Annotated in this window: 48 protein-coding genes and 3 pseudogenes (2 of these 51 only partly in view); 26 read left to right on the top strand and 25 right to left on the bottom strand. The window is 64.7% G+C overall.

The annotated features are described in order from the left end of the window. The 12 genes and pseudogenes from ftsW to ligA all read left to right on the top strand — a co-directional run. A protein-coding gene (gene ftsW, locus ACTGJ9_RS15190; protein ID WP_456677704.1) for a putative lipid II flippase FtsW crosses the window boundary here: on the top strand, positions 1-460 show its 3' end. Its footprint begins 692 nt before the window's first position; the window shows 460 of its 1,152 coding nt (coding positions 693-1,152); its start codon lies off the left edge, out of view; the stop codon is at positions 458-460. 177 nt (positions 461-637) lie between these two features. Then, complete coding sequence (murG, locus tag ACTGJ9_RS15195; protein WP_456677705.1) at positions 638-1,738, top strand: undecaprenyldiphospho-muramoylpentapeptide beta-N-acetylglucosaminyltransferase; 1,101 nt, start codon at positions 638-640, stop codon at positions 1,736-1,738. A 120-nt stretch (positions 1,739-1,858) separates the two neighbouring features. Beyond that, a complete protein-coding gene (gene murC / locus ACTGJ9_RS15200; RefSeq protein WP_456677706.1) occupies positions 1,859-3,262 on the top strand; it encodes a UDP-N-acetylmuramate--L-alanine ligase in 1,404 nt (467 codons plus the stop codon). Positions 3,263-3,446: 184 nt separating this feature from the next. Then, positions 3,447-4,367, top strand: a complete 921-nt coding sequence (murB, locus tag ACTGJ9_RS15205) for a UDP-N-acetylmuramate dehydrogenase (RefSeq protein ID WP_456677707.1) — start codon at positions 3,447-3,449, stop codon at positions 4,365-4,367. Positions 4,368-4,396: 29 nt separating this feature from the next. After that, the gene (locus ACTGJ9_RS15210) at positions 4,397-5,383 is read left to right on the top strand and encodes a D-alanine--D-alanine ligase family protein (protein ID WP_456678528.1); all 987 of its coding nucleotides are present in this window, start codon (positions 4,397-4,399) and stop codon (positions 5,381-5,383) included. Between the two features lie 347 nt (positions 5,384-5,730). Further along, a complete protein-coding gene (locus ACTGJ9_RS15215; protein WP_456677708.1) occupies positions 5,731-6,759 on the top strand; it encodes a cell division protein FtsQ/DivIB in 1,029 nt (342 codons plus the stop codon). Further along, a complete protein-coding gene (gene ftsA, locus ACTGJ9_RS15220) occupies positions 6,756-8,078 on the top strand; it encodes a cell division protein FtsA (RefSeq protein ID WP_456677709.1) in 1,323 nt (440 codons plus the stop codon). Before ACTGJ9_RS15215 ends, ftsA begins: the two co-directional genes overlap by 4 nt. Before the next feature lie 87 nt (positions 8,079-8,165). Beyond that, positions 8,166-9,965 (top strand): cell division protein FtsZ, encoded by a 1,800-nt coding sequence (ftsZ, locus tag ACTGJ9_RS15225; RefSeq protein ID WP_456677710.1) that lies wholly within the window; start codon positions 8,166-8,168, stop codon positions 9,963-9,965. Between the two features lie 362 nt (positions 9,966-10,327). Next, the gene (gene lpxC, locus ACTGJ9_RS15230) at positions 10,328-11,290 is read left to right on the top strand and encodes a UDP-3-O-acyl-N-acetylglucosamine deacetylase (protein ID WP_456677711.1); all 963 of its coding nucleotides are present in this window, start codon (positions 10,328-10,330) and stop codon (positions 11,288-11,290) included. Positions 11,291-11,522: 232 nt separating this feature from the next. Next, positions 11,523-12,422 carry an outer membrane protein assembly factor BamD gene (locus ACTGJ9_RS15235; RefSeq protein WP_456677712.1) on the top strand — a complete coding sequence of 300 codons (900 nt, stop codon included), beginning with the start codon at positions 11,523-11,525 and terminating at the stop codon, positions 12,420-12,422. 24 nt (positions 12,423-12,446) lie between these two features. Further along, the gene (recN, locus tag ACTGJ9_RS15240; protein ID WP_456677713.1) at positions 12,447-14,117 is read left to right on the top strand and encodes a DNA repair protein RecN; all 1,671 of its coding nucleotides are present in this window, start codon (positions 12,447-12,449) and stop codon (positions 14,115-14,117) included. A gap of 158 nt (positions 14,118-14,275) precedes the next feature. Beyond that, a pseudogene (ligA, locus tag ACTGJ9_RS15245) lies at positions 14,276-16,424 on the top strand (NAD-dependent DNA ligase LigA). A 110-nt stretch (positions 16,425-16,534) separates the two neighbouring features. Here the strand turns inward: ligA and ACTGJ9_RS15250 are convergent. Together ACTGJ9_RS15250 and ACTGJ9_RS15255 are read right to left on the bottom strand one after the other, a co-directional pair. Continuing rightward, positions 16,535-17,815: a multidrug effflux MFS transporter gene (locus tag ACTGJ9_RS15250; RefSeq protein WP_456677714.1), complete on the bottom strand. Its 1,281-nt coding sequence runs from the start codon at positions 17,813-17,815 to the stop codon at positions 16,535-16,537. 237 nt (positions 17,816-18,052) lie between these two features. Next, the gene (locus tag ACTGJ9_RS15255) at positions 18,053-19,879 is read right to left on the bottom strand and encodes an aminopeptidase P family protein (RefSeq protein ID WP_456677715.1); all 1,827 of its coding nucleotides are present in this window, start codon (positions 19,877-19,879) and stop codon (positions 18,053-18,055) included. Positions 19,880-20,064: 185 nt separating this feature from the next. On the opposite strand from ACTGJ9_RS15255, the gene ACTGJ9_RS15260 reads away from it, so the two are divergent. Continuing rightward, complete coding sequence (locus ACTGJ9_RS15260; RefSeq protein WP_456677716.1) at positions 20,065-20,238, top strand: hypothetical protein; 174 nt, start codon at positions 20,065-20,067, stop codon at positions 20,236-20,238. A gap of 167 nt (positions 20,239-20,405) precedes the next feature. Here the strand turns inward: ACTGJ9_RS15260 and ACTGJ9_RS15265 are convergent, their stop codons facing one another. Next, complete coding sequence (locus ACTGJ9_RS15265) at positions 20,406-21,293, bottom strand: 50S ribosomal protein L11 methyltransferase (RefSeq protein ID WP_456678529.1); 888 nt, start codon at positions 21,291-21,293, stop codon at positions 20,406-20,408. Between the two features lie 162 nt (positions 21,294-21,455). Here ACTGJ9_RS15265 and ACTGJ9_RS15270 point away from each other — a divergent pair, with 162 nt between their 5' ends. Then, complete coding sequence (locus ACTGJ9_RS15270; RefSeq protein WP_456678530.1) at positions 21,456-21,611, top strand: Flp family type IVb pilin; 156 nt, start codon at positions 21,456-21,458, stop codon at positions 21,609-21,611. Positions 21,612-21,883: 272 nt separating this feature from the next. Here ACTGJ9_RS15270 and ACTGJ9_RS15275 read toward each other — a convergent pair. Then, positions 21,884-23,493 (bottom strand): annotated as a pseudogene (locus tag ACTGJ9_RS15275) (phytoene desaturase family protein). Positions 23,494-23,719: 226 nt separating this feature from the next. Here ACTGJ9_RS15275 and ACTGJ9_RS15280 point away from each other — a divergent pair. Continuing rightward, positions 23,720-26,002 (top strand): spermidine synthase, encoded by a 2,283-nt coding sequence (locus tag ACTGJ9_RS15280; protein WP_456677717.1) that lies wholly within the window; start codon positions 23,720-23,722, stop codon positions 26,000-26,002. 134 nt (positions 26,003-26,136) lie between these two features. Here ACTGJ9_RS15280 and ACTGJ9_RS15285 read toward each other — a convergent pair whose 3' ends face one another. Beyond that, on the bottom strand, positions 26,137-27,120 hold the full coding sequence (locus ACTGJ9_RS15285; RefSeq protein ID WP_456677718.1) for a glycerophosphodiester phosphodiesterase: 984 nt from the start codon (positions 27,118-27,120) through the stop codon (positions 26,137-26,139). A gap of 160 nt (positions 27,121-27,280) precedes the next feature. Between ACTGJ9_RS15285 and ACTGJ9_RS15290 the strand changes: the two genes are divergently transcribed. The 3 genes from ACTGJ9_RS15290 to ACTGJ9_RS15300 are packed head-to-tail and all read left to right on the top strand — an operon-like array spanning position 27,281 to position 30,646. Then, a complete protein-coding gene (locus tag ACTGJ9_RS15290; protein WP_456677719.1) occupies positions 27,281-28,240 on the top strand; it encodes an acyl-CoA desaturase in 960 nt (319 codons plus the stop codon). A gap of 38 nt (positions 28,241-28,278) precedes the next feature. Further along, positions 28,279-29,661: an MBOAT family O-acyltransferase gene (locus ACTGJ9_RS15295; RefSeq protein ID WP_456677720.1), complete on the top strand. Its 1,383-nt coding sequence runs from the start codon at positions 28,279-28,281 to the stop codon at positions 29,659-29,661. Beyond that, a complete protein-coding gene (locus ACTGJ9_RS15300) occupies positions 29,636-30,646 on the top strand; it encodes a hypothetical protein (protein WP_456677721.1) in 1,011 nt (336 codons plus the stop codon). Before ACTGJ9_RS15295 ends, ACTGJ9_RS15300 begins: the two co-directional genes overlap by 26 nt. A gap of 6 nt (positions 30,647-30,652) precedes the next feature. Here the strand turns inward: ACTGJ9_RS15300 and ACTGJ9_RS15305 are convergent, their stop codons facing one another. The 3 genes from ACTGJ9_RS15305 to ACTGJ9_RS15315 all read right to left on the bottom strand — a co-directional run bounded on the left by ACTGJ9_RS15305 (position 30,653) and on the right by ACTGJ9_RS15315 (position 33,801). Beyond that, positions 30,653-32,353 carry a fatty acyl-AMP ligase gene (locus ACTGJ9_RS15305; RefSeq protein WP_456677722.1) on the bottom strand — a complete coding sequence of 567 codons (1,701 nt, stop codon included), beginning with the start codon at positions 32,351-32,353 and terminating at the stop codon, positions 30,653-30,655. A 24-nt stretch (positions 32,354-32,377) separates the two neighbouring features. Further along, entirely contained in the window at positions 32,378-32,581 is a 204-nt protein-coding gene (locus ACTGJ9_RS15310) for an acyl carrier protein (protein ID WP_456678531.1), read from the bottom strand. A 440-nt stretch (positions 32,582-33,021) separates the two neighbouring features. Continuing rightward, entirely contained in the window at positions 33,022-33,801 is a 780-nt protein-coding gene (locus ACTGJ9_RS15315) for a L,D-transpeptidase (RefSeq protein ID WP_456677723.1), read from the bottom strand. Between the two features lie 309 nt (positions 33,802-34,110). Here ACTGJ9_RS15315 and ACTGJ9_RS15320 point away from each other — a divergent pair, with 309 nt between their 5' ends. Then, positions 34,111-34,434 carry a hypothetical protein gene (locus ACTGJ9_RS15320; RefSeq protein WP_456678532.1) on the top strand — a complete coding sequence of 108 codons (324 nt, stop codon included), beginning with the start codon at positions 34,111-34,113 and terminating at the stop codon, positions 34,432-34,434. A gap of 43 nt (positions 34,435-34,477) precedes the next feature. Here the strand turns inward: ACTGJ9_RS15320 and ACTGJ9_RS15325 are convergent, their stop codons facing one another. Beyond that, on the bottom strand, positions 34,478-35,239 hold the full coding sequence (locus ACTGJ9_RS15325) for an ABC transporter permease (protein WP_456677724.1): 762 nt from the start codon (positions 35,237-35,239) through the stop codon (positions 34,478-34,480). Beyond that, positions 35,236-36,159 (bottom strand): ABC transporter ATP-binding protein, encoded by a 924-nt coding sequence (locus ACTGJ9_RS15330; RefSeq protein ID WP_456677725.1) that lies wholly within the window; start codon positions 36,157-36,159, stop codon positions 35,236-35,238. The genes ACTGJ9_RS15325 and ACTGJ9_RS15330 overlap by 4 nt, the downstream gene beginning before the upstream one ends. A gap of 283 nt (positions 36,160-36,442) precedes the next feature. Here ACTGJ9_RS15330 and ACTGJ9_RS15335 point away from each other — a divergent pair, with 283 nt between their 5' ends. Further along, positions 36,443-37,159, top strand: a complete 717-nt coding sequence (locus ACTGJ9_RS15335; protein WP_456677726.1) for a hypothetical protein — start codon at positions 36,443-36,445, stop codon at positions 37,157-37,159. 375 nt (positions 37,160-37,534) lie between these two features. Then, positions 37,535-38,470 (top strand): LysM peptidoglycan-binding domain-containing protein, encoded by a 936-nt coding sequence (locus tag ACTGJ9_RS15340; protein WP_456678533.1) that lies wholly within the window; start codon positions 37,535-37,537, stop codon positions 38,468-38,470. A 558-nt stretch (positions 38,471-39,028) separates the two neighbouring features. Here ACTGJ9_RS15340 and ACTGJ9_RS15345 read toward each other — a convergent pair. From ACTGJ9_RS15345 to ACTGJ9_RS15360, 4 genes are all read right to left on the bottom strand, one after another. Continuing rightward, a complete protein-coding gene (locus ACTGJ9_RS15345; RefSeq protein ID WP_456677727.1) occupies positions 39,029-39,346 on the bottom strand; it encodes a hypothetical protein in 318 nt (105 codons plus the stop codon). 123 nt (positions 39,347-39,469) lie between these two features. Next, positions 39,470-39,925, bottom strand: coding sequence for a small heat shock protein HspD (gene hspD / locus ACTGJ9_RS15350; protein WP_456677728.1), 456 nt, complete (start codon positions 39,923-39,925; stop codon positions 39,470-39,472). A 263-nt stretch (positions 39,926-40,188) separates the two neighbouring features. Continuing rightward, positions 40,189-41,262, bottom strand: coding sequence for a tartrate dehydrogenase (locus ACTGJ9_RS15355; protein ID WP_456677729.1), 1,074 nt, complete (start codon positions 41,260-41,262; stop codon positions 40,189-40,191). 21 nt (positions 41,263-41,283) lie between these two features. Continuing rightward, a complete protein-coding gene (locus ACTGJ9_RS15360; protein WP_456677730.1) occupies positions 41,284-42,582 on the bottom strand; it encodes an MFS transporter in 1,299 nt (432 codons plus the stop codon). Positions 42,583-42,720: 138 nt separating this feature from the next. Here ACTGJ9_RS15360 and ACTGJ9_RS15365 point away from each other — a divergent pair, with 138 nt between their 5' ends. Beyond that, positions 42,721-43,638, top strand: coding sequence for a LysR family transcriptional regulator (locus ACTGJ9_RS15365; RefSeq protein ID WP_456677731.1), 918 nt, complete (start codon positions 42,721-42,723; stop codon positions 43,636-43,638). A gap of 41 nt (positions 43,639-43,679) precedes the next feature. Continuing rightward, positions 43,680-44,504: an aspartate dehydrogenase gene (locus ACTGJ9_RS15370; RefSeq protein ID WP_456677732.1), complete on the top strand. Its 825-nt coding sequence runs from the start codon at positions 43,680-43,682 to the stop codon at positions 44,502-44,504. Between the two features lie 4 nt (positions 44,505-44,508). On the opposite strand, the gene ACTGJ9_RS15375 is transcribed toward ACTGJ9_RS15370, so the two are convergent. The 9 genes and pseudogenes from ACTGJ9_RS15375 to ACTGJ9_RS15415 form a co-directional block, all read right to left on the bottom strand. Continuing rightward, the gene (locus ACTGJ9_RS15375; protein WP_456677733.1) at positions 44,509-45,813 is read right to left on the bottom strand and encodes a PQQ-dependent sugar dehydrogenase; all 1,305 of its coding nucleotides are present in this window, start codon (positions 45,811-45,813) and stop codon (positions 44,509-44,511) included. Between the two features lie 237 nt (positions 45,814-46,050). Continuing rightward, positions 46,051-46,260, bottom strand: a complete 210-nt coding sequence (locus ACTGJ9_RS15380; RefSeq protein ID WP_456677734.1) for a hypothetical protein — start codon at positions 46,258-46,260, stop codon at positions 46,051-46,053. 68 nt (positions 46,261-46,328) lie between these two features. Continuing rightward, positions 46,329-46,955 carry a methyltransferase family protein gene (locus ACTGJ9_RS15385; protein WP_456677735.1) on the bottom strand — a complete coding sequence of 209 codons (627 nt, stop codon included), beginning with the start codon at positions 46,953-46,955 and terminating at the stop codon, positions 46,329-46,331. A 30-nt stretch (positions 46,956-46,985) separates the two neighbouring features. Beyond that, complete coding sequence (locus ACTGJ9_RS15390; RefSeq protein WP_456677736.1) at positions 46,986-48,017, bottom strand: NAD-dependent epimerase/dehydratase family protein; 1,032 nt, start codon at positions 48,015-48,017, stop codon at positions 46,986-46,988. 32 nt (positions 48,018-48,049) lie between these two features. Next, positions 48,050-48,568, bottom strand: a complete 519-nt coding sequence (locus ACTGJ9_RS15395) for an Mpo1 family 2-hydroxy fatty acid dioxygenase (protein WP_456677737.1) — start codon at positions 48,566-48,568, stop codon at positions 48,050-48,052. A gap of 172 nt (positions 48,569-48,740) precedes the next feature. Further along, the gene (locus ACTGJ9_RS15400; RefSeq protein ID WP_456677738.1) at positions 48,741-49,367 is read right to left on the bottom strand and encodes an OmpA family protein; all 627 of its coding nucleotides are present in this window, start codon (positions 49,365-49,367) and stop codon (positions 48,741-48,743) included. Between the two features lie 39 nt (positions 49,368-49,406). Beyond that, positions 49,407-49,823: a hypothetical protein gene (locus ACTGJ9_RS15405; protein ID WP_456678534.1), complete on the bottom strand. Its 417-nt coding sequence runs from the start codon at positions 49,821-49,823 to the stop codon at positions 49,407-49,409. An 88-nt stretch (positions 49,824-49,911) separates the two neighbouring features. Next, on the bottom strand, positions 49,912-50,202 hold the full coding sequence (locus tag ACTGJ9_RS15410) for a type II toxin-antitoxin system HicB family antitoxin (protein WP_456677739.1): 291 nt from the start codon (positions 50,200-50,202) through the stop codon (positions 49,912-49,914). Between the two features lie 7 nt (positions 50,203-50,209). After that, positions 50,210-52,816: pseudogene (locus tag ACTGJ9_RS15415) on the bottom strand (ATP-dependent helicase). Positions 52,817-53,066: 250 nt separating this feature from the next. On the opposite strand from ACTGJ9_RS15415, the gene ACTGJ9_RS15420 reads away from it, so the two are divergent. Further along, positions 53,067-53,237: a DUF1328 domain-containing protein gene (locus ACTGJ9_RS15420; RefSeq protein WP_045006173.1), complete on the top strand. Its 171-nt coding sequence runs from the start codon at positions 53,067-53,069 to the stop codon at positions 53,235-53,237. Positions 53,238-53,252: 15 nt separating this feature from the next. Here ACTGJ9_RS15420 and ACTGJ9_RS15425 read toward each other — a convergent pair whose 3' ends face one another. Further along, on the bottom strand, positions 53,253-53,759 hold the full coding sequence (locus tag ACTGJ9_RS15425; protein WP_456677740.1) for a thioesterase family protein: 507 nt from the start codon (positions 53,757-53,759) through the stop codon (positions 53,253-53,255). A gap of 87 nt (positions 53,760-53,846) precedes the next feature. Here ACTGJ9_RS15425 and ACTGJ9_RS15430 point away from each other — a divergent pair, with 87 nt between their 5' ends. Together ACTGJ9_RS15430 and ACTGJ9_RS15435 are read left to right on the top strand one after the other, a co-directional pair. Continuing rightward, positions 53,847-55,271, top strand: a complete 1,425-nt coding sequence (locus ACTGJ9_RS15430; protein ID WP_456677741.1) for an FAD-binding oxidoreductase — start codon at positions 53,847-53,849, stop codon at positions 55,269-55,271. Positions 55,272-55,323: 52 nt separating this feature from the next. After that, a complete protein-coding gene (locus ACTGJ9_RS15435) occupies positions 55,324-55,686 on the top strand; it encodes a hypothetical protein (RefSeq protein ID WP_456677742.1) in 363 nt (120 codons plus the stop codon). Between the two features lie 3 nt (positions 55,687-55,689). On the opposite strand, the gene ACTGJ9_RS15440 is transcribed toward ACTGJ9_RS15435, so the two are convergent. Continuing rightward, a protein-coding gene (locus ACTGJ9_RS15440) for a SulP family inorganic anion transporter (RefSeq protein WP_456677743.1) crosses the window boundary here: on the bottom strand, positions 55,690-56,523 show its final stretch. It continues 834 nt past the right edge of the window; the window shows 834 of its 1,668 coding nt (coding positions 835-1,668); its start codon lies off the right edge, out of view; the stop codon is at positions 55,690-55,692.

Here is a 56,523-nt window from a genome sequence, read left to right on the forward strand (position 1 = left end):
GGTCGATACCGCGATGGAAGCCTTCTACAACGGTGGCTGGTTCGGCCTCGGACCGGGCGAGGGTATCGCAAAACGCAGCCTGCCGGACAGCCATACCGACTTCGTGTTCGCGGTTGCCGCCGAAGAGTTCGGCATCATCCTGTGCCTGGCAATGCTGATGCTGTTCGCCTTCGTCGTCATTCGTACGCTGTCGCGCGCCTACGCCAATGAGGACATGTTCTCGCGCTTTGCGGCGTCCGGCCTTGCGATCCTGTTCGGCGTGCAGGCGGCGATCAACATGTCGGTCAACCTCCAGCTCATCCCTGCGAAGGGTATGACGCTGCCGTTCATTTCCTATGGCGGTTCCTCGATCGTGTCGCTGTCCTATGGCGTCGGCATGATGCTGGCGCTGACGCGGCTGCGCCCGCGCACCGAGGTCGAGGCCAGCGGCCATGCCGAGGCTATGCGCAGTTACGCGTGACAGGTCTCGTGTCCCGGACAAGCGAAGCGCAGATCCGGGACCCAGAATGCCGCGCCCATGCGCCCCGGTTCAGCAGCGCAGTACGCCGCGAAGGGCGGCGTACTGCGCTGCGCCCGGGGCACGAGCATCGTGCGGACGGCTCGCAATGATCGAGAACTACCGGTAAAAGTTCCCGCCATGGACAATTCCCCCTTGATTCTTCTCGCCGCGGGCGGGACCGGCGGCCATCTGTTTCCGGCCGAGGCGCTCGGTGTCGAACTGATCCGGCGCGGCTTTCGTGTGCGCCTCGTCACGGATGAGCGCGCGCTGCGCTATGGCGGGCTGTTCAGCAAGGATATGATCGACGTCGTCGCGAGCGAGACCGCGCGCGGCCGCAATCCCATCCAGCTCGCTTATGCAGGCGTTACGCTCGCCACCGGCACGCTGTCCGCTTACCGCCTGATCAAGCGATTGAAGCCCGCGGCCGTCATCGGCTTCGGGGGCTATCCGACATTGCCGCCGCTGGTTGCGGCGAAATTCGCCGGCGTTCCCGGTATCATCCATGAAGCCAATGCGGTGCTCGGCCGCGCCAACCGGTTTCTGTCGAGGCGCGTCCGCGCCATCGCGACGTCGTTGCCGGGCGTGCTCGATCGCGATCCGGCGCTGGCAGCCAAGACCACGACGGTCGGCACGCCGATGCGGCCGGCGGTTCTCGCCGCTGCGGCCGTGCCGTATGGCGCACCCGAACTGAATGGTCCGCTGCGCCTGCTCGTCGTCGGCGGCAGTCAGGGCGCCCGGATCATGGCTGACATCCTGCCGGGCGCGATCGAGCGACTCGAGCCCGCGTTGTGGGGTCGGCTCATCCTCACCCAACAGGTCCGCGACGAAGACATGACGCGCGTGCGTGCGGTCTACGACAAGCTCAAGATCAATGCCGAGCTCGCGCCGTTCTTCACGGATTTGCCGGCGCGGCTCGCCTCCAACCATCTCGTGGTATCGCGCTCCGGCGCCGGTACGGTGGCCGAGCTCGCCGCGATCGGCCGCCCCTCGATCCTGGTGCCGCTGCCGGGCGCGATCGATCAGGATCAGTTCGCCAATGCCGGCGTGCTGGCCAATGTCGACGGCGCCGTTCGCATCCCGCAGACCGAGTTCACCTCGGATCGTCTCGCCGCAGAGATCTCCGGTTTCGCGGCCGAGCCGGCGCGCCTTGCCACCATGGCTGCCGCGGCGAAGGGGGCGGGCCGGCTCGACGCCGCCGAACGGCTGGCCGATCTGGTGGTCAAAGTCGCGGGAATCTGACGCGAAAAAGCCCTTGTCTTCGCCTTCTAAAGCGGGGCATCCAGTAAGAGGCGCGGCTGATTTGGCCGTGAGCTTTGCCAGATGCCGCCTGCGCAAGGTGGCGAGGTCGGGGAACAGAGCATGAGACTGCCGCGCGAGATCGGACCCATCCACTTCGTCGGGATCGGCGGGATCGGCATGAGCGGGATCGCCGAGGTGCTGGTCAATCTCGGCTATGCCGTGCAGGGTTCGGACGCCTCCGACAATTACAATCTCGACCGTCTGCGCAAAAAGGGTGCAAAGGTCTCGGTCGGCCACAAGGCCGAGAATGTCGACGGCGCCAAGGTCGTCGTCGTGTCCACCGCGATCAAGCGCGACAATCCGGAACTGATGGCGGCGCGTGAGCGGCGCATTCCCGTGGTGCGCCGTGCCGAGATGCTGGCCGAGCTGATGCGGCTGAAGAGCTGTGTCGCCATTGCCGGCACGCACGGCAAGACCACCACGACCACGATGGTCGCAACGCTGCTCGACGCCGGCGGGCTCGATCCCACTGTGATCAACGGCGGCATCATCAATGCCTATGGCTCCAACGCGCGTCTCGGTGCCGGCGACTGGATGGTGGTGGAAGCCGACGAGAGCGATGGAACCTTCCTGAAGCTGCCGACCGATGTCGCGATCGTCACCAATGTCGATCCCGAGCATCTCGACCACTTCAAGACCTTCGAGGCCGTACAGGACGCCTTCCGGCATTTCGTCGAGAACCTGCCGTTCTACGGCTTTGCCGTCATGTGCATCGATCATCCCGTCGTGCAGACCCTCGTCGGCAAGATCGAGGACCGTCGCATCATCACTTATGGTGAAAATCCGCAGGCCGACGTGCGATTCTTCGACCTGACGCCGATGGGTGGCGGATCGAAATTCAAGGTCGCGTTCCGCGATCGCAAAACCGGTGTCGTGCACGAGATCGCCGATCTCATGCTGCCGATGCCGGGGCGCCACAACGCCTCCAACGCGACGGCTGCGATCGCGGTCGCGCGCGAACTCGGCCTTTCCGATGACGCGATCCGCAAGGCGATCGCCGGCTTCGGCGGCGTCAAGCGCCGCTTCACCAAGACCGGCGAGTGGAACGGCATTACCGTGATCGACGATTACGGCCATCATCCGGTCGAGATCGCGGCGGTGCTGAAGGCTGCGCGGGAATCCACCAACGGCAAGATCATCGCCGTGGTGCAGCCGCATCGCTACACCCGCCTGCAATCGCTGTTCGAGGAATTCTGCACCTGCTTCAACGATGCCGATGCGGTTGTTGTCGCCGATGTCTATGCCGCGGGCGAGACGCCGATCGACGGTATCGACCGCGAGCATTTCGTTGCGGGTCTGCGTGCGCATGGCCACCGCGAGGTGATCCCGCTGCCGGCAGCCTCCGAGCTTGCCGGCATCGTCAAAGGCGCGGCGAAGTCGGGCGATCTCGTCGTGTGTCTTGGTGCTGGCAACATCACGCAATGGGCGTACGCATTGCCCGGCGAATTGAAGGCGCTGGGGTGAATGCTGATGTCGCATTCGCTGTTCACCAAGCGGCACACTGCGCTCCCTTCCCCCTTGTGGGGGAGGGCGGGGGAGAGGGGTGGCCACACACGCCGATCTCGCTTGGGGCTACCCCCTCCCTGCCCGTGCCCCACAAGCGGGCAGGGAACGGAGAAAGCCTGCCCGCCTCCCTCGAGGATGCGGCATGAGCTTCCCCGACATCACGCCGAAACTCAAAGCCGCGATGCCGGATCTTCGCGGCCGGTTGCTGGCCAACCAGTCGCTGGCCGAGCTGACCTGGTTTCGCGTCGGCGGGCCGGCGCAGGTGCTGTTCACGCCGGCGGACGAGGATGATCTCGCTTACTTCCTCGCGCATCTCGCCAAGGACATCCCGGTCTATGTCGTCGGTGTTGGCTCCAACCTCATCGTGCGCGACGGCGGCATTGCCGGCGTGGTGATCCGGCTGGCGCCGCGCGCTTTTGGTGAAGTCACTGCGAACGGTGACGTCGTCACAGCGGGTGCGGCTGTGCTCGACAAACGCGTCGCGGAGGTCGCGGCCTCTGCCAATATCGGCGGGCTCGAATTCTATTTCGGCATTCCCGGCACGATCGGCGGCGCGCTGCGCATGAATGCGGGCGCCAATGGCGGCGAGACCAAGGACGTGCTGATCGAAGCGCGCGGCGTCGGGCGCGACGGCACCAAGCACGTCTTCTCCAACGTCGGCATGAAATTCGTCTACCGCAACAGCGGTGTCGACCCCTCCATCATCTTCACCTTCGCCCGCTTTCGCGGCGAGATCAGGGACACCGATGCGATCCGCGCGCGGATGGCGGAGGTGCAGACCCATCGCGAGACCGCGCAGCCGATCCGCGAAAAGACCGGCGGCTCGACCTTCAAGAATCCGCCCGGCCATTCCGCCTGGAAGCTGGTCGATGCCGCCGGCTGCCGGGGCCTGCGCGTCGGCGGCGCGCAGGTCTCGAAGATGCACTGCAATTTCCTGATCAACACGGGCGATGCCACCGCGCACGACATCGAGACGCTGGGCGAGACCGTACGCGAACGGGTCAAGGCGAATTCCGGAATTGAGCTGCACTGGGAAATCAAGCGGATCGGAGTTTCCGCTTGAAGGACGAGGCAAACAGGCGACGAGAGAACATGCGCACCACGATCCTTTTTGGCGGCTCCAATCGAGAGCGTCTGGTTTCCGTCGCTTCAGCCCAGGCGCTGCATCAGGCGCTGCCCGAGGCCGATCTCTGGTGGTGGGACGTCGAGGACAAGGTGCACGTCGTGCAGACCAAGCAGCTGCTCGAACATTCCCGGCCCTTCGAGGACGAGTTCAAGCCTGGCACGCGTGGCATTCCGCTGGCGCAGGCGCTCGACAAGGCCAGGACTGAAGTTCGCGTCCTCGTGCTCAGCCTGCACGGCGGCAGCGCCGAGAACGGCGAATTGCAGGTGATGTGTGAAGCGCGCGGCGTGCCGTTCACAGGCTCCGGCTCGGCCTCCTCGCATCTCTCCTTCGACAAGATCGCGGCCAAGCGCTTTGCCGCGCTTGGTGGCGTGACCCCGCCCGAGAATATCGCGCTCGAGAATATCGATGATGCCTTCGCCGAATACGGAAGGCTGATCGCAAAGCCGGCGCGCGATGGCTCCAGCTATGGCCTGATCTTCGTCAACGCCAGGCAGGATCTCGTTGCCGTCCGCAACGCGGCCAGGCAGGAGGAATATGTGATCGAGCCCTACATCGCCGGCGTCGAGGCGACCTGCGGCGTGCTGGAGCGCACCGATGGGTCGATCATCTCGCTGCCGCCGATCGAGATCATTCCGGGCGAGGGTAATTTCGACTACGCCGCAAAATATCTTTTGAAGTCGACCCAGGAAATCTGCCCGGGCCGCTTCACCCCCGAGGTCACCGCCGCGCTCAAGACCCAGGCGATGCTGGCGCATCGTGCGATGTCCTGCACCGGCTATTCCCGCTCCGACTTCATCGTCTCGGAAAAGGGGCTGGTCTATCTCGAAACCAACACGCTGCCCGGGCTGACCAAGTCCTCGCTCTACCCCAAGGCGCTGAAAGCCGAGGGGATCGCATTTGTCGACTTCCTCCGCGACCTGATCGAGCTGGCGGTGCGCCGGGTGCGGAAATAGTTAGGATTGGTTAATGGCCGAGAGGGCGAAAACGGCCGGTTTGGTGCCCAAAACCGGTAAAATGCCGGATATCGTGGCATAACCGCCTCACAGAGCTGGGCAAAAAGCATTCTCCGTTAACGAACTTTACCTTTTGTTTACCAGGAAGTCCGAAGGTTAACGCTGGCGGCGCATATGGCGTTTTGGCTGCCGGTGCGTGAGCCGTTTCGGATTGTATCCGGCCGGCGAACGCTTTGAAGGGGAGCGGTTTCTTCTGCCGAAGACCCTCATCCGGCCCGGCAGACCGAGACGTCACATTCGCCAGGACCCGCGCGGTGTCGTGGGCAAACTGTTGACGAGCTCGTGCAATGGATGGTGCAGGAAGCCTCACCCGGTCGTTTGTGAGATCGCTGAGGCCCCAAGCTGACCTGAAGGCGGCCGCGATCGGAGCGGTCGTGCTTCTGCGCGAGTGGGTCCAGGACAAGCGCCAGGAAAGACTTGAACAGACGCGCGCTGCAGCCAAGCAAAGGATCAAGGCCCGGGCTGTGGTCGAGCGCGAGCCGCCACCGCGCCTGGTCGCGCTGGTCGAGCGTTATCTGCCGCGCCGCGTCGGGATCAGCTTGACCGTGCTGCTGCTGATCGGCAGTTGCGGCCTCGGCATCGTCAAGGGCGGCCATCTCCAGGATTTCATCACGGCGGTCAGCGACACGCGCAACGCCATGGCCAATTCGGCCGGCTTCCGCATCACTTCTGTCGTGATCAACGGCCGCAAGCAGCTCAGCCAGGACGAGATCCTCGCGATCGGCGGCGTCAGCGGCCGCTCCTCGCTGCTGTTCCTCGCTGCCGACGACGTTCGCGACAAGCTCAAGGCCAATCCCTGGATTGCGGACGCGACCGTGCTGAAGCTCTATCCGGGCCAGCTCATGATCGAGATCACCGAGCGCAAGCCGTTCGCGCTGTGGCAGGAGGCCGGCCGGCTCTCGGTTATCGCTGACGACGGCGCGCTGCTCGAACCCTATGTCTCGCGCCGGTTCCTGTCGCTGCCGCTCGTGGTCGGCAAGGGCGCCGACACGCAGGCCCGCGACTTCCTCGCGCTGCTGGCCCGTTATCCGCAGGTGAACTCGGTGACGAAAGCCGCGATCTATGTCGGTGAGCGGCGCTGGAACCTGAGGCTGAAGGACGGCCTCGACGTTCGCCTTCCGGAGCAGGACGTCGGCAACGCACTGGCCGCGCTCTCCAAGCTCGATAAGGACGGCAGGCTGTTCTCGAAGGACATCGTCGCGATCGACATGCGCCTACCCGACCGTCTGGTGGTGCAGCTGTCCGACGACGCCGCCAAGGCGCGCGACGACCTGTTCAAGGACAAGAAGAAAAAGAAGGCCGGGGACGCCGCATGACCGGTCTTGATCGCACCCAGACGCCGAAGACGCGCCCGATGCCGCACAAGCGCGGCGGTCTCGTCGCCTGCCTCGACATCGGCACCAGCAAGATCGCCTGCATGATCGCGCGGTTGAAGCCGTCGGCGCCGAGCGAGGCCCTGGGCGGCCGTACCCACGCGGTCGAACTGATCGGTTACAGCCAGATCCAGTCGCGCGGCATGAAGGCCGGCGCGGTGGTCGATCTCGCCGAATGCGAGCAGGCGGTGCGCCAGGCCGTCGGGCTTGCGGAGAAAATGGCCAAGGTCCGGGTCGAGTCCGTTCTGCTGTCGGTCTCCGGCGGTCGTCTCGCGGGCCAGCTGGTCGAGGCCGCGGCCGATATCCGCGGCGGCGCGGTGACGCCGGCCGATGTCAGCCGCGTCACCTCCACCGGCATGCGCCACGCCACCGGCGAGGGCCGCACCGTGCTGCATGCGCTGCCGGTCGGCTACACGCTCGATGGCGTCAAGGGCATCCGCGATCCGCGCGGCATGGTTGCGCATCAATTCGGCGTCGACATGAATGTCGTCACCTGCGATGCCACTGTGGCACGAAACCTGATGCTGGCGGTGGAACGCTGCCATCTCAACGTCGAAGCCATGGCGGCGAGCCCCTATGTGGCCGGCCTGTCGGTGCTGACCGACGACGAGGCCGATCTCGGCGCTGCCGTGGTCGAGATGGGCGCGGGCACCACCACCATCGCGGTTTATTCCGGCGGACGTTTCGTGCACGCGGCCGGATTTGCGGTCGGCGGGCAACACATCACGATGGATCTCGCGCGCGGACTCTCGGCGACCATTGCCGATGCCGAGCGAATCAAGACGTTATACGGCACCGTCATCACCGGCGGATCGGACTCGCGTGAGCTGATGTCTGTACCGACAGCCGGTGACGACCAGGATCTGCCGCAGATCGTTTCGCGCGCCACCATCGCCACCATCGTCAAGCATCGTGCCGAGGAAGTCTTCGAAATGGTTCGGGACAAGCTGAAGGATTCGCCCTTCGCGGCAGAGCCCAAGGGCCGCGTCGTGCTCTCCGGCGGCGCCTCGCAGCTCACCGGCCTCGTCGAGCTCGGAACCCAGATTCTCGGCCGGCCCGTGCGGGTCGGACGTCCGCTCGGTTTCGGCCGTCTGCCCAACGAGGCGAAGAACGCCGCGTTCGCGGTGCCGGCCGGACTTCTCGTCTACCCGCAATATGTTCACCACGAACATGTCGAACCGCGGCATACGCGGCAGCAGGTCAGGACAGGAACGGGCGGTTATTTCGGAAAGGTCGGACGATGGCTACGCGAGGGCTTCTGATGACCGCTTCCCGCAATTGTCGATTTTCACCAACTGCCGCGGCCGCAGGCCGGGGCGAACCCACGCGCGCGTGATCGAGAGGCAAACATGACCATCAGCATCAACGTTCCTGATATTCACGAGTTGAAGCCCCGCATCACCGTGTTCGGCGTCGGCGGCGCCGGCGGCAACGCCGTCAACAACATGATCACGGCCGGCCTCCAGGGCGTCGATTTCGTGGTCGCCAACACCGACGCGCAGGCGCTGACGATGTCGAAGGCGCAGCGCATCGTGCAGATGGGCACCGCGGTGACGCAGGGCCTCGGTGCCGGCTCGCAGCCGAACGTCGGCGCTGCTGCCGCGGAAGAAGTCATCGACGAGCTCCGCGATCATCTCTCGGGCGCCAACATGGTGTTCGTCACCGCCGGCATGGGCGGCGGCACCGGGACTGGCGCTGCTCCCGTCATCGCCAAGACCGCCCGCGACATGGGCATCCTCACCGTCGGCGTCGTGACCAAGCCGTTCCACTTCGAAGGCGGCCGCCGCATGCGCACCGCCGAAGCCGGCATCAACGAGCTTCACAAAGTCGTCGACACGCTCCTGATCATTCCGAACCAGAACCTGTTCCGGGTTGCCAACGAGAAGACCACGTTTGCCGACGCCTTCGCGATGGCCGACCAGGTGCTCTACTCGGGCGTGGCCTGCATCACCGATTTGATGGTCAAGGAAGGCCTGATCAACCTCGACTTCGCAGACGTGAGAGCGGTGATGAGGGAAATGGGCAAGGCGATGATGGGCACCGGCGAAGCCTCCGGCGACAAGCGCGCGCTGACCGCCGCCGAGGCCGCGATCGCCAACCCGCTGATCGACGACAGCTCGATGAAGGGTGCCAAGGGCCTCCTTATCTCCATCACCGGCGGCAAGGACCTCACCCTGTTCGAGGTCGACGAAGCCGCGACCCGCATCCGCGAGGAAGTCGACCAGGATGCCAACATCATCGTCGGCGCAACTTTCGACGAAGCGCTCGACGGCCTGATCCGGGTCTCGGTCGTCGCCACCGGCATCGAGCAGGCCGCGATCGCCCGCACCACCCAGGGCACCAGCGCGCCGGTCGCGAACGCGGCACCTCAGGTCCAGCAGGCTCCCGCGGCTCCGGCCGTAGCTGCCGAGAGCCGTCTCGCCGATCTGACCGCGCGGCTGCGCGCCGACAACCAGCGCATGGCCGAGCGCGCTCAGAAGCTGGAATCGCAGATCCCGGGTACCACGTCGGTCGCTGCTGCCCCGATGGCGCCGCGTCCCAATGTCGAGCGTGCGGCGCTTGCGGCCATCGCGGCTGCCGTTTCCGACGTCCCGCAGGCGCCCGCGCCGATGCAGACCTATGGCGACGTCACCGTGCGCCCGATCGCGCAGAAGCCCACGCTGTTCCCGGAGCCCGAGCAGGCGCCGCTTGCCATGCATGAGCCGATGACGCCGGAAACCTTCATCCCGCCGCAGGCCGAGCGTGCCCCGGCGCGCGCACCGCGGATGCCGCGCCTCGAGGAGCTGCCGATGCCGGCTCAAGCCGAACTGCGTCAGGCCCGTGGCGAGGTTGAGGAGGAAACGCCGCAAAAGACCCGTCTGTCGCTGCTCCAGCGCCTCGCCAATGTCGGCCTCGGCCGTCGCGACGAGGAGAGCGAGGCCCCGATCGCCGCCCGCACCGCCGGTCCCGCCATGCCGGCGCTGCCCGAGCGCAAGCCGCAGCGGTCCGTGCAGCAGCAGATCGCCGCCAGTGAGCCGGTATCGGAATATGCCCGCCGGCCCGCGCCGCAGGGTCTCGACGCCCATGGCCGCCCTGCGCCTGTTGCGCCGGCGCCACAGGGAGACGACCATCTTGATATTCCGGCCTTCCTGCGGCGGCAGGCGACCTGAGGATTGTTACAATAAGGCAGACGCAGAAAGGCCCCGGCGGGAAGCTTGCCGGGGCCTTTCCTTTGGTCCCGTGCATATCCGGATTACTCCTTCAAGCAACTGATTTTAAATCATTAATTACCGGTTCGGTGCTTTAGTAAAGCCGCCGACACCGGCCCGAAATCCCGGCGCAATTTGGTTAAGCCTTGGCGCGAATACGGCCGGTTTGGGGTAACAATCGGTAAAAAAGCGTGAGTTGGCGCTGTTTGAGGCAGTGACTATGGTTCGGCGTGACTTGGGGATACGGAGATTCGGACGGTCGATCTCGATCGATCAGTCGAGTTCAGTATAAGTCGCGATGGGTTGTGGTGGGGCGGTTCCTGATGAAATTTAGCCGGCAAACAACGCTTCGTGCGCAAGCCAGTGTGGCCGGCGTCGGCGTTCATTCCGGTCTTCCCGTCACCCTTACGCTTGGACCTGCACCTGTCGATGCGGGTTTTGTTTTTGTCCGCACCGGACTCGAAGGACGTGACCGTGAGATCCAGGCGACCGCGGAGCAGGTGATCGCGACCGACTTCGCAACCGTCCTCGGCGATCGCAGCGGTCCGCTGGTTTCCACCGCGGAGCACGTGCTGGCGGCGCTGCGGGGCATGGGTGTCGACAACGCCACCATCGAGATCGATGGTCCCGAAGTACCGATCATGGACGGCAGCGCCGCTGCCTTCATCGCGGCGATCGATCAGGCCGGCATCGTCAGCCAGCCGGCGCAGCGTCGGTTGATCCAGGTTCTGAAGCCGGTCTCGGTCAAGGTCGGCAGTTCCTTCGGCGAGATCCGGCCCTACGCCAACGGCTTCCGCGCCGAGGTCGAGATTGACTTCACCAATCCCGTCATCGGCCAGCAGAGCTACTGCTTCGACCTCAGCTCCGAGCGCTTCCGTCGTGAAGTCGGACGCGCCCGGACCTTCGGCCTGATGGGCGATGTTGCACGGCTCTGGAGCGCGGGCTATGCGCTTGGCGCCTCCTTTGAAAATACCGTCGTGTTCGACGACGAGCGGCTGCTCAACACCGAGGGCCTGCGCTACGCCGACGAATGCGCCCGCCACAAGGTGCTGGACGTGATCGGCGATCTCGCGCTGGCCGGCCTGCCGCTGCTCGGCGCCTATCGCTCGGTGCGTGGCGGGCACAAGCTCAACCACGCCGTCCTGACCGCACTGCTCGCCGACCGTACCGCATGGCGGGTGGTCGAGGGCGAGGCGGCCCGCCGCACCACGCGGCCTGTGGTCGAAGCCGGCAGCGGTATCGTTGGTGGCCGGATCGCTGCGGCCTATGGGCCGGACGTGTCCTGAAGCCTGTTGCGGCTGGCGTTTTATCCGGGAAACTCCTGGTAACCATGATCGACTAGCATTGCGGCGTTTTCGCCTTAATCCGGGCGGAATGCCTGCCTATCCGATGGGTTAACAATCGTTTTTCGGTTACACCGACGTGGTCGCATGGCAGGCGCCACGGTTAAATTTCGCGCCCGTGACGGGGATCACGGGCTGGCGGGCACCGCATCACAGGGCGTCAGGTCTCAAATTCATGTCGGCACAGCGTATGGCGCGCGGATATCTCTTGGTCTCTCCAAAGGCTCCGATCGGGATTCGTCGGCTGGTTCAGGCCGCGACCCTTTTCGTGCTCGCGTTGCCGTTGGCCGGTTGCGGCACCGGCGCGCTCTGGGACAAGTTCACGGCCAAGGACGACACCTTCGCCGAGGAGCCTGCCGACAAGATCTACAATGAGGGCTTGTACCTCATGAACGAAAAGAAGGATATGAAGGCGGCGAACAAGAAGTTCGAAGAGGTGGACCGCCAGCATCCCTATTCCGACTGGGCGCGCAAATCGCTGCTGATGTCGGCTTACGCGTCCTACCAGGGCGGCGACTATGACAGCTGCATCGGCGCAGCCACCCGCTACGTCACCCTGCATCCCGGCAGCCCGGACGCCGCTTACGCCCAATATCTGATCGCTGCCTCGCATTACGACCAGATCCCGGACATCAACCGCGACCAGGGCCGCACCGAGAAGGCGATCGCCGCGCTGGAAGAGGTGGTGCGCAAATATCCGACCTCCGAATATGCGACCTCGGCCAAGGCCAAGATCGAGGGCGCGCGCGATCAGCTCGCCGGCAAGGAAATGAATGTCGGCCGCTACTACATGCAGAAGCGCGACTACACGGCCGCGATCAACCGCTACAAGGCCGTGGTGACGCAGTACCAGACCACGCGCCACGTCGAGGAGGCACTCTACCGCCTCACCGAGGCCTACATGTCGATCGGCATCGTCGGGGAGGCCCAGACCGCCGCCGCCGTGCTCGGGCATAATTTTCCCGACAGCCGGTGGTACAAGGACGCCTATAATCTTGTAAAATCCGGCGGTCTCGAGCCGAGCGAGAATCAGGGGTCCTGGATCAGCCGGACCTTCAAGGGGATAGGCCTCTAGGTCTCGGCTAGGAAATCTGGTTCCATGCTGGCGCGTCTGTCGATCCGTGACATCGTCCTGATCGAACGGCTCGATATCGAATTCGCCACCGGACTTGCGGTTTTGACCGGCGAGACCGGTGCGGGCAAATCCATCCTGCTCGATGCCTTTGCATTGGCGCTCGGCGGCCGCGGCGACGCCGGCCTCGTGCGCCATGGCGCGGAGCAGGGGCAGGTGACGGCCGTCTTCGATATCCCGAAGAATCATCCTGCGACGAAGATCCTCGCCGAGAACGGGCTCGACGATACCGGCGAGATGATTCTCCGTCGCGTGCAACTCGCGGACGGCCGCACCCGCGCTTTCATCAACGACCAGACGATCAGCGTGCAGACCCTGAAGGCGGTCGGTGCCGCGCTCGTCGAGATCCACGGCCAGCATGACGAGCGCGCGCTGGTGGATGCCGCCACTCATCGCCGCCTGCTCGATGCCTTTGCCGGTCTCGAAAAGGACGTCGCGGCGGTCGAAGCGCTCTGGGACGCGCGCCGCACCGCCAACACCGAGCTGGAGCAGCATCGCGCCGGCATGGAGCGCGCCGCGCGCGAGGCCGACTATCTGCGCCACGCCTCCGACGAGCTGAAGCGGCTCGCACCGAAGGACGGCGAGGAGACCTCGCTCGCCTCGCGCCGCACCACCATGATGCAGGGCGAGAAGATCGCCTCCGATTTGCGCGAGGCGCAGGAGGTCGTGGGCGGCCATCATTCGCCGGTCGCGGCCCTTTCGGCGGCCGTGCGCCGGCTCGAGCGCCGCGGTGTCAATTCGCCGGCGCTGGTCGAGCCCGCGGTGAAGGCGATCGATATCGCGATCAACGCGCTGGAGGAGGCCGACCAGCATCTCCAGGCCGCGCTGGCCGCGACCGATTTCGACCCGGCCGAACTCGAACGCATCGAGGAGCGGTTGTTCGCGCTACGCGCCGCGTCGCGCAAATATTCGACGCCGGTCGATGGCCTGGCGGCACTTGCCGCCAAATACGCCGCCGATGTCGTGCTGATCGATGCCGGCGCCACGCGCCTGAAGAAGCTGGAGCTGGCCGCGATCGAGGCCGATGCGCGCTATGCGGCGGCTGCGAAAAAGCTCTCGGCAGCGCGGCAGAAATCGGCCGAGAAGCTCAACAAGGCCGTCAACGCCGAGCTCGCTCCGCTCAAGCTCGAGCGCGCGAAATTCATGACCCAGGTCGCGACCGACGAGACCGCGCCGGGGCCGCAAGGCTTCGATCGCGTCGAGTTCTGGGTGCAGACCAATCCGGGCACCAAGGCCGGGCCGATGATGAAGGTCGCCTCCGGCGGCGAGCTTTCGCGCTTCCTCCTGGCCCTCAAGGTCGTGCTGTCCGATCGCGGCTCGGCGCCAACCCTGGTGTTCGACGAAATCGACACCGGCGTCGGCGGCGCGGTGGCCGATGCCATCGGCGCGCGGCTGGCGCGGCTCGCCGGCAAGGTTCAGGTGATGGCCGTGACCCACGCCCCGCAGGTCGCCGCCCGTGCCGACCAGCATCTCCTGATCTCCAAGGATGCGCTGGACAAGGGCAAGCGCGTCGCCACCCGCGTCAATGCGCTCGCCGCGGACCACCGCCGCGAGGAGATCGCCCGCATGCTCGCCGGAGCAGAAATCACGGCCGAGGCGAGAGCGGCCGCGGACCGGCTGCTCAAGGCGGCGAGTTAGGCTTCGACACCCGGACGCGCGTAGCGAGCCGGGACCGAGACTGCCGCCCTATGGGCCCGGCTCTGCAGCGCACCGCCAAAGAGGCGCTGCGCAGCGTCCCGGGCATGAGATTTCCACACGCTTTACCGTCCTACCCGCTCCATCGTATCCATGCATCCATGGCAAGAGCAGCAAAATCCAAGACGCTTCGTGACGTCGCCGACCTTACCAAGGCGCAGGCCAAGGTCGAGCACATGCGGCTGTCGCTCGAGATCGAGGGGCACAACGAACGCTACTATCAGGACGACGCGCCGACGGTGACCGACGCCGACTACGACGCCCTGCGCCAGCGCCTCGATGCGATCGAAAAGCGCTTTCCGGAATTCGTCAGTGGCGATTCGCCCTCGCAGAAGGTCGGCGCGGCGCCATCCGGACGCTTCAGGAAAGTCCGGCATTCCGTTCCGATGCTGTCGCTCGACAACGCCTTTGCCGAGGAGGACGTCCGCGACTTCGTCGGCCGCATCGTTCGCTTCCTCAAGCTCGACGACGACAAGATCAAATTCTCCGCCGAGCCGAAGATCGACGGCCTGTCGATGTCGCTGCGCTACGAGGGCCGCGAACTCGTCACCGCGGCAACCCGCGGCGACGGCGCGGTCGGCGAGGACGTCACCGCCAACATTCGCACGCTCGAAGACGTGCCCCACAAGCTGAAGGGCCGGAATATTCCTGATATCTGCGAGGTCCGCGGCGAGGTCTACATGACCAAACGGGCCTTCCTCGCGCTGAACGAGCGGCAGAAAGCGGCGGGCGACACCATCTTCGCCAATCCGCGCAATTCGGCCGCGGGCTCGTTGCGGCAGAAGGATCCGACCATCACCGCATCGCGCCCGCTCGGCTTCTTCGCCTATGCCTGGGGCGAGATGAGCGCGATGCCCGAGGATACGCAGAGCGGCATGATCCATTGGTTCGAGCGCTGCGGCTTCAAGACCAATCCGCTGACGAAACTCTGTCACTCGGTCGAGGAGCTGATCGCGTTCCATCAGAGCATCGAGGAGGAGCGCGCCAAGCTCGATTACGATATCGATGGCGTCGTCTACAAGGTCGACCGCATCGACTGGCAGGAGCGGCTCGGTTTCGTCTCGCGCACGCCGCGCTGGGCGATCGCGCATAAATTCCCGGCTGAGCAGGCGACGACGGTGCTGCGCGACATCGAGATCCAGGTCGGCCGCACCGGCTCGTTCACGCCGGTCGGCAAGCTCGAACCGGTCGGCGTCGGCGGCGTGATCGTGCAGAATGTCACGCTGCACAACGAGGACTACATCAAGGGCATCGGCAGCAAAGGCGAGCTGCTGCGCGAGGGGCGCGACATCCGGATCGGCGATACCGTCGTGGTCCAGCGTGCCGGCGACGTGATCCCGCAGATCGTGGACGTCGTCCTCGACAAGCGGCCGAACAGCGCCAGGGAATACCATTTTCCGAAGAAGTGCCCGTGTCCGCTGCACACCGACGTCGTGCGCGGGGAGACGGCCGCCGGCGAGGAAGAGTCACGCGCCCGCTGCACCGGCGAGTTCGCCTGCCCCTATCAGAAGATCGAGCATCTCAAGCTGTTCGTGTCGCGGCGCGCCTTCGACATCGACGGTCTCGGCGAGAAGCAGCTGCAGCATTTCTTCGACGAGGGATGGGTGAAGGAGCCCTCCGACATCTTCACGCTGGAGCAGCGCAATTCGAAGCTCAAGCTCGAGGAAATCGAGGGTTACGGCGCGACCTCGGTGCGGAATCTGTTCGGCGCCATCGAGAGCCGGCGCAAAATCGCGCTGGAGCGGTTCATCTATGCGCTCGGCATGCGCCATGTCGGCGAGACCACGGCGCTGGCGCTGGCACGCGGCTACGGCTCCTGGGATGCCTTCCACGATGCCTGCCTCAAGGTCGCCAAGGGCGACGAGGAGGCGATGGCGGAGATGGATGCGCTCGACCAGATCGGCGACACCGTAATCAAGAGCATCGCCGATTATTTCGGCGAGAGCCACAATCGCGGCATCGTCGAGCGGCTGACCGAGGAGGTCGAGATCGTCGACGCCGAGAAGCCGAAGAGCAATTCCTGCCGTGGCCGGCAAGACGGTGGTGTTCACCGGCTCGCTGGAGAAGATGACGCGCGACGAAGCCAAGGCGACCGCGGAGCGATTGGGCGCCAAGGTCTCGGGCTCGGTGTCGAAGAAGACCGATTTCGTCGTGGCCGGCCCCGGCGCGGGCTCGAAGCTCGCGGACGCCAACAAGCACGGCGTCAAGGTGCTGACCGAGGACGAGTGGCTGAAGCTGATCGGGGAGTGAGGTGTTCTTTCGTCATTGCGAGCGCAGCGAAGCAATCCAGAATCTTTCAGCGGTGACAGTCTGGATTGCTTTGCTGCGCTCGCAATGACGGGGAGAGGGCGCGCCGCTGCTCACATCATTCCCGTCTCTTCCTCTTCCGCCTGTTCGATCAATTCCTCGCCCACCACCATCTCCCGGCGGGGGACGATGAAGAGCATTGTCGAGGCGCAGAGCAGCGAGATCGCGAGCACCGCAGAGGTCAGCGGCAGCGTCGTTGCGGAGTGGCCGCCGAGATAGGCGCCGAATTGCGACATCAGCGCGCCGATGCCTTGCTGGAGGAAGCCCATCGCGCCTGATGCGGTGCCGGCGGCCTCGGGACGGATGCTGATGGCGCCGGCCGCGGAATTCGCCATCACGAAGGCATTGCCGACCATCACAATCATCTGCGTGCCGAACAGCCAGGCCGGCGCCTCGTTCCAGCCGGTCAGGCTCCAGAGCAGGTTCAACAGGCTACCGCAGAGTTGCAGGCCGAGCCCGAACCAGATCAGCTTCTCCAGCGAATGCCGCGGCGCAAAGCGCACGCAGAGCAGGTTGCCGACCAGATACGCAAACCCCGTCGTGGCGAACCACGCGCCGTATTCGGCGCTGGTCCGCCCCATCTGCGTGACGACGATGTAGGGGCCGCCGCCGGCGAAGGTGAAGATGATCTGGGACGCCAGCACCTGGCACATCACATAGCCGATGAAGGCGCGGCTCTTGATCAGGGTGCCGACGTCGCCGCGAAAACCGCCGCTGCCGACCGCACGGTCGCGGCGCGTCTCGGGCAACGCGATCGCGATGCCGATTGCGACTGCAAGCGCGCCGATCGTGACGGCGTAGAAAATCGCCCGCCAGCCGAACGCGGTCTCGATCAGGCCGCCGGTGAGCGGTGAGACCATCTGGCCGATCATCAGGGCGGCGACCACCAGGCTGATCATGGAGGCGACCCGGTCGCGCTCGTAGATGTCGCGGATGATGGCCCGGCTCACCACCATGCCGGAGGCGCCGCCGAGCGCCTGGAAGAAACGCGCTGCAATCAGCTGCGGCAGGGTCTCGGCAAAGATGCAGGCGACGCTCGCCGCGACCATCAGCGCGAGGCCGCCAAGCAGTACCGGGCGGCGTCCCAACTTGTCCGACAGCGGCCCCATGATCAGCTGCGACAGCGCGATGCCCACCATGTAGAGCGACACCGTCATCTGCGCGATCGAGATGTCGCGGCCGAACGTCGTCGCCAGCACGGGCAGCGCCGGAACCAGGATGTAGAGGGAGATCGGCGCGATCCCGGTCATCACGACCAGCAGCAGCAACACCACGCGCGACGTCGCGATGTTCTTCGTCGCCGCCTCCGGCGGTCCGCTGATCATGCCGTGCATGCTTGTCCGTCTTTCAAAGTCGAATCGGACTGTAGCGTGCTTGCACAAGACGAAAATCGGCGTTTCGGAATGCGGCTATACCGATTCCGGGACTGTTATAATAACAACGTGCAGGAGGCCGTTGTTTTACGGGCAAACTGCGTCAGGAGCGTGCAAAGCCCATCGTGAGTGCGGGCGAAAGCAGCCAAGCCTTCGAAAGCAGACAAGCCTTGCGCTGGTTGCGTAGCGCCATGCGCGCTACGTCAGCTCCGCCGTGGCCTGATCGAGCCACGCTTTCGTCGCTTCATCGAGCGCCGGCCCCACCTCGGCGCGGACGCGCGCGTGGTAGGCATTGAGCCAGGCGAGCTCTTCCTTGTTCAGCATCGCCGTGTCGATGAGCCGCCGCTCGATCGGCGCCAGCGTCAGCGTCTCGAAGGCGTTCATCGATTTTTCGGCACCCTCGATCTCGGCGGCGACCACCAGCTCAAGGTTCTCGATGCGGATGCCAAAACCGTCGGTCTTGTAATAACCGGGCTCGTTGGAGAGGATCATGCCGCGCTTCAGCGGCGTGGTGCCGAGTTTTGAGATCCGCGCCGGGCCTTCGTGCACACTGAGATAGCTGCCGACGCCGTGGCCGGTGCCGTGCTCGTAATCGATGCCGGCGGCCCAGAGATATTGCCGCGCCAGCGTGTCGAGCTGCGCGCCGGTGATGCCGTCGGGAAACACCGCGCGCGCAATCGCGATATGGCCGCGCAGCACGCGGGTGAAGCGGTCGCGCATCTCCTCGGTGGGCTCGCCCACGGCCATGGTGCGGGTGACGTCGGTGGTGCCGTCTTCATACTGAGCGCCGGAATCGATCAGCAGCAGGTCGCCGGGCGCGATCCGCCGGTTGCTCTTGCGGGTGACGCGGTAGTGCACGATGGCGCCGTTCGGACCGGTGCCGGAGATGGTCGGGAACGACACGTCCTTCAGAGCGCCGGTGTCGCGGCGGAACGTCTCCAGCGCCTCGACCGCGTCGATCTCGGTGAGCTTGCCGCTTCCTGCCTCGCGATCGATGAAGGCGAGGAAACGCGCCAGTGCAACTGCGTCGCGCCGGTGCGCCGTCTGCGTCCCCTTGATCTCGGTCGCGTTCTTGACGGCCTTCAGCAGCGCAATCGGATCGCTGCCGCGCACCGGCTTGCCGCCGCCGCCCGCGATCAACCGGCTCAGTGCGTCGGCCGCGGTGGCATTATCGAGCGCAATCGCTGCGCCGCTCTTGGCGAGCGCCATCAGCGTCGGCGTCAGCGCATCTGGTTCGCGGACGTCGGCCGACTGCTCGAGATGATCACGCGAGAGGTTGGAGAGCTTGCGGTGGTCGATGAACACGGTCGGCCGGCCGACCTTGGGCACGACTGCGTAGGAGAGCGGCAGCGGCGTATGCGCGACGTCGGCGCCGCGGATGTTGAAGGTCCAGGCGACCGCGTGGCTATCTGACAGCACCAGCGCGTCGGCCCCCAATTTCTCGATCTCGCCCTTGATCTGGGCCAGCTTCTCGGCCTCGGCGACGCCGGCATATTGCAGGCCGTGGATCGCGACCGGCGCGACTGGCGGCTGTGGCCGATCCTGCCAGATCGCGTCGACCGGATTGCTGTCGACCGCCACCAGTTCGGCACCGGCCTTGGCACAGGCGGCCGAGAGGCGCTCGGCTGCCGCAAAAGTGTGCAGCCACGGGTCAAATCCTAGGCGATCGCCGGATTTGAGATGCGCCGAGACCCAGCTCTCCGGCGGCGGATCGATCAGCGACTCCACTGCCCACGCCTTGGCGTCGACCTGTTTGGCCGCCTGGATCGTATAACGGCCATCGACGAACACTGCAGCTTCCTGGCTCAGCACCACGGCGAGCCCCGCCGAGCCGGTAAAGCCGGTCAGCCAGGCGAGCCGCTCTTCAGAGGGCGCCACATACTCATTCTGCTGCTGATCGGCGCGCGGAATGACGAAGCCGGTCAGCTTGCGGCGGGCGAGTTCTTCACGGAGTGCGGCGAGTCGCGCCGTCAATGCGACGCCGGCCTCGGGCTCCTCGAATGTCTGGAAGTGTGCTTCGAACATGGCTCAGTTTAGGATCATGAGGATCAGTCCGCAATGTAGACGCATTTGAGGTCGCATCTGGCATGGACTGTGCTTGAAATAGTTCCATTCGAATTGAGTGGAGTAAAGGATGCAGCAGTTGCGCGTCATCCGAATAACAGGGAAATTCGAGCAAGTGGTTCATCTCAAGGGCGAGGGGACACACGATGCCAGCGTTCACGTTTGAGAAGATTTCGCCGCCGGTGCGCCACGCACCCGCAGCAACGACACCGCAGAAGCCGCGCGGCCTCATCAGCCAGGTGATGGATCGCGTCGCCGAGCGTCGTGCGAGGCGGGCGTTACGCCCAGCCAAAGGCTCTGACGAGAAGCCGGTGAAGTAGCGTCGCGCTCATTCACCTCGCCGCGCTTGCGGGGACAGTGCGAAGCAATCCGGGCGAGGGGACTCTCCGCGACGTCAACTCTCACCGCCTTTGCCGAAGCAGCCCCTCGCCCGAACCCTCTCCCGTAAGAACGGGGCGAGGGAGTGCACCACGGCCGCGAACGCAGCTCACCCTATCTTCCGCAGCAACAAACTGCTCCACCCCTCGATCCGCAGATGCCGCAACGGCACGAGGCCGCGCGCGCGATAGGCGGCGATCACGGCGGGGGCCTGGTGGGTCAACAGGCCGGAGAGAATGACGCGTGCGCCCGGCGCAAGATGCCGGACCATCGGGCCTGCCAGTTGACGTAACGGATTGGCAAGGATGTTGGCCAGCACCAGGTCGAACGGGCCGCCTTTGGCAAAGTCCGGCGCAGCGAAGCCGGTGGCCCGGATCACCCGCACATATTGACCAGCTTCGTTCAGGGCCGCGTTCTCGGCCGCGACCCGCACGGAAGGCGGGTCGATGTCGGAGGCCAGCACCGCGCGATGCAGCGCTTTGGCTGCCGCGATCCCCAACACGCCGGTGCCGGTGCCGAGGTCGAGTACGCGCTTCGGCCGCGCGTGTTTCAGGACATGGTCAAGCAGAAGTAAACAGCCGCGGGTGGTGCCGTGGTGGCCGGTTCCGAACGCGAGCGCCGCCTCGATCTCGATGGCAAGCTTGTTTGGCGCCACGCGGTCGCGGTCGTGGCTGCCATGGACGACGAATCGTCCGGCAGGCACCGGGACGAGGTCCTCCAGGCTCGCCTTGACCCAGTCCCTGGCCTCAATCGTGTCGAACACAAGCGTGGCGGCGATGTCATTTCCTGCTGAAGTTGCAACGCGTTCGCGGAGCAATGCCTGATCCGGCGCCTCGGCAAAATGCACCGTGACATCCCATTGTCCGTCGGACCGTTCGAAAGCGGCGACGGCTGCATCGCCCTCGAAAAACACCTCCGTGAGGAGGTCGACGACACGCTTGGCGGCAGCCTCGCTAGGAAGCGAAAAGCTGGCGCGATGGGTAGAGGAAGGCTGCATAGAAGGGTTCCGTGAGTTCAATTTTTAGAACTTTTGTTCCGAGTTTTTCCTGCAACTTGCAATTCCAGTATTAACCCGACCGAAGGTTGTAAGTAGTAGTTTCCCGGATGTCGGAACCAACCGACACACCCTTGAATGGAATGGAGGCGAGTCTTGAAGCGCATGGTTTCGAAGTTCTGGTCCGATGAGTCGGGTGCGACAGCGATCGAATATGGCCTGATCGCAGCCGGTATCGCGCTGGCGATCATCACCGTCGTGAACAGCCTGGGCACCACCCTGAACGACAAGTTCGGTTCGATTAGCAGCTCCTTGAAGTAATTTCTGCCTCCCATTTCCCAGTGGGGCCACTTTCTTCATAGACGGCTTTTCGACGAGCGCCCGCTGGGGAATTGCCCTCTGGCGGGCGATGTCGTTTCTGAACTCCTCACAGGCGCTCCACAAGTTGTCCGCTCATAGATCAGGCCGCGCCCACCGGCTTATACGCGGCTTATCAAGTCCCTTCTCCACAGCTTGATCCCGACTTGTACCAAGCTGTCGCGCCTCGGTATCCACGGCTTCTCCACAGCCCTGCCAACAGGCTGTCCACAGACCTATCCACGGCTTGCGAACAGGCTGCGATGATCTCTGAGAATCGCCTGTGCGGCATTGTGGCCGGGCGCACCGGTGACGCCGCCGCCGGGATGTGCGCCGGAGCCGCAATGGTAGAGGCCCTTCAGGGGCCCGCGATAATCGGCGTGGCCCAGCATCGGGCGCGCAGAGAACAGCTGGTTCAAGGTCAGTGCGCCGTGGAAGATGTCGCCGCCGAGCAGCCCGAACTGCCGCTCGAGATCGAGCGGGAAAGGATCTGGCGCCCGAGCACGCTTGTCCCAAAGCCCGGCGCGTAGCTGTCCACCGTCGCGATCATGAGATCGGCGACCTCGTCCCGATGGTCGTCCCAGGACTTGCCGTCCGGCAACTCCGGCGCGACGTGCTGGCAGAACAGGCTGGCAACGTGTTGTCCTGCGGGTGCGAGCGTGTCGTCGAGCGTCGAGGGGATCAGCATCTCGACGATCGGCTGACGGCTCCAGCCCTGCGCCCGTGCATCGAGATAGGCGCGGTCCATATAGCGGAGATCAGGCCCCAGGATGATGCCGGAGGTGAGATGATCGCCATTGCCCGGTAACGCGGTGAAGGAGGGCAGGCGATCCAGCGCCACGTTCATGCGGAAGGTGCCTGAGCCGTTCTTCCAGTGGCGGACGCGGGCGAGAAAATCCGCGGGCAGGGCATCGGCCGCGATCAGTCGCGTATAGAGCAGCTTTGGATTGACGTTGGCCGCGACATATTTGGCGCGGATCGTCGTTCCGTTCTCCAGCACCACACCGGCGGCGCGGTCACGCTCGACAATCACCTCGCGCACGCCGGCATCGGTGTCGATCGTGACGCCGCGCCCGCGCGCGGCGCGCGCCATCGCCTGCGTGATCGCGCCCATGCCGCCGATGGCGTGGCCCCAGACGCCCTTCTTGCCGTTCACCTCGCCGAAGGCGTGATGCAGCATCACATAGGCGGAGCCGGCGGCGTAAGGGCTCGCATAATTGCCGACGATGGCATCGAAGCCGAACAGCGCCTTGACGAGGTCATGTTCGAACCGCTCGTCCAGCATCTCGCCGGCCGAGCGGGTGAAGAGATCGAGCAGGCTGCGGCTTTGCTCCAGCGTCAATCCGCGCAGGATGTTGGCCGACGACAGCGCGTTAGCAGCCTCGCGGATCGCGCCGATGCCAAAACTGCCGAGCAGGTTCGGCGGCGCCCGCAGCACGAATTGCCGCAGCACGTCGGCGATGTCCTCGAGCTCGCGCGAAAACCCGTCGAGCGCATCGGCATCGCGCGCACTGAGCCGCGCGACGGACGCCCTGGTCCGGCCCTCGCCGGTGAGGAGATAGTTGCCGTCAGGCGCGGGCAGAAAATTTTGCGCACGGCGTTCGACCACGCGCAGGCCCTGCTCGGCAAGGCCCAGATCGCGCACGACCTGCGGGTTGAGCAGGCTCACGGTGTAGGCCGCGACCGAGTTGCGGAAGCCCGGATGAAACTCCTCCGTGACCGCCGCTCCGCCGACCACCTTGCGGCGCTCCACCACGTGCACGCGCAGCCCCGCCGCGGCGAGATAGGCCGCGCAGGTGAGGCCGTTATGGCCTGCGCCGATGATGACGACGTCGGTATCGGTCATGAATGATTTCAGAATGTTCCGTGGTCGTTCCGGGATCGCCCGAAGGACCGTCATGACGTTCTATATCAGGCGTTTCTCGACGCAACATCACCCGGCCATTTATTGCCCGTTCAGGCGCGGTGTGCTCCATTGCGCGCGCCCGGCGACCGCCGGGGGCTTTGTTCGACGCGTTTTCTCGCGCGAACCGGTGCCCACTTCGCTGGAAAACGCTTTTGCCGGAGCTCCCATGGATTCGATCGTGCAACCCGCCGCCACGGAGCAGCCGTCCTCGTCGCGCAACCGGCTGCTGCTGACGGTCTATACCGCGGCGATCTTCGTCAGCGCGCTGCTGCTGTTCTCGGTGCAGCCGCTGTTCACCAAAATGGTGCTGCCGCGGCTCGGCGGCTCGCCGGCGGTCTGGTCGGTGGCGATGGTGTTCTTTCAATCGCTGCTGCTGGCGGGCTATGCCTATGCGCATCTGCTCATGCAGATCAGGAATCGCGTCGTTCCCGTGGTGGTGCATCTCGCGCTGCTGGTCGTTGCGTTCGTCACGCTGCCGCTTGGCATCGCCACTGCCTACGGCGAGCCGCCAGCGTCCGGCTATGCGTTCTGGTTGCTCGGCCTCTTCGTGATGTCGATTGGCCTGCCGTTCTTCGCGCTCGCCGCCAACAATCCGCTGCTGCAGGCCTGGTTCGTCCGCACAGGCCATCCTGATGGCCGCGACCCCTATTTCCTCTATGCCTCCTCCAACATCGGCAGCTTCCTCGCGCTGTTATCCTATCCATTCCTGCTGGAGCCGATGTATACGCTGCACACCCAGAACCGGCTCTGGACCGGCGGCTATGGCGTTTTGATCCTGCTGATCGCCGCCTGCGGCGTGCTGTTGCTGCGCTCGCCGAAGCTCGCGATGGCCGATGCCCGAACCGAGGACCTAAATGCGCCGGCACCGGGCGTCGTGACGCGGCTGCGCTGGATCTTCCTCGCCGCGGTACCGTCAGGCCTGCTGATCGCAGTCACCGCGCATATCTCGACCGACGTCGCGGCAGCGCCGCTGTTGTGGGTGCTGCCGCTGTCGCTGTACCTCCTCACCTGGGTCGTGGTGTTCCAGTCGCGGCCACTGTTGCCGCACAAATGGATGCTGATGCTCCAGCCGGTCGCGATCGCGGGCGTCATCGTCCTGCTCGCCTTCGGCGGCGAGCAGAATTTGCTGCTCACGCTCGGCGGCCATCAATTGTGTTTCTTCATCATCGCCATGGCCTGTCATGGCGAACTGGCGCGCACCCGCCCCGCAGCCAAATATCTCACCGGCTTCTATGTCGCGCTGTCGTTCGGCGGCATGGTCGGCGGCCTCTTTGCCGGCCTCGTTGCTCCCTTCACCTTCTCGTGGATCGCTGAATATCCAATCCTGGTCGCGCTCGCCGCGCTGTGCAGGCCCTCGGCGAACGAGCGTCTTGTTGGCGTCGTGAGATGGTACTGGCTGGCGCTTGCCGTGCTCGCGGCGGCGCTGGTTGCGCCGACGTACATAACAGGGGAGCTTTCGACCTGGTTCGAGGATCACCGCGTCTGGGTTGCCGGCGCGGTCGGCGTGCTGGCAGCGCTTCTGGCGCTCGCGGTCAACGCCGATCGCTGGAAGATCTTTGCCACGGTCGCGCTCGCGCTCGCATTGATCCGGTTCTATCCGGCGGACGAAGGGCGCGTCACGACCGTGCGCAGCTTCTTCGGTGTCCACAAGATCGTGGTGACGCCCGGCGGCTATTTCCACGTGCTGATGCACGGCACCACGATTCATGGCGCCGAGCGCTTCCGCAACAATGACGGTACGCCGGTCACCGGCCGGCCCGAGCCGATCACCTATTACCACAAGGATGGCGGCATCGGTCAGGCCATCACCGCGATCCGCGAGCGCAAGGGCGCGCCGTTGAAGGTCGCGGCGATCGGCGTCGGATCAGGCACGCTCGCCTGCGCCGCGGAGCCCGGCGAGGACTGGAAATTCTTCGAGATCGACCAGTCCATGGTCGATGCCGCGCGCGACCCGAAAAACTTCCGCTACATCTCGAGCTGCCTGCCGGACCTGAAGCCGGTGATCGGGGATGCGCGTCTCACCTTCGCCAGGGAGCCCGACGACGCCTATGACCTCATCATCGTCGATGCCTATTCGTCGGATGCGATCCCGATCCATCTCGCGACCGAGGAGGCGATGAAGATCTACAAGGACAAGCTCGCCCCGCATGGCGCCGTGGTGATGCACGTCTCCAATCGGCATCTCGATCTCGAGCCCGTCGTGGTCGGCATCGCCGATGCCAACGATCTGAAGAGCTGGGTCTACGACGAGGATTCGGGCCGCGATGCCGACTACATCTTCTCCACCGACGTCGTCATCTCCGCGCGCGAAGCTGATGATGTCGGCAAGCTGGCCTCCTCCAAGCAATGGGAGGAGACCGACGCGGACGAGAAGGTGCGGGTCTGGACCGACGACTATTCCAACATCCTGGGCGCGCTTTACCGTCGCTTGCGGTACGGAGAGCAGTAACGCTTCGTGCCCTGGACGCAGCGCAGCGCTTCTCAGCGGTGCGCTGCAGAGCCGGGGCCCATGTCCGCTGGGGCCCGGCTCTGCGTCGCGTCATTTCATGCCGCGCCGCGTCCGGGACACGAGATGGTTTGGCGCTACGGCTCGACCGGCGTCCCCTGCGGCAGCGCAATCCCCTTCTCGCCTGCGACCTGCCGCAACAGGTCGGGCCGGTCGGAGATGATACCGTCGACGCCGATCTCGATCATCCGCGCCATGTCGTCGGGCTTGTTGACGGTCCAGACCACCACGCGCAACCCTAGCGTATGGGCTTCAGTGACAAGCGCCGCGGTCACATCGCCGAAATAGGGCGACCAGATCGCGCCGCCTGCGGCCTTGATCGTGCGTGGCAGCGAGCCGCCGTGATCGACCGGGCTGTAACCCGCCGTCCAACTGGTGGCCTTGTCGAGGGCGATGGTCGGTGCCGATCCGCGCTGCAGCGTCAGATACACGGTCGGAATCATCGGGGCCTGCTGCTGGACCAGCAGCAGGGTCCGCCAGTCGAACGACTGGATCATGACGCGGTCGGAAAAATTCTCGTCTGCGATCACACCGAGCAGCTTTGCGACGAAGGCTTCCGGCAAAAGCGATTCATCCGGATGGTCCGGATCGATCTTGGTCTCGATATTGAAACGTACCCGTTCGTTGCCGGATTTGCGCACCAGCGCGAACAGCTCCCTCAGCGTGGGAATGCGGGTCCCGGGCACGGCGCGCTGGTCGGGAAATTGCTTCGCATAGGCGCTGTCCGGTCGAATTTGGCCGACGTCGTAGGCCCTGGCATCGGCGAACCGCAGCTTCACGAAAGGCGTGCCGGGCGCCGTGACATAGGCGCCGTTCGCATCCCGCGCCAGATCAGGATTGAGCCCGCGCTCATGCGACACAACGACCTCGCCGTCGGCGGTCACGCCGACGTCGAGCTCCAGCGTGTCCACGCCCATCGAGAGGGCATTGGCAAAGGCCGGCAGGGTGTTTTCCGGCATCAGCGCCCGCCCGCCGCGATGCGCCTCGAGATCGAAAGCCATGGCTTTTCCCGAAATGAGAAGTGACAGCACTGTCAAGATTGTCGTAGTACGTGATGTCATCACACTTCCGGTGGCAAATGAAAGAGCAATGCTTGAACGCGGCTGAGCGCGTCCGGCCTGATTTATAGCCTTTTGCGCCTGTTGAAACCTGGGGGCGGCGCTTGCGGTTGCGTCCGCTCTGGCGGTATGTACTCATAGACGTCGCCTTGGAATCCCGACCGTGCAACAGAAACGCGATCACCGCATCATTCGCAGTCGGCATTTTCACAAGATGCAGCGGCGGCATTTCATCATATTCGACGTTTTGCCCTTCGTCGGTACGCTGATCGCGCTAGGCCTCCTATTCTACCGTCCGATCGGCATCATTGAGCTCAGCCTGTTCTTCGGCTTCTGGCTGATCACCGGGGTTGGGCTCACCGTCGGCTATCACCGCCTGTTCACCCATCGCGCCTTTGCCGTCTCGACCCCGATGAGCGCGATCCTGATCCTGATGGGATCGATGGCCGGGCGAGGCCCAATGCTGTCCTGGGCGGCGATGCACCGGCGGCACCACGAATTGTCCGACCACGACGGCGATCTGCATTCGCCGCGCCTGCATGGCGGCGGCGTGCTGGGCCGCCTGCGCGGCTTCCTGCACGCGCATTTGACCTGGATGGTCGCACACGACTATCCCAACGTCGCCCATTACGTGCCGGATCTGATGGCCAACCGCACCCTGGTTGCGGTCAACAGCAGATATTACAGCTGGGTCGCGCTCGGCCTGTTGCTTCCGGCCGCGATCGGCGGCTTCGCCACCATGAGCCTGTGGGGCGCGCTGACAGGCCTGCTCTGGGGCGGCGTGGTGCGCATGTGCGTGGTCGAGCAGACCATGTCCGCCATCAACTCCATCATGCACACGTTTGGCGCGCAGCCTTTCGTCACCCGTGACGACAATAGCCGCAATCTCGGCGTGATGGCCTGGCTCGCCTGGGGCGAGGGCTGGCACAACAACCACCACGCCTTCCCGTATTCGGCGGCATTCGGCCTGCGCTGGTTCGAGTTCGATCCAGGCTTCATCTTCATCCGCGCGCTGGAGGCGCTCGGGCTCGCCTGGGACGTCAAGGTGCCGAGCGAGGAGAAGATCGCGCGGCGCATGCTCCGGCAGCCGGGCGATGCCGCGCCCGATCTGGAAACGGGCTAAGGATCGGGATCCGGCGATGACGGCGCAGCGCTGAACCAATGCTGTTCAACGACTACCCCTTCCTCCTGGTGTTCCTTCCGGCGGCACTGCTGATCTACCGCCTGTTCGATCCCTATCCGCGCTTGCGCATCGTCGTGCAGGTGGCGCTGTCGCTGATCTTCTACGCCTGGGGGAGTCCGTCCTTCGTCGCGCTCTTGATTGTGTCGATCCTCATCAACTGGTTCGCCTCGGTCGCCTATGGGCGGGTGAAGTGGAAGGCGATACTGACGCTCGTCATCGTGCTCGATATCGGCGTGCTGGCGCTGTTCAAATACGCCAACTTCATCCTCGCCAATCTCGGGCATGTGCTGGGTGCCACGTTGCCGACGCTCGACATCGGGTTGCCGCTCGGCATCTCCTTCTTCACCTTCCATCACATCATGTATCTGGTCGATCTGCGGCGCGGCAAGGCGCCGCTCTACGCGATCGATCGCTATGCGCTCTACATCGCCTTCTTCCCGCAGGCGATCGCAGGCCCGCTCGCGCGCTGGTCGGAGGTGATGCATCAATTCGGCAGGCAGGTCTACGTCCCGGGCTGGCAGCGTCAGTTCTGCATCGCGATCTGCTTCATCGCGCTCGGACTGTTCCAGAAGGTCGTGATCGCCGACGGCATCGCGAACCTGCTTGATCCCATTTACACGCAGGCGGTGGCTGGACCGCTTGCAAGCGGCGACGGCTGGCTTGCCTTCTGCTTTTCGTTTCAGATCCTGTTCGACTTTTCCGGCTATTCCGACATCGCGATCGGCCTTGGTCTGTTGTTCGGCGTGCAGCTACCCTACAATTTCAATGCGCCGCTGCGCTCGACCAACATCCAGGATTTCTGGCAGCGCTGGCACATCACGCTGATGCTGTTCCTGCGCGATTACGTGTTCTACCCTCTGGTCAATCTACGTATCCTGCCGCGGCGCCTTCTGCCGGTGCAGTTCTTCGGCGCAATGCTGATTACCATGGCGCTGTGCGGCTTGTGGCATGGCGCGAGCTGGACGTTTGTGCTCTGGGGCATCCTGCACGGTGTTGCGCAGGTGGTTTGTTCGCTGTGGCGGCGCTATGGCCCGCACGTCCCGTCATGGCTCGACTGGGCGCTCACCGTGCTGTTCGTGCTGGCCACCGGCGTGATCTTTCGTGCCGGCTCGGTCGAGGCGGCCTGGCATGTCTTCGCCGGGCTCATCCAGCCATTGCCGCTCGCGCGCGGGCAGCACCTTTGGCCGTTGATCGTGGCGCCGTTGTTCGCCTTCCTGTTGCCGGCGAGCCAGGACATCGTCGCGTTCTTCACGCGCCGCCCGAGCCCCTGGCTTGCGGGCGTGCTCGGGATCTGCCTTTTCGCTTTGCTGCTCCACATGGGTGGTCGGGATCTCCATGAATTCGTCTACTTCAAGTTCTGAGACCGATCCCGGTTGGGGGAGGAGCATCACGGCCTGCCTGGGCACGCTGTTCGGCGCGGCCGTGCTGGTGTTGGCGCTGATGGTGGTCGTCGATCCCTATGACAGCGGCAAGCTCGGCCTGCTGGGCATCGACGGCGTCGACAATCGTCTTACCCAGATCACGGCCGCGAGCCGCGCCAGAGACCCGAACTTCAACGCGGCCATCCTCGGCAATTCGACAGCGCAGATGATCGAGCCGGCGGAATTATCGCGCGCGACAGGCCTGCGCTTCGTGCAGCTCTATACCACCGGCTCGGTTCCGCGCGAGCAGCTCGCGGTGCTCGACTTTTTCCTGCGCAATCACAAGCAGGTCGGCGCGCTGGTGATCGCGGCCGATCCCGGCTGGTGCGTGCATGCGCGGCCGAAGGAGGAGGGCGCTCCGTTCCCCTATTGGCTCTACGACAGAAGTGTCGTCACCTACGCGGTGCGGCTGATCTCGTGGCAGGCGATCGAGCAGGCGTTTCAGCGGCTCGCCATCGGGCTCGGCTGGCGGCAGCGGATGAACCCGGACGGCTTTGTCAGCTATGAGGACATCTGGCCGCCCGGCCAATTCAGGGAGGTCGGCTGGCCCAGGGATCCTGCGCCGGCTGCATCCGCCGAGACGCGGGCGACATTTCCCGAGATCGCTGCGCTGGCAGAGATTGTCAGGAAGCTGCCGGCCGATCTGCCCATCATCATCATCGTGCCGCCGACCTTGGCGGCCACCGTGCCGAAGCCCGGTACGGCTGTGGCGCTGGACCGCGTCGCTTGCAATGCCGCGCTGAAAACCGTCATCGCGGGACGTCCGCGCAGCAATTTCATCAGCTATCGCGTCGACAACGAGTTGACCCGCGACCGCGACAACTTCGCGGACTTCATCCACTATCGCCCGAAACTCGCGCGCCGGATCGAGCAAGGCATCATCTCCAGCCTGCGCGATGGCGAGAGCGCGACGATCGATTTCTGAGCCGGCTCAGCCGATCTCCTCGAAGCCGCTGTCGAGCCAGAGCCTGCGCGCAAGCTTGCGCTGGATCTTGCCGCTGGTGGTTTTTGGCAGCGCGCCGGGACGGATCAGCGCGACATGTCGGGCGGAGAGCTCGTGGCTGTCGGCGATGGCCTCGCGGATCCGGCCCTTGATCTCGGCGGTATCGATCGCGTGCCGTGCGGTGCGCTCGACCTCCTGGACGATGACGAGACTTTCCTCGCCATGTTCGTCCGGCACGGAAAAGGCGGCGCCGCAGTTCTCGCGCAATGCGTTGTCCAGCGACTGCGCGGTGTGCTCGATGTCCTGCGGATAGTGGTTGATGCCACGGATGATGATGAGATCCTTGATCCGGCCGGTGACGAACAATTCGCCTGCGGAATCGAGGAAGCCGAGGTCGCCGGTGCGCAGCCATCGGCCATCCTCGCCTGCGATCTCAGCGTTGAGCTCTTCGCGCGTCGCCGCATCGTTGCACCAGTAGGCGCGGGCGACATTGGCGCCGCTGACCCAGATTTCGCCGACGCGGTCGGCCCGAAGCCGCCCGCGGTACTCGGGATCGACAATGGCAATCTGCTCGCCGATCAGCGCGCGGCCGCAACCGACGACGAGTTGGGCATCGCCGGGATCCGCCGGCGCCTTGGCTGCATGGGCCTGAAGCGCGGCGCGGCTGACGTCGCGCGTGACGTGGCCGCCGCCACTCGTCCCGCCGGAGATCAGGAGCGTCGCTTCCGCCATGCCATAGGCGGGATACATCGCGCGCGGATCGAGGCCGTGCGGCGCAAATGTTTCGATGAAACGCGCGATGGTATCGGCGCGCACCGGCTCGGCGCCGTTGAGCGCGATCCGGAGCGAGGACAGGTCCACGCCCTCCATCTGATCGGCCCGATAGCGGCTGACGCAGAGGTCGAAGCCGAAATTGGGCCCGCAGGCGACCTGCGCACGATAGTGCGAGATTGCGCGCAGCCAGCCGAGCGGCCGCTGCATGAATGCGTTCGGCGCCATCAGCACGCAGGTCGCGCCGACATAGAGGGCCTGCAGCGCGTTCAGGATCAGTCCCATGTCGTGATAGAGCGGCACCCAGTTGACGTAGGTCGATTGCCTGGTGTTGCCGAGCGCGATCCGGATCATCTCGAGATTGGCGAGCAGATTGGCGTGGCTCACCATCACGCCCTTCGGCTCGGAGGTCGAACCGGAGGTATATTGCAGCAATGCGATGTCGTCGGGCGCTGGCTCCGGAAGATCGGTGGTCTCGCCGGCCGCTGCGGTGAGATCGACTTCGATCCACCGGATCGTTTCCTGCGCGAACCGCGCCTGCAGGTCACCACGCAATGCGAATGCAGTGGTCGTCAGCGCCAGCGCCGGCGTGCAATTGGCCAGGATTGCGGCGCTGGAATCGCGCGCGCTGTTTCGCCGCGGCATCATCATCGGCACGGCGATCACGCCTGCTATCAGGCAGCCGAAGAACGCCACCACGAATTCGATGCCCGGCGGAAACACCAGGATCACGCGGTCGCCGGGCCGTGCGGCCGCGCTCAGGCGCGTGGCGAGGGCGCGCGCAGCATCATGCAATTGACGGAAGGTGAGAGCTGCTTCCTCCACCCCGCGATCGGAGACGAAGACATAGGCGCGATCGTCGGCCTGCTCCGCCGCACGCCGGGCCAGTAGCGCCACCAGCGAGCGGAGATTGTCCATCTGGGTACGCCGCTTCAGCCGCCCTCAGGCGGCGGAGCGGAGCGCGCGCTTGTCCGCGAGAAATCGCGACAGCGCCTCAACCGTAGGGTGGTCGTAGAAGTCGTCCGTCGACAGTTCGAGGTCGAGCTTCTCCTCGAGCTCCATCATGAGGTAGACGAGCATCGCCGAATCGAGGCCGAGGCGGCTGAATTTAGTGCCGGTGTCGACGCGGTCCTTCGAAATTCGCAGGGTATTGGCTAGCGCCGTAACGCAGAAATCGAAATCTGCTCGCGTGTCATGTCATTTCCCAGAAACAGTGGGAACGACAATACGTGCGACCTTAAGGTTGTCAATTTGGCCTTAACGCCGCGGCGTTGAAGGTTGGGGACTGTTGCTTTCCTGCGCCGCCCGGCTGCTCATTTCGTGCCCAGGTTGGCGCGATTCCCCGATCGACAGGGGCAACGGCGCCCTTATCTCCCCAAAATTGCAGTTTGACGCGCGTGACGGGATTTTTGCAGGAACCGTGCCCGCTAAACCGTGCCCGCTAATTCGCCGCCCTTTTCCTCGCGGCCCTGACCGTATCGAAGCCCGCCGCTGCCCAGCGCGGCAACCATTTTGATTCGCTGCTGGCGCAGAAGAAACGAAAGGTCGTCGAACGCGGCGACGCCGCGTTCGAATAGCGTCAGCTACTAGTAGTAGCCGCGCGGCTGATAATACTGGCGGGGTTGCTGCTGCTGATAGTAGTAGCCCTGCTGGCCATAGCCCTGGTCGTAAGTCGGCTGCGGTTGCGGCAGCTGCTGGTAGGCCTGCGCACCATAGGGACGGTTGATCGGGCGCGGCGCCGGATAGCGCGCGCCAGTGTCGCTGCCGTCGGCGGGATAGATGTAGTTATCGTCCTGCGGCAGGTAGCGGCGGGCCGGCTGCATCGGCGGCGCCAGATTTACCGGATCGCCTGACGTCGCGTACTGCTCCTCAGCCGGTTGCTGGGCGCGCGCCACCGCATTGTTGGTGCGACCGCGCGGATTGCGGGCCAGCGCCACTTGCGCCGAGCCGGTCAGCGTCACCGTGGTGTTGAGCACGCCCTGCTCCTGCACTAGCGCGTAGAGCGTCGAAGCGTTCTGGCGCGACAGCCGCACGCAGCCATGCGAGGCGGGCGTGCCCAATCGTGCGACCGAGTCGGTGCCGTGGATGGCGTGCCCGACCTTCGTGAAGAAGATCGAGTGCGGCATCGGCGCGTCGTCAAATTCCTTGGAGTAGTGATCCTCTTCCATGCGGAAGGCGCGGAAGGCGCCGCTCGGCGTCTCGCGCGAGGGAATGCCGGTCGACACCGGCCAATGATAGCGCGTGACGCCGTCGACCACGACGGTCATCTGCTGATTGTCCTTGTCGATCGTAATGTCGACCTTGGCCTGCGCCGTGCCTGCGCTCAAAAGCATCAGGGACATGAACGCAATGAAAAAGGAACGCATTTGAATTCTGGCCTCCGGCCTGTTCACGCTAGGCGCCGCGGCTCTCCGTCCCCGGCGTGCACTATGCCTGCAATCCGGCTTTCGTTCCAGCGGCCTGCCCGCCCATCGTTAACGTGATGCCGGGCGTAAGCAAGGCCGCTTTGTGCCGCGCCGGCGCCGGCGATGCTGACATTTTCGCGAGCGGGAGCTGCGTTCACAACGCCGACAATTCGTCACAAAGGCGCAACCATTTGGCTGCTTGCAGCGTTGAATACGGCTTACCAATTGGCGGCTGCTGCCGGCGCCGTCGTATTCTTCCGGGGACTCAAGATGAACAAAGCTCGTATTGCCGCCGCGCAGTTGCCGACGGCTCGATCCGTCCGCCTGCTCTTCGCGGGCGCCGCCGTCCTTCTTGCCCTGGCTTGCGTACCGCAAGCCAGCCACGCCCAAGGCATCGTTCGCGGCGCCCAGGAAGGTTCTTACGAGGGTAACCGCATTGCGGGTCCCGTGGGCGGCGCCGTCGGCGGTGTCGTTGGCGCCGGAGTCGGTGGTGCTGTTGGTGCGGTCGACGGTATTTTGGGAATTCCCTATCACGGCCACCGCCACTGCCGCGGCTATTATGACGGGTATCACCATTTCCGTTGCTACAGGTAACAGGCCATCATTCCGGGTGCGCGGAGCGCGCCCGGAATGACGATCAATTCTTGAGCCGATAGCCGGTCCGGAAAATCCACCAGATGGTGGCGAGGCAAATCACCAGGAACGCCGCCGTCATGCCGATGCTGACGGCGACGCTGACATCGGCGATCTCGTAGAAGCTCCAGCGGAAGCCCGAGATCAGATAGACGACCGGGTTGATGAGCGCGACGGTGCGCCAGGTGGGCGGCAGCATGTCGATGGAATAGAAGCTGCCGCCGAGGAAGGTCAGCGGCGTCACCACCAGCATCGGGATCATCTGGAGCTTTTCGAACCCGTCGGCCCAGATGCCGATGACGAAGCCGAACAGGCTAAACGTTACCGCCGTCAGCACCAGGAAGGTCAGCATCCAGACCGGATGATGGATGTGCAACGGCACGAACAAGCCAGCCGTGGCGAGAATGATCAGGCCGAGGATGATTGACTTGGTCGCGGCCGCGCCGACATAGCCAAGCACGATCTCGAAGTAAGAAATCGGCGCCGACAGGATCTCGTAGATGGTGCCGGTGAATTTCGGGAAGTAGATGCCGAACGAGGCGTTGGCGATGCTTTGCGTCAGCACCGAGAGCATGATGAGACCCGGCACGATGAAGGTGCCGTAGCTCACGCCCTCGACCTGGCTGATGCGCGAGCCGATCGCAGCACCAAACACCACGAAATAGAGCGAGGTCGAAACCACCGGCGAAACGATGCTTTGCAGCAGCGTGCGCCAGGTGCGCGCCATTTCGAACAGATAGATGGCGCGAACGGCGCGATAATTCATGACGCCCTCACGAGGTCGACGAAGATGTCCTCGAGCGACGATTGGGTCGTGTCAAGATCGTTGAAACGGATGCCGGCGGTGCGGAGGTCGCTGAGCAGGCTGGTGATCCCGGTGCGATCGCCCTTGGTGTCGTAATCGTAGACCAGCGTCGCGCCGCTGTCGCAGAGGTCGAGCTCGTAGTGAGCGAGGCTCTCCGGCAGCGCAGCGAGCTTGTTCTGCAGATGCAGCGTCAGCCGCTTCTTGCCGAGCTTCTGCATCAGGGTCGCCTTGTCCTCGACCAGCACGATCTCGCCTTTGTTGATGATGCCGATGCGGTCGGCCATCTCCTCGGCTTCCTCGATGTAATGCGTGGTGAGGATGATGGTGACGCCGGACTGCTGAAGCGTGCGCACGACCTCCCACATCCCCTTGCGCAGTTCGACGTCAACGCCGGCGGTCGGCTCGTCCAGGAACAGGATCTGCGGCTCGTGCGACAGCGCCTTCGCAATCATCACCCGGCGCTTCATGCCGCCGGAGAGGGTGATGATCTTGTTGTCCTTCTTGTCCCAGAGCGAGAGGTCCTTCAGCACCTTCTCGATATGCGCAGGATTCTTCGGCTTGCCGAACAGGCCGCGGGAGAAGCTCACGGTCGCCCATACGCTCTCGAACGCGTCGGTGTGGAGTTCCTGCGGCACCAGGCCGATCAGCGAGCGCGCCTTGCGGTAGGAGGTCTGGATGTCCTCGCCGCCGACGCTGACCTTGCCCTCACTGGGGTTGGCGATGCCGCAGATGATGGAGATCAGCGTGGTCTTGCCGGCGCCGTTGGGGCCGAGCAGCGCAAAGATCTCGCCGCGCTTGATGTCGAGATTGACGTTCTTGAGCGCCTTGAAGCCGGACCCATAGGTCTTCGACAAACTGGCAACGGAAATGATGGAGGACATGAGGGCCGGTCGGGGATGGGGGGAGGATGTGCCGGAACCCGCACCCTGGCGGGCGGAACACCGGCGGAGCCCTGAAATAGGAATGGCCTTGCCCTCCCGCAATTGCCCGGAGAAAAATGGTCTCAAAACAGGCGCTTCGGTGGCAGGTTTCAGGCAAGTGTTGCGCGATGGTCACGGATTGCGGCTAAGATCGCCGTTCACGCGGCTCTTTGTTGCGTCTGCTAGCAGGCCGTGGCTACGATTCCGGCCAATCGCGAAGCGTATGTCCCCAGGGAAAACATCGATGAGACCGAACGGCCGTCACACCGCCGGCGTCAGCCAGTTGTCCACTCTCCGCATGTGGGCGATCTGCCTGCTTCTGCTGTCAGCTGTTGCCATCAGCCCGACCACCGCCAAGGCGGCGCCGAGCCAGGCCGCGGCGACGACGCATGTCTATTTGCTCCGCGGCGTGCTCAACATCTTCTCGCTGGGGCTCGACACGATCGGCGCCCGCCTCCAGGCGCAGGGCATCCCGGTGACCGTCGCGAACTTCGTGTCCTGGTCCTCGCTCGCCGATGAGGCCGCGGCGAACTACAAGGCGGGCCGGCTCAAGACCATCGTGCTGGTCGGGCATTCATCGGGCGCGACCGCGCTGCCGGACATGATCGCCAAGCTCAACCAGCTCGGCGTTCCCGTGAAGCTCGCGATCGGCCTCGACTCGGTGTTCAAGACAAAACTGTCGACCGGCGCCGAGCGCTACATCAACATCTATATCGGCGACGGCCCCGGCGAGCCGGTACGTGCCGGGTCCGGCTTCCGCGGCAAGCTCGATAATGTCGACGTGCGCGGCAGCGGCGTCGGCCACATCACCATCGACAAGAACGAGGCAATCCAGCGCCGCGTCATCGCCGAGATTGATGCCGCGATCGCCCGCTCGCGCGGTCCGGCCGGACCGGTCGCCGAACCCGGCGCTCCGCGGGCTGCGCACTCGGCCGCCGCTGTGGCGCCGGCGAGGAACTGAAGCTTTTCGCCTGTAGCGGCTGAAATCATCACGCCGCCGTCGACATCCATGTCGGCGGCGGCATTGTGTTGGGTGCACGGCGAATCAGTGCGAGTGAAGCCGACCTCGCATACGTTCCGATCGCGTATTCATGTCGTGATCCCTTGAGACCTTGAGCCGAATACCCCTGCGGGCAGCGGCGGCTGGTGGTATCCCCGGGACGGCGCCGAAAGCGTGACGTCGCTTCAGATCTGCTTAAATGATACTTGCTCACGGGGCTTTGATGGGTAGGCGAGGCGACAGGCCCCGGTTCCGTGCCCCAAAAACCACCCAATCAGTGGTCACTAAGCCGTCTGGGGGAGGCCTGCGCCTCCTGTGGTGGGACTGCGGCACTTGATGATTGATCCAAGGCGACTTGTGGTGTTGGCAGCGGTTGCGCTGCTCGCCTTGACCCCCGGCTTGGCTGCTGGCTCGCCCGCCAAGTCGAAGCCGGCTGCGATCCCGGCCGCCCCGCCTCCACCTCCGCCTGCAGAACCCCTGCCGCCGCCGAAAATCTACCTGTTCCGCGGCGCGATGGGGCCAATCTTCTCGACCGGCATGGACCGGCTTGCCGAGAAGCTGACCAAGGCCGGCTTCTCGGCCGACGTCTACGAATTCACGATCTGCCGATGGATCGGCGATCGCGCCATCGCCAGCTACAAGGAAAGCCCGGCACCGATCGTGCTGATCGGCCACTCCATGGGCGGGCTGTGCTCGGTCATCATCTCCGAGATGGCGGCCAAGGAGAACATCCCGATCAGCCTCGTCATCACCATCGATCCCGCCCATGCAACCGATGATGTGCCGCTCAATGTCGAGCGCTTCATCAACATCTTTCTCTCCGACAGCGTGCTCGGCGGCGGCAATGTGGTGGCGGTGCCGGGCTTCCGCGGCCATTATGCGAGCTACGATCTGAAGGAGAACAGCCGCGTCTCGCATATCAATATCGAGAAGTCGGATGACATCCATCGCCAGATCGTCGACATGGTGACGCAGTTGCCGCGCATCCAGGCGCAGACCCAGGCCGATGCGGTGCCGCTGCGCTATCTCGTGCCCGCCGACACGCTGGTCGAGTTGTGGGACAGCGGGGTGCGTTTGCCGGTCCGCCGTGGCGACACCATGGAGAGCATTGCGGCCGCCCATCGCGTGCCGCTTTGGACGCTCGCGCAGAGCAACTCGCTGCCGGAGAATGCGACGCTCACGCCCGGCCAGTCGATCATCGTCCCGCGCCATTTGACGCCGCCGGACGCCGCGGCCGCAATGGCGGCGCCGGCGGCACCGGTGCGGCGGTAGGTGCTTACGCGCGGAGCCTCGACCCGTTATCCACGGGTGTGGTGTCGAGGCAGCCATTTCGATATCGAAGTTGCCAACGACGATCGCGCCGTGGTGGAAGTTCGGTTCACCGTTCGATAGGGCGCGGCGAGAAGCATCAGAAACAGCGCCCTTTCGGCCGCATATTTGGCAGCGGGTCGGCGCTTCTCCGACCCGTGCGCGACAAGGCGCCCTTCCGTCGTGCATACGCGCCAACGCCAGGTCTTTCGGCCGCTTCTCTTCAAGAACATTTCGAAAGTCGGGAATTGATCGGGCATTGGATCAACTGTGGTTGCTGGTTGCCTCTAGCGTTGTTGCGTTCATGACCGAGCCCATCGGAAACGTCAGGGGGAATGTGGCGGCGCCGATCTTCTCGGCGGCGGACCGTTCCTCGAGAGGCGCCGCTCAATGAAGCGCCGCTCGAATTCCGTGAGCTCGGTCTGTAGAAGCCGGTGGTAGCGGCTGATGTTGTTGCGGTGCGCGCGCAACAGGGCCAACTTCTCGTCCGTCATCTTCATCATCCGTTTGAACAGTCGGTTGCTAGGCTGCGAGGCTGGTCCGCGAGGCGGATCTGGTGCGAACAGGCTTGCCGCCGGGAGGCCCCTTCGGATGGTGGTCCAGCGTGGAGAGGGCTTCCAAAATCTCGTCGATCGTCACGATTCCGTTCGTGCCGGGCAGTGCTCTCAGCGGCGGGCTTGAGGCGACGCTGGCCGCGTCCGACGCCCATGATGCGAGGATTGCCCGCTTCTCGCTGATCGATATCGTCCGATCTTGGACCACGTCACGGGGATGATCGTAGACGGAGGCGGGATGCAATATCGCGTTCAGGTCGATAAGGTTATCAGCATCGTCGATCATGCGAGGTTCTCCTTCTCCTCTCGTTAGAAACCTCTGGTTTGCGTTCCGGGCCGCGATCGAAGGCAATGGTCGCTCCCGCCCGGCGCCGGACGGGAGCAAACAAATCTCCGACGGAGCAAAAATTCAGGCAGCTTTGCTTTCGATCTGATGCACGTTGCCAGTCGGCGCGCCGTTGATGGCAATTCGCCGCGGTTTCATGGCTTCCGGGATTTCCCGGGTCAGCTCGATTTTCAGCAGGCCGTTCTCGTACGCGGCGCTCTTCACCTGAACGTAGTCGGCGAGGTTGAACTGCCGCTTGAACGGCCGCGCGGAGATCCCGCGGTAGAGATATTCGCGTTCGGCCTTGTCCGCCTTGTTGCCTTCGACGATGACCGCGTTCTGGTCCGCAGTAACCGAAACCTCGTCAGGCGAAAAGCCGGCAATCGCAAGCGAGATCTGGTAGCGATCTTCGCCGAGCCGTTCGATGTTGTAGGGCGGATAATTGTCCTCGCCGGCACGCTGCGCCGTTTCAACGAGATCAAACAGGCGGTCGAAGCCGATGGTCGAGCGCCAAAGGGGAGAGAAGTCGTAAGTGCGCATAGCCAGATCCTCCAAAGAGCAAAATGGATACGAGCGGCACCGGACACGACCGGTGCCCGTCTCAGCCCCCGACCCGTCAGGCGTCGGGGACGCCACCTCTCGGCAGCGAGGCAAAAATAAAAAAACACCGTTTTGGTTTCAAGGGGGAGGCTCAAAATTTTCCAGGCTTTCGCGCCTCTCGGACAGGCCGGACAATCGCTTCCCGGCCCCCGACAGCGTGCCGGGGGCTCCCTGAAATCGCAGGCCCCGAATTTGTCGATCTGCTAGATATTCGAGCCGTGGATCGCGTCGATCACGGCATCCGTCACCTCCTTCGTCGTCGCCTTGCCGCCGACATCAGGCGTCAGCACGCCGGCGGCGCAGACCTGCTCGACGGCCTTCATCAGCCGTGCGGCTGCGTCCTTCTCGCCGAGATGCTCGAGCATCTGCGCGCCGGTCCAGAACGTCGCCACCGGATTGGCGATGCCTTTGCCGGTGATGTCGAAGGCGGAGCCGTGGATTGGCTCGAACATCGAGGGGAAGCGGCGCTGCGGATCGATGTTGCCGGTCGGCGCCACGCCGAGGCTTCCCGCCAGCGCGCCGGCGAGATCGGAGAGAATGTCGGCGTGGAGGTTGGTCGCCACGATGGTGTCGAGGCTCTTCGGATGCAGCGTCATGCGCACCGTCATGGCGTCGACCAGCATCTTGTCCCAGGTGACGTCGGGGAATTCGGTCGCGACTTCGGCCGCGATCTCGTCCCACATCACCATGCCGTGGCGCTGCGCGTTCGACTTGGTCACCACGGTCAGGAATTTGCGCGGACGCGATTGCGCGAGCTGGAATGCGTAGCGCATGATCCGGGTGACGCCGACGCGGGTGAACACCGCCACTTCGGTGCCGACCTCTTCCGGCAGGCCGCGATGTGCGCGGCCGCCCATGCCGGCATATTCGCCCTCCGAATTCTCGCGCACGATCACCCAGTCGAGATCGCCGATTCCGACATTGCGCAGCGGTGAGGCGACGCCGGGCAAAATCTTGGTCGGCCGCACGTTGGCGTATTGGTCAAAGCCCTGGCAGATCGGCAGGCGCAGGCCCCACAGGGTGATGTGGTCGGGCACGTCGGGCGCGCCGACCGCGCCGAAATAGATTGCGTCGAATTTCTTCAGCTCGCTGAGACCATCGGCCGGCATCATCACGCCGTGTTTCTTGTAATAGTCCGAGCCCCAGTCGAACGTCTTGATGGTGAAGGCGATGTCGGCGCTGCGCTTCGCCAGCGCCTCCAGCACGCGGATTCCGGCCGAGATCACCTCGGGTCCGATGCCGTCGGCGGGAATGGCTGCGATCGAATGGGTGCGCATGAGAAGGCTCCGTTGGAGAGATCAGTGGGATTGCGGGATGGGTTCGACGGGCGCGGTCTGCGCGCGCGACAATAGCAGCGTCAGGACCGCCGAGAGAATGAGCAGGCCGGCGACGAAATAGAGCCCGCCGACAAAACTGCCGGTCTGGTCCTTGATCCAGCCGATCATCGCGGGGCCGACGAAGCCGCCGAGATTGCCAATCGAATTGATGGTGGCGATGCCGGCGGCAGCCGCGGGACCGGAGAGGAACAGCGTCGGCATGCTCCAGAGCGGCGGCTTGGCCGAGGAGATACCGATATTGACCAGCGCCAGTGCCACCACAACCGCGACCACTCCGGCCGCAAGACCGGCATAGGCAAGCCCGGCCGCGGCGATCAGGCAGGCCCACACGACGTGCCAGGTACGCTCGCCGGTGCGATCCGAATGCCGCGCCCACAGCACCATGGCGACGACAGCGGCCGTGGCCGGCAGCGCGTTGAGGAAGCCGACCTGGAGCGAGGACAGGCCGAATTGCTTGATGATCTGCGGCGCCCAGACGCCCAGCGTATAGAGGCCGGCCGACGTGCCGAAATAGATCAGCGACAGCGCCAGCACGCGCGGATCGGCGAGCCCGCGCCAGATGCTGTGGCTCGCGGTCGCGGCCTTGCTGGTGGTCTCCTCATTCATGGTCTCGACCAGCCAGCGGCGCTCGTCATCGGCGAGCCATTTTGCCTTCTCCGGCCGATCGGTCAGGAAGGCCAGTACGACGAAGCCGAGCAGCACGGCTGGTATTGCCTCGAGCACGAACAGCCACTGCCAGCCCTTGAAGCCGAACAGTCCATCCATTTCGAGCAGCGCGCCGGAGACCGGCGAGCCCAGCACGGTCGAAAGTGGTGCTGCCGCCATGAACAATGCGGTCACCGCCGCGCGCTGGCGGGCCGGAAACCAGTAGGAGAGATAGAGGATGATACCGGGAAAGAAGCCGGCTTCTGCGACGCCGAGCAGGAAGCGCAGGATGTAGAAGCTGGTCGCACCCTGCACGAACGCCATCGCTGCCGAGACCAGACCCCAGGTGATCATCACCCGCGCGATCCAGATCCGCGCGCCGACCTTGTGCAAGATGATGTTTGAGGGCACCTCGAACAGAAAGTAGCCCCAGAAGAAGATGCCGGCGCCAAATCCGTAGACGGTTGGCGACAGGCCGATGTCCTTGTTCATCGTCAGCGAGGCGAAACCGATATTGACGCGGTCGATGAAGGCCACGAAGTAGAGCAGCATAATGAAGGGGACGATGCGCCAGGTGATCTTGCGCAGCACACGCGCCTGAATCTCGCTCGCCACTCTCGCCTCCCTCAAGTTCCGGTTTTGGTTGTCGTTGTGTGGCGGCGAGCCTAGGCGTGCGGGCAGGTCAACTCAATTGGCGCTGGTTTATACAAAAAAATGATATAATCATCTCGCGGCGGGACGAGAGGATCCGGGATGGAATTGCATCAGCTCCGATGCTTCGTGGCGGCGGCCGAGCAGCTGCATTTCGGCCGCGCCGCGCAGCATCTCCAGATGCTGCCGTCCGCGCTTGGGCGCCAGATCAGGCTGTTGGAAGAGGATCTGGGAACGCGGCTGTTCGCGCGCACGACCCGCGCGGTCTCGCTCACCGACGACGGCGCCATGCTGCTGCGCGATGCCCGCGCCATCCTCGCCCGGGTCGAAGCCGTGCAAAGCAACTTGCGCAACCGTTCGCGCGCAGGCGCCGCGCGGCGGCTGCGGGTCGGCGCCATCGACAGCGCCGCGGCCGGGCTGTTGCCGCCGCTGCTGCGTGACTTCCGTGCGGGGCATCCCGAGGTCGCGGTGCAATTGCTGGAGGACAAGACCGTCCGGCTGTTGCCGAAGATCCTGACCGGCGCGCTTGATCTCGCCTTCGTTCGTCCTCCCGACCGGCCGGACAAGCGGCTGGAGTTCCGGCCCCTGCTTCAGGAGACCGCGATCGTGGCGTTTCCGCAGCGCCACGCGCTCGCTAAGCGCAAGTCGATCAAGCTGGCCGACATCGCCGACGAACCAATGCTGGTGCCGGACCGCCGCTCGCGGCCGCACAGCTACGACCTCACGATGAAATTGTTCGAGCAGGCCGGATTGACGCCGCGTATCGTGCAGGTGGCCGACGAGAAGCAGACCATTATCCATCTGGTGGCGACAAAGCTTGGCGTTGCGATCGTGCCGCGCTGGACCACGCGGATGGCGGTCTCCGGCGTGCGCTTCGTGCCGCTCCGGCCGAAGCAGGACGGCCCTGTCGGCCGGCTGCCGCTGGCCGCGGCCTGGTTACGCGGCTCGCGCGATCCGGCCCGCGATGCGATGCTGTCGGTGTTGGAGACGCGCCTGCGCAGCTATGCGCGGGAAGCGTGAGTGAGCGGCTATGAGAGCGGCCTGGAGAAACGGTGGATATCATGGCGGATCAGAAGGCTGAGAGCGAATTGCGGGTCGCGATTGCAGGCCTGGGCTCGATCGGCAGCAAGATTGCAACTGCGCTCGATCAGGGCATTGAGGGGCTGACGCTCTCCGCCGTGGCGGTACGCGATCCCGCGAAACACCAGAGCTTTCTGAGCAGCCTCTGCCGCCCGCCGCAGGTTTTGCCGATCGACCAGCTCGGCGATGCCGCCGACGTCGTGGTCGAATGCGCGCCGAGCCGTCAGCTGCGCGCGATCGTCGAGCCGGCGGTGACGCGCGGCAGGTCCGCAGTCGTGGTCAGCGTTGGCGGATTGCTCGACAATTTTGATCTCGTCGATCTCGCCCGCACCAATGGCGGTCGCATTCTCGTCCCGACCGGCGCGCTGATCGGGCTCGACGCCGTCAACGCAGCCGCAATCGGCACCATTCATTCGGTGAAGATGGTGACGCGCAAGCCGATCGACGGGTTGAAGGGCGCGCCGTTCATCGTCCAGAACAATATCGATCTCGACAATTTGCGCGAGCCGCTCAAGCTGTTCGAGGGCAGCGCGCGCGACGCGGCGAAGGGCTTTCCAGCGAACGTCAATGTCGCCGTTGCGCTGTCGCTGGCGGGCATCGGGCCCGATCGCACCCGAATGCAGGTTTGGGCCGACCCCACTGTGACGCGAAATGTTCATCGCATCGAGGTCGAGGCGGATTCGGCGCGGTTCTCGATGAGTATCGAGAACATCCCATCCGAAAATCCAAAGACCGGGATGATCACCGCGCTATCCGTGATCGCGCTGCTGCGCAAGCAGCGCGCCACGCTTTGCGTCGGGACGTAACTCTTCAAGGGCCCGTCACACGCCAGATCACGTTGCCGACGTCGTCGGCCATCAGCAGCGACTTCTTGTCGGGGCCGATCACGACCCCAACCGGGCGGCCGTAGGATTCCTTCTCGTCCGAGGACAGGAAGCCCGACAGGATGTCGCGAGCGGCGCCGGAGGGTTTTCCGTTCTCGAACGGGATGAACACCAGCTTGTAGCCGGACAGCGTGCTGCGATTCCACGAGCCGTGCTGGCCGATCACCATGCCGTCCGGGAAGCCGGGCAGGGTGCCGGCAGGCATCCAGCACAGGCCGAGCGAAGCGGTGTGGCCACCGAGTGCGTAGTCTGGCGTGAGCGCCTTGGCGACCATCGCCGGATCCTGCGGCACGCGGTCGTCCACCGTCTTGCCCCAGTAGCAATACGGCCAGCCGTAGAAGCCGCCGTCGCGCACCGAAGTCAGATAGTCCGGCGGCGTCTCGTCGCCGAGCCCGTCACGCTCGTTGACGACCGTCCAGAGCACGTTCGTGTTGGGCTCCCACGCGAGTCCAACCGGGTTGCGCAGGCCGGCGCCAAAAATGCGATGCGTGCCGGCAGCGAGATCGAGCTCGTAAATCGCGGCGCGGCCTTCCTCGACCTCCATGCCCATCTCGCCGATGTTGCTGAGCGAGCCGACGCCGGCATAGAGCTTCTTGCCGTCGGGGCTGGCGAGCAGACTGCGCGTCCAGTGGCCGCTCGGCTTGAAGGTGGTGAGCCGCTTGCCCGGCGCGGTGATGCGGTCGGCATTGGCGACGTAAGGAAAGGCCATCACGCCGTCGGTGTTGCCGACATAGAAGGTGTCGCCGACCAGCGCCATGCCGAACGGCTGGCTGAGGTTCTCCATGAAGGCGCCGCGATATTCGGCGACACCGTCGCCGTCCTTGTCGCGCAGGAGCGTGATGCGGTTGGCGGACTCGCCCAGCGCCGCGGCGCGCCGCATCGTCGCCTGCATCGCGTAGTGGAACACCGACCTCGGGGCGCCCGCGATCTGCGTCGCTTCCGCGATCAGCACGTCGCCATTGGGCAGCACCTCGATCCAGCGCGGATGGTCGAGGCCGGTCGCAAACGCGTTGACCTTGAGCCCGGGGGCGACCGTCGGCTTCTGCCCTTCGCTCCAGCCCTTGGCGGTCGGCATCTTCAGCGTCGGCAGTGCGCCTTGCGGCTTCGCTTCGGGAATCGACGGGGCCTGACCCCAGGCGGGCGCGGGTGTGGTGCCCGACAGCTTTCGCCATTGCAACGCGATGCCGCCCACGAATGCGACGAACTGCGCAAAGATGCTGGAAAATGTCATGAAAATCCCCTGTCGAACCCTGCGGCACTGTCCAACGCGGATCGCCCAAAGCCCCGCGCGGGCCAGGACCTGATCTCTGCCTGATCGTCGACCTCTCCAGATCGACGACGAAATGTCGTCGTGCCGTTTTGCGCGCGCATCCAACTGGGTAGCGGTCAAAAGGTCAACCGGCGCGGAACTCCGCGGAGGTCTATTGCCGTGGAATGGCTGCTGATCGAATTTGCATGGGCGAGGGGATTAGCGGCGGACCTGCAGCTCCAGCCGTCGCGCCGCACGGAAATCATCGAGATGACGAATGTTCGGTGCGAGTGCGGCTTCCCTGGAGAGGAGGTGATAGACGCGCGCGACGGTGCGCTGCTTCAGCTTCGGCCGCCCCGGCGGCAACGCCCGCGCCTTGCGGACCGCCGCGATCGCGTGCGCGCGAAAATAATCGTAGGCGTCCGACATGGCTCGATGCTCTGCGGTCGTTGCATGCGTCGAGCCGTAAACGGACGAGCGAAGGGTCGGTTCCGGCCTCAGCGCGGCGATAGGAACGGGATGATCATCGGCACGCGGCGGCAATAGGCGCCGTAGGCGTCCTCGCCGAGTTCCTTCGACAGAAACACCTCTTCCATCCGGCCCTTCTGCCACATGCCGAGCGAAATCAGGATCGCGCCGAGGATCGCCGTCACGGTGCCGACCGCGATGCCGGTGACCAGCATGCCAAGGATCAAGCCGGTGTAGATCGGGTGCCGCACGATGCCGTAGGGACCGGTGTCGACGACGCGGTGGTCTTCCTTGTGGGTGATGGTGTTCGACCAGAACTGGCCGAGATGCAGCCGGCCCCACCAGGTGAACGAGATCCCGGCGAGCACGATCAGGGCTGTGATGTAGACGCCGGTATTGCCGAACACCCAGAGCGGCTTCTCGCCCAGGATTTCTGCAGTCCAGGGCGTGAACAGGATGCCGCCGACCAGGATCGGGATGCGATAGCGGCCGGACTCGAGCGTCATCACCTGCTTCTGGGTGCGGCCCTGCCAGAACGAGGCACCGACCCAGCTGGCGAGCCAGGCGAGCCAGATCAGCGCGAGCAACTGCGTCGGCCAGGTCGTGGTCCAGCCGCCCCAGGCGACAGAGAGAAGCTTGCTGAAATCGAAGGACATGCGGAAAGGTTCTTTGGGTTGGGGAGCAGATCAGCTCGCGCGCGAGGACAGCGCGTGATGCTCGATGGCATTGGACGCGGCCTGGCCGCCGCGGGCGAGCAGATGGGTGATGGTTTCGCGCAGCACCGGCTCGATCGGGCGCGGCGCATAGCCGAGCTCGTGACGGGCCTTGCCGATTGAAAGGTCGCTCGCGGCCAGCGCAATGCGCACGCCCTCGGCGGTGCCGTTGGGCGGACGGCGCGTGATGCGATCGGAGATCGATTCCAGCATGGTGGCGGAGAGCTCGGCGATCTTGCCGGGAACGACCATCGGATATTGCCGCCGTCCGCTCATCGCCGACATCATCCGCAGGATCTGGCCGAGCCTGACGCAGTCGCCGCCAAGGATGTAGCGCTGGCCGTTGCGACCGCGCTCCATCGTCAGCACCAGGCCCATGGCGACGTCGCGAACGTCGACGAGGTTGACCAGGAAGTCGAGATGCGGCTGCACCTTCTTTTGCAGGAAGTACCACAGCATTGCGGTGGGTGGCGTCAGATTGTGGTCGGCGGGGCCGATCGGCATGGTCGGCGTGCCGATCACGAGCGGGAAGCCGGTGGCAGCGACTTTGGCTGCGTGGTGCTCGGCGAGCGACTTCGATCGCGTATAGGCACCAGGCATCGCGTCGGCCGGCTGCAGCGCCTCCTCTGCGGCAATGCCGTTGAGGTCCGCATAAGGAAACAGGATCGATTCCGTCGAGCAGTGCAGGAAGCGCGACACACCGCGCTTCATCGCAGCCGCAAGCACGACCTCGGTGCCGCGGAAATTGACATCGTGGAAATCGCGTTTGTTGGCGACCCACATGCCGGGGAGGCCGGCGAGGTGATAGACCTGATCGATCCCGGAAAGCGCAGCATCGACCGCGGCACCGTCCAGCACCGAGCCCTGCACATATTCAACGTCCGCGTTTGCCGCCGCCGGCGGCCGTACGTCGAGAACACGTACCCGCTGCCCACGGGCGCGGAGCGCTTCGACGAGATGCTGTCCGATGAAACCGCTGCCACCGGTAACCAGTACGAGAGTCATGAAGTAGGTTTTGCTGTTCCGCTTCGAGAAAGCTATCGGGTTGAAAGGGAGTTGCTCGGAAGAGGCGCGAGAATCGCGGCGAGGTCGCGACGAAAACCCAGTGCGATGTAAAACTTTGCCATCACGAACATCGGTCCAAGCAGAAAATGCGTGGGGTGGTCGACCATCGACGGCTGCCGCTCCTCGAACACCCTGTGGCCGACGATCTGCGATGCGACGCCGAGCACGATCAGCACCGCAAAAATCGACCACATCATGGCAAGCGAGACCTGACTGCCGATCGCGGTTGCGACCGAAAGCAGCACGATCATCGACACGAGGATGCCGAGCCCGACGCCGGCGTCCAGCAACAGCCAGTAGACCAGCACGGGCAGGGCCAAAATCACCGCAAGGCTGACCTCGGCCCCGAACACGGAGAAATGGACCAGCGTCAGCGGCAGCGTCGCGCCGGTGAAGAGCAGGAGAATGCCGACCACATGCATCGCGCAATTCCAGGGATCGCGATGGTATTCGACATAGTCGGCCAGTTGGCGTTGAAAATAGCCAGCCATCTCAGTCTCGTGCGGCACGGGGTCGGGAAAGGGCGAAAACAGCCTATAGCACCTGATAGGGCAGTGCACAAACTGGGGCGATTGTCGCGCAGGACCGTGCTGTCGCGCTGTGAGACAGGTCACAAATCTGTCAAGACTTCAACGGGTTCCGCCAAGCGCGAAGGCCGTGCGCTCAATGCTTCCTGGCGGGCTTTTTCGCCGCAGGTGCAGGCGTTGCTACGGCATGCGCCGGCGCATCTTCGGGCACTTTGGCAAAGGTCAGGATTTGCAACTGGCCGTTGACTGCCGAGGTCGGCTTAGCGCGGTCGAGGAACTGCTCCTCGCCCAGGCCGATCGGCTGGAGCCGCTTGGTCGAAATCTTGAATGTGTTCACCAGCACATCGCGGATCGCATCCGCCCGGCGCTGGCTCAGGATGGCGTTGGCTTCCCGCGTCTTCTGATTGGACTCGACATGGCCGACGATCAGGAACGTGTAGGGCAGCAGCGAGGCGTGAACCATTGCGTCGGCGATCCGTCCGACGGTACGGTACGAATCCGGCTGGATGATCGGCGTGTCGGCGTCGAATTGAATCTGGGCGTTGAAGGCGGGCAGCTTGGCCAGATCGGGCGCGATCAGCGGCCGGTTCACCGGACCCGGATCGTTCTTGATCCTGGCCTTGGCCCGCTCCATCACCTGCTGCTTCAGCGCGGGGAGGTCGACCTCGGCGGCCTCCTCGAAATGATTGAGCTTGCCGATGATGTCGTCACGGGTCGGCGCGGTCTGTGCACCGGCTGCGCCCGCGAGCAGAGCGAAGCCCAATGCGAAGCCGAGTCCGGCGGATGTGCCCGGCTGCGCGCATCATCGATACCCCGCGTCGTCGATGGCCTTCAGGCAGTTGTTGCTGATGCCCCTGGGCGTCGAGACCAGGCAGGGGACTGACTTGCTGGTCTCCTTGGTCGAGCCGCCGCAGACCTTGACGATCTCGCGCTGGCAGGCGTTCGCGACCGTGATGCGGGCGGCGACGCGCTTCTGGATGGCATCGAACGCGGTGAGATAGTCGCTCTGGCACTGCTGTGAGAGCACGTCCCGGTTGCGGGACAGGCACTCCTTCAGGCGGGTCGAATCCGGATTGACGCCGCGGCAATTGGCGACGATTTCCGCGCCGCAACTTTTTGCCAGCAGACCGATCGAATCGCCAAAGCTCATCGTCTCCGCCGTCGCGAGCGACGGCATCCCCAATGCAAGCACGATCAATGTGATGCAGCCCCGGACCATGGCGATATCTGATACGGGGAAGTTCGCCATGGTCAAGGGCTGTTCGCCCCGGAATTGTCGAGAGTTCGGCCAGTGCGGCGAACAGTCCTCACTCCCCGGTGTCGGCGAGGGGTGGCCATGCGACTAGGACGGTCGTGTGGTTCCGGATGTCGCCGGAAAATTCGGGATCGGCCTTGAGCTCGTCCAATGTCCTGGGTGGGGGAAGCGCGCGGCCGTCCTCTATCAGCTCCTGCGCATAGAGCGCGAGCGCCTCGGGCGCATTCTCCAGGGCCTCTTCGACATCGTCGCCGCCGGACATGCAGCCGGGCAGGTCCGGAAACCACATGCCAACGGCTTCGTCCGAGCCATTGTCTTCGATGACCGCGACGTAATGAGGCATGTCGGCCTCACGCCCGCTGCACGAAGCTGTCCACGACCTTCTTCTCGCCGGCCTTGTCGAAGGCGATGGTGAGCTTGTTGCCGTCGATCTTGGTGACGCGGCCGTAGCCGAATTTCTGGTGGAAGACGCGGTCGGAGAGCGAAAATTCGGACGTGGTGCCGGTCGATTTGGCGACCAGTTCGCCTTCGATCGTCAGCGGCCCGCGGCGGCGCGAGGAGAAGCTGCCGAAGTCGGGTCCGGATGACGAAGACGACGAGAAATTTGCGGCCTCTTCCTCGAAGCCGCCACGTCCGCCGCCACCATTGCGGCCTTGTCCATTGGCTTGGCCCCGGTTGCGGTTGGCCTGGGCGCGCTGCCAACCCGGCGTCGAATAGGTCGAGCCGAACGCCTCCATGTCGTCGAAGCGGGAGGCGCCGTAGCCTCCGGTGCCGCCCCAGGCCGAGCCGCCCTTGGATTCGGTGATCTCGACATTGGCCGCCGGCAATTCGTCGAGGAAGCGCGACGGGATCGTGGTCGACCAGGTGCCATGGATCCGGCGGTTGGTCGCAAAATAGATTTTCGCGCGCCGCCTGGCGCGCGTCAGGCCGACATGGCCGAGCCGGCGCTCCTCCTCGAGCCCCGCGCGGCCCTGTTCGTCCAGCGTGCGCTGGCTCGGGAACAGGCCTTCCTCCCAACCGGGCAGAAACACGTTGTCGAATTCGAGACCCTTGGCCGAATGCAGCGTCATCAAGGACACCGCGTCTTCCTCGGCGCCGCCGTCGCGGTCCATCACCAGCGAGATGTGCTCCAAAAACCCCTGCAGGTTCTCGAACTCCTCCATCGAGCGCACCAGCTCTTTCAGGTTCTCCAGCCGGCCCGCGGCGTCCGCCGAACGGTCCTTCTGCCACATCTCGGTGTAGCCGCTCTCGTCGAGCACGATCTGGGCGAGATCCGTGTGCGCGGTGACCTCGCGCTGGCCGCGCCAGCGGTCGAACTGGGCGATGACGTCGCGCAGACTGCCGCGCGCCTTCGGCTTCAGCTCGTCGGTCTCGACAACGGCCCGCGCCGCCTCGAACAGCGGGATGCGGCGCTTGCGGGCGTGGTCGTGCAGCATCTGGACGGTGGCATCGCCAAGCCCGCGCTTGGGCACGTTGACGATGCGCTCGAAGGCGAGATCGTCGGCGGGCGAATTGATGACGCGCAGGTAAGCCAGCGCATCGCGGATTTCGGCGCGCTCGTAGAAGCGTGGGCCGCCGATGACCCGATAGGGCAGGCCGAGCGTGACGAAACGGTCTTCGAATTCGCGCATCTGGTAGGACGCGCGCACGAGAATGGCGACCTCGTTGAGCTTCTCGCCCTTGCGCTGAATCTGCTCGATCTCCTCGCCGATGCCGCGGGCTTCCTCTTCCGAATCCCAGGAGCCGGTCACCGTGACCTTCTCGCCGTCCTGGTCTTCGGTGCGCAGCGTCTTGCCGAGCCGGCCTTCGTTATGCGCGATCAGATGCGAGGCGGCCGCGAGGATGTGGCCGGTCGAACGGTAGTTGCGCTCGAGGCGGATCACCTTGGCGCCGGGAAAGTCGTGCTCGAAGCGCAGGATGTTGTCGACCTCCGCGCCGCGCCAGCCATAGATCGACTGGTCGTCGTCGCCGACGCAGCAGATGTTCTTGGTCTTCTCCTTCTCCCCGCTTGCGGGGTCGTGACGAGCTTCGCTCGCACTGAGAGGGCGGGATGAGGGGGAGTCTCCATGAGCGCGGTGCTTGGAGAGTCCCCTCACCCGCCGCGCTTTGCGCGTCGGCCTTTCCCTGCACGCGGGGAGAGGCGAGAGAAGAAGGCGCCTGCGATAGCAGCCGCAGCCACAGATATTGTGCGACGTTGGTGTCCTGATATTCGTCCACCAGGATGAATTTGAAGCGCTGCTGGTATTGCCGGAGGATATCGGGGTGCTCGCGGAAGATGCGGATGTCCTCGAGCAGCAGGTCGCCGAAATCGGCGGCATTCAGGATCTTCAGTCGCTCCTGGTAGCTCGCATAGAGCTTGCCGCCCTTGCCGTTGGCGAACACGGCGGCTTCGCCTGCCGGCACCTGCGACGGCGTCAGGCCGCGGTTCTTCCAGCCGTCGATCAGACCGGCCAGCATGCGCGCCGGCCAGCGCTTGTCGTCGATGTTGTCGGCCTGCAGGAGCTGCTTCAGCAGCCGCACCTGGTCGTCGGTGTCGAGCACGGTGAAGTTCGACTTGAGCTGCGCCAGCTCTGCATGGGTCCGCAAAATGCGGCCGCCGATGGAGTGGAAGGTGCCGAGCCACGGCATGCCCTCGACGGCCTGGCCGAGCATCTGGCCGAGCCGGTGCTTCATCTCGCGCGCAGCCTTGTTGGTGAAGGTCACCGACAGGATCTCGGCGGGGCGGGCGCGGCCCTGGCTCAGGATGTGGGCAATGCGGGTGGTCAGCACACGGGTCTTGCCGGTGCCGGCGCCGGCCAGCACCAGGACCGGTCCGTCCAGCGTCTCGACCGCGTCGCGCTGCTCGGGATTGAGCCCGGTCAGGTATTTTGGACCCACGGAGGGCGCGCGCGCGCGGCAATGCCGCCGGCTGCGGGCTGGTGGTCGGGGACGCCTGTGGTCTTGCTCGGCTCGGTCATGCGAATCATTGGCCCCACGATGGCACCGCGGGGTTGCGGAAGGGAGCCTTCATAACAGGGATTGCTGCCTATATGGGGCGGCCGGAACAGGTTTTCCACGTGCGCGGCGGGCTGATTTTGTTCCTGCGTGCCGGGCGAATTTCCGGCTCCCGTGGGCCGGAACCAATGTTCCGAGCTGGAGATTGTTTCTGCAAGTGGGGCGCGTCAGCCGCGCCGATCGCAGACAGACATCAAAACAGAGGTTAAGGCCATGCTGAGCTGGGTTGTGACGTTTCTGGTTATCGCACTAATCGCCGGTATCCTGGGCTTTGGAGGCCTCGCCGGCGCGTCGATCGAAATCGCCAAGATCATCTTCTTCGTCGCGGTCGTGCTGTTCCTGGTCTCGGCGGTGGTCGGCCTCGCCCGCGGCCGCAGGATCTAGCGATGTGATCCAGCCCTACCGCTTCGAGGGCATCGCCACGTTCCGGCCGATGCCCTCGGGCCGCGGCACGGCACGGTGAGCCTCGACGACGGTCGCGATGCGCTCGCGGATGTCAGGCGGAAAGGCCGCCACCTTGCGCGAGCCCATGTCGATATGCAGCGACATGTTTTCGGAGGTCGCCGACAGCCAGCCCTCGGCCGCGTGGCGCAACTCCTGGAAGGTGTGCAGGCGCTTGTCGTCGGCTTCCAGCAGCCAGACCGACACTTGCACGGGATCGCCGAGGTGGATCTCACGCAGATACCGCACGTGGCATTCGGCGGTGAAGGTCGAGCCGTTGCGCTCCTTCATGTAGGTAGGCCCGATCCCGAGCTGCAGCCACATCTGGTCGATCGCCCGGTCGAACATCACGTTGTAATAGGCCATGTTGAGATGACCGTTATAGTCGATCCATTGCGGCTCGATCTGCATGATCGAGCTGCGGAACGGCTCAGGCCTAGGGGCGGTGGCGGCACTCTCGGGCATGTCTCATTCCCTGGCTATGCGTCCGGTCGCTTGACTTGACCGGTGAGATGTCCTTTGCCACGGTTTCTTCTGTCGGGAGAAATGTCCGTGGGTACGACCATCACCAATAATCCGCCGCGGCCGGCGCCGAAAGCCCTCGCGAGCGCGCTGGAGCAGCTTGCCGCACGCTTCGGCAACCGCCTCATCACCTCGCAGGCCGTTCGCGAGCAGCACGGCCATACCACGACATGGATCGTCAACCAGCCGCCGGATGGCGTGGTGATGGCGCAGGAGACCGCCGACATCCAGGACGTGGTGCGGATCTGCGCCAGGAATGGCGTCCCCGTCATCGCCTTTGGCACCGGCACCTCGCTCGAGGGCCAGGTCAACGCACCCGCCGGCGGCATCTCGATCGACTTGCGCGACATGAACAAGGTGCTCGCGGTGCATGCCGAGGATCTCGACTGTGTGATCCAGCCCGGCGTCACCCGCAAGGCGCTCAACGAGCATCTGCGCGACCAGGGCCTGTTCTTCCCGATCGATCCCGGCGCGGACGCCTCGCTCGGCGGTATGGCCTCGACGCGCGCCTCCGGCACCAATGCGGTGCGCTACGGCACCATGCGCGACAGCGTGCTGGCGCTGAAGGTCGTGCGCGGCGACGGCGAGATCATCACCACAGGCACGCGCGCCAAAAAATCGTCCGCCGGCTACGACCTGACGCATCTGTTCGTCGGCGCCGAAGGCACACTCGGCATCATCTCCGAACTGACCATTCGGCTGCGTGGCATCCCCGAGACGATCGCGGCGGCCGCGGTGTCGTTCGAGACTGTGCATGGGGCGTGTCAGGCCGTGATCATGGCGATCCAGACCGGCATTCCCGTGGCGCGCATCGAGTTGCTCAATGCCGCGCAGGTGAAGGCCTGCAATGCCTATTCGAAGCTGACGCTGCCGGAGACGCCGCTGCTGCTGATGGAATTCCACGGCAGCGAGATCGAGGTCGATGCGCAGTCGAAGGCGTTCGGCGAGATCGCCAGGGATTGCGGCGGCGGTGATTTCTCCTGGACCACTAAGCCCGAGGATCGCACAAAACTGTGGCAGGCGCGGCACGATGCCTATTGGTCGGTCAAGGCGCTGCGGCCCGGAGACAGCATCGGCGTGGTCGCAACCGACGTCTGCGTGCCGATCTCGCGGCTTGCCGATTGCGTCAGCGAGACCGAGGAAGATCTCAAGCGACTCAACCTGTTGTCGCCGATCGTCGGCCATGTCGGCGACGGCAATTTCCACTGCTCGCTGGTGTGTGACACCAACGACGCGGCCGAAATGGCGCGCGGCGAGGAGTTCATGCATCGCCTCGTCGAGCGCGCGCAGGCGATGGACGGAACCTGCACCGGCGAGCACGGCATCGGCCAGGGCAAGCAGAAATACCTCAAGGCCGAGCTCGGCCCCGAGGCGCTGGATGCGATGCGTGCGCTGAAAAAGGCACTCGATCCGCAAAACATCTTCAACCCCGGCAAGATCGTGCCGGAAGCGTAGCGCGCGGCATTGCCTTTCGTTTATGCTCCTTCCGTCACGGCGGAGCGAGGCAATGCAGTGGTTCGCGCGCAAGACGCGAAAAGACATCTGGGACGAAGCGATCGAATGGCCGCTCGGCGACATCGAGGCCGCCGAGCGCATCCGCGCCATCTGTGACGCCGCGGCCCAGAGCGCCGCTGGCTCTGCGCAAAACGACAAGCAGGACAGCGCACGTTATGAGCGCGCGGCAAAGGTCGCGATGGAAATCGCGATGAAGATCTCCGACGGCCTGATGCGCGACGATGCGGTACATCGCATCGTCGATCTCTGCATGAGGGCGAACGACATCAAGACGGCGCAGATCCTGTTCCGCGCGATCCACGCCGGCTGGATCCGCGAGGCGGTGCAGCGGGACTATCCGGCGCTGGTGCAATAGGCTCTATTTCGCCAGTCTGTGCACGGCCTCGTCGACGCTGTGGAAGACGTGCTCCTTCGGCAGCACATCGAACAGCTTGAAGCGCTCGAATGCGTCCTGGGCGCGCACCGATTCCAGTCGCGCCAGCGCGACCGTGACGCCTTGTTCACTGCACGCCTTGAAGACCTCGAGCAGGATCTGCGCGGCGGTGAAGTCGATCTCGACGATGCCACTCGCCTCCAACACCAGCAATTGCGGCGTCGCCGTGCCCAGGACTTTCGTCACGTCGCTGCGGAAACCCGGTGCGTTGAGGAAGGACAGCGGCGCCTGAAGCCCGATCACCGCGACACCCGCGACGCGCTCGCCGGCGATGTGCGGATGTGCCGGCCACCAGATCGTGGTGCCCGGCACCCGCTCGAACTCGACGAGCCTTGCGCGCGTCGTGCTCCAGATACCGTGCAGCAGCGACAGCACGATGCCGAGGAAGGCGCCTTGCTGGATCGGCAGCACGATGATCAGCGCGGCGGTGGCGACGATCAGCAGGAATTCGCTGAAGGACTGGCGATAGATCGTCGCGATCTGCTTGATGCGGATGATGCGCAGCGCCACGAACAGCAGGATGCCGCCAAGGGCTGCATCCGGAACGTGCTGCAGCAGCCCGGTTCCGAACGCGAGCAACAACAATACGATCACTGCAGCCGCAAGGCCCGCAAGCTGTGATTGCCCGCCGGTCTCAGCGACGATGCCCGTGCGCGGCGGACTGGCATTGACCGGAAACGCGCCGAACAGGCCGGATAGCACGCTGCCGGCGCCGGCGCCGAGGAAGTCGCGATCGACATCGGCGGGCTTGTCGGGATC

This window comes from Bradyrhizobium sp. RDM12 (genome assembly GCF_051917485.1).
GTDB lineage: Bacteria > Pseudomonadota > Alphaproteobacteria > Rhizobiales > Xanthobacteraceae > Bradyrhizobium.

Bases quoted from the DNA above. Each gene is read 5' to 3' on its own strand.
- murG (WP_456677705.1), top strand. From the start codon at position 638: ATGGACAATTCCCCCTTGATTCTTCTCGCCGCGGGCGGGACCGGCGGC.
- murC (WP_456677706.1), top strand. From the start codon at position 1,859: ATGAGACTGCCGCGCGAGATCGGACCCATCCACTTCGTCGGGATCGGC.
- murB (WP_456677707.1), top strand. From the start codon at position 3,447: ATGAGCTTCCCCGACATCACGCCGAAACTCAAAGCCGCGATGCCGGAT.
- ACTGJ9_RS15210 (WP_456678528.1), top strand. From the start codon at position 4,397: ATGCGCACCACGATCCTTTTTGGCGGCTCCAATCGAGAGCGTCTGGTT.
- ACTGJ9_RS15215 (WP_456677708.1), top strand. From the start codon at position 5,731: ATGGATGGTGCAGGAAGCCTCACCCGGTCGTTTGTGAGATCGCTGAGG.
- ftsA (WP_456677709.1), top strand. From the start codon at position 6,756: ATGACCGGTCTTGATCGCACCCAGACGCCGAAGACGCGCCCGATGCCG.
- ftsZ (WP_456677710.1), top strand. From the start codon at position 8,166: ATGACCATCAGCATCAACGTTCCTGATATTCACGAGTTGAAGCCCCGC.
- lpxC (WP_456677711.1), top strand. From the start codon at position 10,328: ATGAAATTTAGCCGGCAAACAACGCTTCGTGCGCAAGCCAGTGTGGCC.
- ACTGJ9_RS15235 (WP_456677712.1), top strand. From the start codon at position 11,523: ATGTCGGCACAGCGTATGGCGCGCGGATATCTCTTGGTCTCTCCAAAG.
- recN (WP_456677713.1), top strand. From the start codon at position 12,447: ATGCTGGCGCGTCTGTCGATCCGTGACATCGTCCTGATCGAACGGCTC.
- ACTGJ9_RS15250 (WP_456677714.1), bottom strand. From the start codon at position 17,815: ATGCACGGCATGATCAGCGGACCGCCGGAGGCGGCGACGAAGAACATC.
- ACTGJ9_RS15255 (WP_456677715.1), bottom strand. From the start codon at position 19,879: ATGTTCGAAGCACACTTCCAGACATTCGAGGAGCCCGAGGCCGGCGTC.
- ACTGJ9_RS15260 (WP_456677716.1), top strand. From the start codon at position 20,065: ATGCCAGCGTTCACGTTTGAGAAGATTTCGCCGCCGGTGCGCCACGCA.
- ACTGJ9_RS15265 (WP_456678529.1), bottom strand. From the start codon at position 21,293: ATGCAGCCTTCCTCTACCCATCGCGCCAGCTTTTCGCTTCCTAGCGAG.
- ACTGJ9_RS15270 (WP_456678530.1), top strand. From the start codon at position 21,456: ATGGTTTCGAAGTTCTGGTCCGATGAGTCGGGTGCGACAGCGATCGAA.
- ACTGJ9_RS15280 (WP_456677717.1), top strand. From the start codon at position 23,720: ATGGATTCGATCGTGCAACCCGCCGCCACGGAGCAGCCGTCCTCGTCG.
- ACTGJ9_RS15285 (WP_456677718.1), bottom strand. From the start codon at position 27,120: ATGACATCACGTACTACGACAATCTTGACAGTGCTGTCACTTCTCATT.
- ACTGJ9_RS15295 (WP_456677720.1), top strand. From the start codon at position 28,279: ATGCTGTTCAACGACTACCCCTTCCTCCTGGTGTTCCTTCCGGCGGCA.
- ACTGJ9_RS15300 (WP_456677721.1), top strand. From the start codon at position 29,636: ATGAATTCGTCTACTTCAAGTTCTGAGACCGATCCCGGTTGGGGGAGG.
- ACTGJ9_RS15305 (WP_456677722.1), bottom strand. From the start codon at position 32,353: ATGGACAATCTCCGCTCGCTGGTGGCGCTACTGGCCCGGCGTGCGGCG.
- ACTGJ9_RS15315 (WP_456677723.1), bottom strand. From the start codon at position 33,801: ATGCGTTCCTTTTTCATTGCGTTCATGTCCCTGATGCTTTTGAGCGCA.
- ACTGJ9_RS15320 (WP_456678532.1), top strand. From the start codon at position 34,111: ATGAACAAAGCTCGTATTGCCGCCGCGCAGTTGCCGACGGCTCGATCC.
- ACTGJ9_RS15325 (WP_456677724.1), bottom strand. From the start codon at position 35,239: ATGAATTATCGCGCCGTTCGCGCCATCTATCTGTTCGAAATGGCGCGC.
- ACTGJ9_RS15330 (WP_456677725.1), bottom strand. From the start codon at position 36,159: ATGTCCTCCATCATTTCCGTTGCCAGTTTGTCGAAGACCTATGGGTCC.
- ACTGJ9_RS15335 (WP_456677726.1), top strand. From the start codon at position 36,443: ATGAGACCGAACGGCCGTCACACCGCCGGCGTCAGCCAGTTGTCCACT.
- ACTGJ9_RS15340 (WP_456678533.1), top strand. From the start codon at position 37,535: ATGATTGATCCAAGGCGACTTGTGGTGTTGGCAGCGGTTGCGCTGCTC.
- ACTGJ9_RS15345 (WP_456677727.1), bottom strand. From the start codon at position 39,346: ATGATCGACGATGCTGATAACCTTATCGACCTGAACGCGATATTGCAT.
- hspD (WP_456677728.1), bottom strand. From the start codon at position 39,925: ATGCGCACTTACGACTTCTCTCCCCTTTGGCGCTCGACCATCGGCTTC.
- ACTGJ9_RS15355 (WP_456677729.1), bottom strand. From the start codon at position 41,262: ATGCGCACCCATTCGATCGCAGCCATTCCCGCCGACGGCATCGGACCC.
- ACTGJ9_RS15365 (WP_456677731.1), top strand. From the start codon at position 42,721: ATGGAATTGCATCAGCTCCGATGCTTCGTGGCGGCGGCCGAGCAGCTG.
- ACTGJ9_RS15370 (WP_456677732.1), top strand. From the start codon at position 43,680: ATGGCGGATCAGAAGGCTGAGAGCGAATTGCGGGTCGCGATTGCAGGC.
- ACTGJ9_RS15375 (WP_456677733.1), bottom strand. From the start codon at position 45,813: ATGACATTTTCCAGCATCTTTGCGCAGTTCGTCGCATTCGTGGGCGGC.
- ACTGJ9_RS15380 (WP_456677734.1), bottom strand. From the start codon at position 46,260: ATGTCGGACGCCTACGATTATTTTCGCGCGCACGCGATCGCGGCGGTC.
- ACTGJ9_RS15385 (WP_456677735.1), bottom strand. From the start codon at position 46,955: ATGTCCTTCGATTTCAGCAAGCTTCTCTCTGTCGCCTGGGGCGGCTGG.
- ACTGJ9_RS15390 (WP_456677736.1), bottom strand. From the start codon at position 48,017: ATGACTCTCGTACTGGTTACCGGTGGCAGCGGTTTCATCGGACAGCAT.
- ACTGJ9_RS15395 (WP_456677737.1), bottom strand. From the start codon at position 48,568: ATGGCTGGCTATTTTCAACGCCAACTGGCCGACTATGTCGAATACCAT.
- ACTGJ9_RS15405 (WP_456678534.1), bottom strand. From the start codon at position 49,823: ATGGTCCGGGGCTGCATCACATTGATCGTGCTTGCATTGGGGATGCCG.
- ACTGJ9_RS15410 (WP_456677739.1), bottom strand. From the start codon at position 50,202: ATGCCTCATTACGTCGCGGTCATCGAAGACAATGGCTCGGACGAAGCC.
- ACTGJ9_RS15420 (WP_045006173.1), top strand. From the start codon at position 53,067: ATGCTGAGCTGGGTTGTGACGTTTCTGGTTATCGCACTAATCGCCGGT.
- ACTGJ9_RS15425 (WP_456677740.1), bottom strand. From the start codon at position 53,759: ATGCCCGAGAGTGCCGCCACCGCCCCTAGGCCTGAGCCGTTCCGCAGC.
- ACTGJ9_RS15435 (WP_456677742.1), top strand. From the start codon at position 55,324: ATGCAGTGGTTCGCGCGCAAGACGCGAAAAGACATCTGGGACGAAGCG.